This window comes from Shewanella decolorationis, from assembly GCF_004354305.1.
Taxonomy (GTDB): domain Bacteria; phylum Pseudomonadota; class Gammaproteobacteria; order Enterobacterales; family Shewanellaceae; genus Shewanella; species Shewanella decolorationis.
Genome location: NZ_CP037898.1, coordinates 1,676,777 through 1,732,842 on the forward strand (window position 1 = coordinate 1,676,777; position 56,066 = coordinate 1,732,842).

Here is a 56,066-nt window from a genome sequence, read left to right on the forward strand (position 1 = left end):
GCTGAAGGAACTAGGCAAAATGGTACCGTAACTTCGGGAGAAGGTACGCTGCTGTTGGTGATGGGACTTGCTCCCTAAGCTGACGGCAGTCGCAGATACCAGGTGGCTGCAACTGTTTATCAAAAACACAGCACTGTGCAAACTCGTAAGAGGAAGTATACGGTGTGACGCCTGCCCGGTGCCGGAAGGTTAATTGATTGGGTTATCGCAAGAGAAGCTCATGATCGAAGCCCCGGTAAACGGCGGCCGTAACTATAACGGTCCTAAGGTAGCGAAATTCCTTGTCGGGTAAGTTCCGACCTGCACGAATGGCGTAATGATGGCCACGCTGTCTCCAGCCGAGACTCAGTGAAGTTGAAATTGCGGTGAAGATGCCGTATACCCGCGGCTAGACGGAAAGACCCCGTGAACCTTTACTATAGCTTGGCACTGAACATTGACCCTACATGTGTAGGATAGGTGGGAGACTTTGAAGCGGGAACGCTAGTTCTCGTGGAGTCGTCCTTGAAATACCACCCTTGTAGTGTTGATGTTCTAACTTGGGCCCCTAATCGGGGTTAAGGACAGTGCCTGGTGGGTAGTTTGACTGGGGCGGTCTCCTCCCAAAGAGTAACGGAGGAGCACGAAGGTTGGCTAAGTACGGTCGGACATCGTACGGTTAGTGCAATGGCATAAGCCAGCTTAACTGCGAGACAGACACGTCGAGCAGGTACGAAAGTAGGTCATAGTGATCCGGTGGTTCTGAATGGAAGGGCCATCGCTCAACGGATAAAAGGTACTCCGGGGATAACAGGCTGATACCGCCCAAGAGTTCATATCGACGGCGGTGTTTGGCACCTCGATGTCGGCTCATCACATCCTGGGGCTGAAGTCGGTCCCAAGGGTATGGCTGTTCGCCATTTAAAGTGGTACGCGAGCTGGGTTCAGAACGTCGTGAGACAGTTCGGTCCCTATCTGCCGTGGGCGTTGGATGATTGAGGGGAGTTGCTCCTAGTACGAGAGGACCGGAGTGAACGAACCGCTGGTGTTCGGGTTGTCATGCCAATGGCATTGCCCGGTAGCTATGTTCGGAATCGATAACCGCTGAAAGCATCTAAGCGGGAAGCGAGCCCCAAGATGAGTCATCCCTTGGACTTTAAGTCCACTAAAGAGCCGTTCGAGACTAGGACGTTGATAGGTCAGGTGTGTAAGCGTTGTGAGGCGTTGAGCTAACTGATACTAATGACTCGAGAGGCTTAACCATACAACCCAGATGGGTTTTACTGAAAATGTTCCAGACATTTTCCAGTACTTCCTCCTTCCCTGGAGGTCGTACAGTACTTAGCTTGAATATGAACACTTAAGAAGTGCAACTCAAACCAGCTTTCCGAATTTACTGGAATAAGAATTTATCAACTACCTCCCTGTAGTTGACCCTAACGGGCCGCGCTAAAGCGCGTTAAAAATTGTTCCAGACAATTTTTTGCTTGGTGACAATAGCATTGTGGTCCCACCTGAACCCATCCCGAACTCAGAAGTGAAACGCAATCGCGCCGATGGTAGTGTGGGGTCTCCCCATGTGAGAGTAGGTCATCGCCAAGCGCCTAATTTGGTCAATGACCAGACAGAGTTGGAGCGGTAGTTCAGTTGGTTAGAATACCGGCCTGTCACGCCGGGGGTCGCGGGTTCGAGTCCCGTCCGCTCCGCCAACAAAAAGAGATAAGCCTCATCGAAAGATGAGGCTTTTTTCGTTTATGCGTTGAATAAATCTACTCTCCAGCTCAGTTTGATACCCATTAGCGCTGATGTTTTAGCGAATAGTGAAATAAATCTTTATCTCGCCTTGTTGAAATAGCCTCTTTTGCCCCAAGATAATCGGAAGTGCTGCAATCTGGTGGCGTTTATCACAGGAGTTTATGTCATGCTTTATGATTTAACGGCTGTTCAATTTAGCAAGATGCTGAAAAATTTGAGTCTTATTCTGGAGAAGGGTGAGGTTTTTGCCAACTTGAAGAAGGTGGATATGGCGGTGTTATTGAATTCCCGCTTAGCACCCGATCAATTTAATCTGATCCGTCAGATCCAGATTGCCTGTGATACCGCTAAGATTGGGGTCGCGCGTCTGACGGGTAATTTAGAAACTGTGCCTAAGCATGATGATACTGAAACGACGCTACCTGAGCTGCAAGCACGTATTGCTTCTGTTATCGAGTACTTAGCTCAATTTACTGAGGCAGATTTTGCCGATGCGGCGACTATCCATGTTTCTCAACCGCGTTGGGAAGGTAAGTATTTGACGGGGTATGAGTTTGCGATTGAGCATGCCATCCCGAACTTATATTTCCATGTGACGACGGCCTATGCGATTCTGCGCCACAACGGTGTGGATGTGGGTAAGAAAGATTATCTTGGCCCTATGCCTTACAAGTCGTAAAGCCCATCGCACAGCAGAGCATTAGCTTTGCTGTGCGCTTAATGCGGCAGAGGCAATATCACGCTCACCTTTAGCCCGCCAAGTACTGAATGCGTAAAGCTAAGTTCCCCCTGATAACTCTCGACAATATCTTTGCAAATCGACAGGCCTAAACCATGGCCTTGAATGCTCTCATCGAGCCGAATCCCTCGCTCCGTAATCACAGCTAAATCGCTATCCGATACACCTTCGCCATCGTCGCTGACATTTATTTGATACGCTTGATTGCTGGTATTCGTCTGCTTAATACAAAGCTGTATCTGTCGATGTGCATGCTTGCAGGCGTTATCGAGCAGATTGCCAAGCAGTTCCAGCAAGTCGTCCCGGTCGAAGGGCATGACCAGTGTTTTATCAAACTGACTATCAATTTGACGCTCAGGATAGATGCGTTGCATCACTTGGATAAGTGGCGGCAGATCGTCATTGAGCACGGTAAAACGCCCAGGCGTTGAAAGCCCAACGATTTTAGTGCGTTTAAGCTCTCGCTCAATGATATGGTGCAGATCCGCGAGCACCTTACTGCCTTCGCGTCTTTGATCAGGCGCTAGGCTATCGAGGTATGATTGAAGCCCTTGCAGAGGACGTTTCATTTCGTGGGCAAGATTACCCAAGGCATTGCGTGAACGTTGCACCCTCTGCCCGAGTTGATTCATTAGACGTTCGATTTCCTCAATCAAAGGGCTAATTTCTGTTGGCGTGTGCTGTGTATCGATTTCTTGCCCCTGGAGCCGCAGTTGCCTGATCGCATCTGGCATTTGCTCTAGCGGTTTAAAGCCCCGCTTGAGCAACAGATGTTGGGCAAATAACAGGATCATAATGGTCAGCAGTACCACTACCGCCGCAAAGCCTAGAAAGCGTAATTGGGTTTGCTCGAGCGAGCTTATGTCTTCCGTTACCCACAGGGTAATGGTTTGCCCATTCTTGACTATCGTTTGGCTGAACATCAGCCAGTGTTCCTGGCCCACGTATTGAGTGGCTTGTTGTTGCTCGCCAACTTTAAGATTGGGGAGTGAAACGGCATGATCGAAAAGCGAGCGCGAACGTAATAGCTGTTCACCGATGTTAATCGCAAAGTAGTGGCCCGAATTGACCCTGTGATACACATTGGGGAGCCTGTCTGTACTTAGCGCCCAAGTGCCATCGGCTTGCGGCTCGAGGGCGGAGATCAGGCTATCGGCATCGTGCTGCAGGCGAGAGGCGATAAAGTCTTGGGTTAAGATTTGAATGCCTTGAAATAGCAAATACAACAATAGCGCCATGGCGCAGGTGAGGGTGATAAGCAGATTGCGGGTGAGATAGGCTTTGAGTGAATACACGCTTAGGCATCCTTGAGTCGATAACCTTGGCCGCGTCGCGTTTCGATATAGTCTTTGCCTAGGCGTTGGCGGAGTCGGTTGACGTACACTTCAATCACATTGCTGTCTTTGATTTGTTCCTCTTCGTAAATGCGCTCACTCAACTCGGATTTGGACACAATCTTAGTCGGGTTGGCCATTAAATAATGCAGCAGGCGATACTCAATCTTAGTCAGCTCGATAACGTCTCCTTCGGCATTGGTCACCGCTTGTTTATCCACATCGAGGGAGACGCCCGCATGTTGCAGCAGGTTGTCGGCGCGGCCAAAGTGGCGGCGGATCAGCGCTTCTAATCTGGCGAGCAGCTCCTCAACATGGAAAGGTTTGCCTAGATAATCATCGGCGCCGGCCTTAAGGCCATCGACGCGTTCGTGCCAAGCATCGCGAGCCGTAAGAATTAACACAGGCATCAGAAGGCCCTTTTGGCGCCATTGGCTCAGTACGCTTAAGCCCGGCTTACCGGGCAAGCCTAAATCGAGGATCACCGCTTCGAAGGTTTCTTCCTCGCCAAGAAAAGCGCCATCGATACCGTTATTGGCATGTTCAACCGTGTAGCCCGCCTTGTTAAGGGCGGGGATGAGGCGAGCCACCAAGTCAGTATCATCTTCAATCAAGAGTAAGCGCATCAGTCGACCTTCTCCTTAAGCCATTCACCCGTTTTGGCATCGATCTTAATCTCATAGACAATGCCATCGTCGCGCAGGATTTCGAGTTCATAGATGATGCGCCCGTGTTTTTGCTCGACCTCGAGGTCGAGCAAGCGCCCCTTAAGGCGCGACTCATAGCGTTGCATTATGGTGTCGAAGGGTAATACTTTACCCTCCTTCACCCATTCGACCACTTTGTTGGAGAGGTCTTCATCATGGGCTAGACAGCTTGGGCTGTTAATCATCCCAGCGACCAAAGCCAGGAATATTAACGGTATCTTCATCGAATATGCCCTTCTCTGCGAGGTTATGGCAATTGCTGCATTGGCTGAATGAGCCGACTTTGGGGTTATCTTGCACCATGCGTCTTGGGATCTCATCGTGCTTACGGATAAAAAATGCCTGCTCGGTAATTTTTTGCGGTCCCATGCCGGCAATCAAAGGTTTGCTATTTTTCATCACCTTACCATTTTGCGCAGCATGTTGAACGAGATATTGCTCAATTCTAGCCGCTGCTTCAGGCGCTAGGCTGGCATCATCACCAAAGTGATTGCTTAGGTTGCTGGTAATTGCCTGCCATTTTTCGGCGGGCAGTAAATTTGCGGGATACGCCATATGGCAGCTACCGCATTCTGCCGAGTATTCTACGTTTTGTGGGATAGCTTGATTCAGCTCTCGACCATCGTCGGCATAACCTGTACTGGTAAAGGTCAAGCTGAGCCCTACGACGCCTATCGCAAGGGCGAGGGCGGTGAGTGTGGAACCTACAATCCAGCTTAGGGGATGGGCTTGTTTCGTCATGATATTTCCTTAGGTTTACTGATTAAAATGGATGTGAATAACGCCGTTATTGCAAACTGAGCCACAGCAGTACGTCGCCTTTCTCTTGAGGCGTGCACTCGCGTTTAAAGGTCCAGTTACAGTTGCGGGTAAACCATTTCTCAATCTTGGCCGCATCGGTTAAACGGTTACTGGTAAGTGATGGCGCCATGGCCTCGATGGGCTTTCGGGTGTTTTGATGCATACCTGAGTCTGTCACTTTGGCGGTGTGGCAGCTGGCACAGCTGCGATCCTCACTCTGCTGTAGCCACAGTGTTTGGCCTGCCGCGGCGCTAAAGGGGCCTGCGCCCTGTGCTTGATATTGTTGCAGTTGTAAGCCGATTCGCTCGGCGCTTAGTGGCAAGCTGGCGACCTTGGTATTGGCGGCACTGGCATTAACACTGCTGAGCAGTACCGCAGTGAGTGCCAGTCCAATCAGGCTTTTATTCAGGTTGTTGTTCATGTCTGACTCCTTTGAACGGTCGATTTCGACGGTTATTGATGTTCATCTTGTTGGATCAACGGGCGCTGCTTTTTACCTGTCAGCATGGCTTTGACGAGGTTTTCCCTATGCAGCAGGCTGCTGACGATCACGCCGCCGACATGGGTGGCGATAAGAAACAGGCTGAAGTTGGCGAAAAACTCATGCACTTCCTTCAGTGCGCCCTCGGGCCAAGTGGCGAAAAAGCTTGTGGCCAGTGGACCTTGGCCATCGGTGGCATAAAGCGCCATGCCAGAGAGGCCCGTGAACCCTATGCTGAGGATCAGGGCGACTATCATGAGTGCGCCTGCGGGATTGTGGCCGATGTAATCCTTAGCCTTGCCCGTGAACAGTTCTTTCAGGTAAGCCCATGCGATGCTCGGACGGGTGACAAAGTTGATAAAACGCGCATGGTGAGTGCCAATCACACCCCATAACAGGCGAAATACCAGTAGGGTTAAGATGCTGTAGCCAGCGTAACTGTGGATATTCATCCATTCGTCTTCACCTTCGGTGAGGTAGGCTAAGGTAAAAAAGCCTACCAATGACCAGTGAAAGATACGGATCAAGGGATCCCAGACTTTGATGTTTTGCGGCATATTTGAGGACATGATCTGTTGCTCCTAAGGTGGTGTGCTTGCAGGCTACTAAAGCCAAACTTAAACGGCGCTTAAATTTTGCGGAGTGAACTTGCCCGGAGTTCTGATGAGTGAACTGGGTAAATAAGTGAGAAATCCTTCGAACTTAGCTTGTTAAGCTATTGGTATTCAGCTAGATTTTGCCGCTTCATCTTCAAGAGGTAAGGGATTAACCGTTTATGCCTGTCCATCTTTTTAGCCGTCGGCCCGATCGAAAATCTTTTTTAATTTATGCGGTGTTGCTGTTTATCATCGAAGTGTTGATCGCGCGTTTTGCGCCTCCGGGGTTTATTCGCGGTTTTGTCGGTGACGTGTTAGTGGTGATCCTGTTGTTTTGCATGGCGCGCACGCTAGTGCCCGTCGTGAATGCAAAAGGGGAGTCAATCAATCGGTTTTGGCACACGCCATGGTTGGCGCTGGCTGTGCTGCTGTTTGCCTTCGCTATCGAATTTGGCCAGTATTGGGGCTTAGTGGACAAACTGGGGCTGGGCGGCAATCGCTTGGCGCGAATCGTGATTGGTAGCCATTTCGACCCACTCGACTTGCTGGCGTATTTTGTGGGATACCTGATATTGATGGGCTTGTATTGGAAGCGAAATTAGCGATTTCAAGGCACAGGGAGGATACAACATGCAGCCGATAACAGCCTTCACACTGCGAGTGTCCGATACCGAGGCGCTCACTCAGCCTTTGTATTTCAATCAACAAGCTACTGGCGCCAAGATTGCGGGAAGGCAGCTTGAGGCCCAGTACCGCTGCTCGTTACCCAATGGCGCCCAAGGCTATTTACTGCTGACCTCCTACGATTGTCCCTTTGAAGAATCGACCGAGTGCAGCTTGCTCGATGCATCCTTTAAATTAGTGGCGAGTCGCTCTCTCTCGCAGAGCTATCATTCGTTTTTACTCTATGCCCATTGGCCAGTTTCGGATAATGGCCTGCGGCTGCATTACTACGAACAGTTAGTTTGGGATTTGCATATTCTGCCAAGCCGTTTAGGTCGGTTCGGCGGTCCGCGCTTCGAATTTAACCCCGTGGTCGAGCCGGAGAGCGATCCCCGCACGGCAAGCTCGATGGCGGAACTGTCGCAGCGGTTAGCGAATATCGAGACTGGCCGTTAACGCGATACTAAAAAAGGCGTTAGCAGCTCGGTCAACCAAGCCATAAATACCTGAAGTCGTTTAGAAAGATGTCGTCTATGGGGATAGAGCAAGCTCACCGGCATTGAGGGCGCAGGGTAATCTGGCAGGATCTCAATCAGTTCGCCAGTTTGGAGATATTTAGCCACCCCAATATTCGGCGCTTGAATAATCCCTAATCCTGCGAGACAGGCCGCGCTGTAGCCATCGGCATTATTGACTGTGATTAGCTTAGGTAAGGCTAGGGCGCATAGTTCGTGATTATCTTGGCTCAGATACTCAAATCCTGAATCGCTGCCGCCTAACTGGCCAACGTAGTGGATAAGCTTATGCCCTTGGCTAAGCTCTTCTAAACTCGATGGTTTACCGTATTTTGCGATGTAGCTTGGGCTAACACAATTGAGCATCTTAAAGTGGCCAATCTTTTTAGCGATAACGCCTTCTTGCTGCACGCTGCCAACGCGGATCACGCAGTCAAAACCTTCGGCGACGATATCGACTTTACGGTCGGTGCTGCTTAGCTCCAATTCAATCTGGGGATATTGTTCAATAAAGTCAGGAAGCTGGGGAAGTACTAAGTTTCGCGCAATCCCTGTGGACATATCGACTCTTAAGCGACCGGAAACTTGCGCCGCCTGCAGTTGGAAAAGGCTTTCTAATTCTTGATAGTCGGTGAGCAAGTTTTTACAGCGTTCATAACAACTTATGCCGTCTTGAGTGAGGCGCACCGTTCGGGTGGTGCGTTGTAGTAAGCGTGCGCCTAGAGCGGTTTCAAACTGGGCTACGACATTCGACACATGGGTTTTCGATAGACCAAGGCTGATACTGGCTTGAGTAAAACTTTCTAATTCAGCCACCCTCATAAAAATTTGCATGGCTTGTAGTCTATCTTGCATTGCAATTGTTCTCTAATGGCTAACAGTCTTGCCATTTATAGTGTGTTTATCCCTCTTGGTGCAAGTAATAAGCTGTGTGCTGTGGGATCGCCATGCTGTGCGGCGGCATTAACATAGATGAATGAAGAGGATACACAATGAACACAACTCCCATCGCGCTGATCACCGGTGCAAGCCGTGGCTTAGGTAAAAATGCGGCCCTGACCTTAGCTGCACAAGGTGTTGATATTATTCTAACTTACCAAAGTAATGCCGCTGCGGCCGCCGAAGTGGTAGCGGAAATTGAATGGCATGGACGCAAGGCCATCGCTTTACCGTTAGATGTGGGTGATAGCCAGTCCTTTAGTGATTTTTCGCAGCGCGTAAAAACCGCGCTCGAACAGACTTGGCAGCGGGATAGTTTTGACTATCTAGTTAATAATGCTGGGATTGGTATCCATGTGCCTATGGCAGAAACCAGCGTGGAGCAGTTCGATACCTTGATGAATATCCATGTCAAAGGCCCCTTCTTTTTAACTCAGGCGTTGCTGCCTCTACTTGCCGATAACGGCAGTATTATCAATGTCTCTACAGGGTTAACGCGCTTTGCAATCCCGGGGTTTGGCGCCTACGCCACCATGAAAGGCGCGGTCGAGACCATGACCAAATACTGGGCGAAGGAGCTAGGTCCACGCGGCATTCGCGTTAATGTGCTGGCTCCCGGTGCAATCGAAACGGACTTTGGTGGTGGTGCCGTGCGGGATAATCCACAAATGAATGAGTTTTTAGCGCAGCAAACGGCTTTGGGGCGGGTGGGATTACCTGAGGATATTGGCGGCGCAATCAGTGTCTTGTTGTCACCCGCCGCGGCGTGGATAAACGCCCAGCGTATCGAGGCTTCTGGCGGTATGTTCTTATAGTTCAATGCGATAAAAATAGAGAAAGGGCCAATGGCCCTTTCTTGTTATCAAGGCAAGTTTCCGTTTGGTTAGAAGAACCCGAGCGGATTGATATCGTAGCTCACCAATAGGTTTTTGGTGTTTTGATAGTGATTGAGCATCATTTTGTGGGTTTCACGGCCGATGCCCGACTTTTTATAACCGCCAAAGGCCGCGTGGGCAGGATAGGCGTGGTAGCAGTTAATCCAAACGCGACCCGCTTGAATACCTCGACCTAGACGCTGGGCACGGTTCATATCCCGAGTCCATACACCCGCACCAAGGCCGTATTCGGTATCGTTGGCAATTGCCAAGGCTTCGGCTTCATCCTTGAAGGTGGTGACCGAAATAACCGGGCCGAAGATTTCCTCTTGGAAAATTCGCATCTTATTATGGCCTTTCATGATCGTTGGGCTGATGTAATAGCCTTTACTTTGTTCGCCTTCGAGTTGGCAGAGCGAGCCGCCTAAGAGCACCTGCGCGCCTTCATCTTTACCAATCGCGAGATAGCTTAAGATCTTATCGAACTGTTCTTGGGAGGCTTGTGCGCCCACTTGGGTGGTGGTATCCAGCGGGTTGCCCTGCTTGATGGTTTGCGCACGGGCGAGAACTTTTTCGATAAAGCGATCGTAAATCGACTCTTGGATTAATACCCTTGATGGGCAAGTACAGACTTCACCTTGGTTGAAGAAGGCCAGCAACATGCCTTCAACTGCCTTATCTAAATACTCGTCTTCGTGGTCCATCACATCGGCGAAATACAGGTTAGGCGACTTGCCGCCAAGTTCGACGGTTGATGGGATCAGCGATTCGGCGGCACATTTTAAGATGTGGTAACCCACTTCGGTGGAACCAGTAAAGGCCAGTTTAGCGATGCGTTTGCTGGTGGCGAGGGCTTGGCCCGCTTCGGCGCCAAAACCGTTGACGACGTTAAGGATGCCGGGCGGAAGCAGATCTTCAATCAGCTCGAGCAGCACAAGGATAGATACGGGCGTTTGCTCGGCGGGTTTGAGTACTACGCAGTTGCCCGCGGCGAGTGCAGGGGCGATTTTCCATGCCGCCATCAACAGCGGGAAGTTCCACGGAATGATTTGCCCGACGACACCTAATGGCTCGGGGAAGTGGTAGCTGACGGTGTTGCCATCGATATCGGCGGCGCTGCCTTCTTGTGCTCGAATGCAGCCGGCGAAGTAACGGAAATGGTCGACAAATAGAGGTAAGTCGGCGTTGAGGGTTTCACGCACCGCTTTACCGTTTTCCCAGGTTTCGGCAACGGCTAAGTATTCGAGATTTTGCTCAACGCGATCGGCGATACGCAGCAGTAAATTCGCACGCTCGGTGACCGAGGTTTTGCCCCAAGCATCTTTAGCAGCGTGGGCGGCATCGAGCGCCAGTTCGATATCGCGGTAGTCGGAGCGGGGAATTTTACAGAAGTTTTGACCATTGACGGGGGAGCGATTATCGAAGTATTCGCCGTTGACTGGGGCAACCCATTTGCCACCGATAAAGTTGGCGTATTTTTCTTTAAAGTTAACGATGGCACCTGCGGTTCCGGGTTGAGCATAAATCATAATGTTTTCCTTCTGTGGCTGCCGAATACGCTAAATGTGCAGCGTCTCAGCAATGGGTCTTGTTGAAATGGGTTTAAGCACTATTGTTATTTTTATCCATTGCCAATCGAGTTGACTGACAAAGCTATTGATTAAGTTAGTGTTCTCTTACGCAACACTCGAGTACTGCGTACAAACAGACATCGCAAGGACAGTGCCAAACTGGCAGGAGTTGTACACTTGTTGAGCTAACCGTATGATGAAAAGCTAATTTTGCAGGTCCCAAACAATAGGGGCACTCACGGAAGGAAAGGTGCCCTGTGGTCATTTTGTCATCCAACGACACACTATGGGTGTGCCAAAATGGAACAGCGCTCGGGGAGCTTGGCTATGACAGTAAAACCGCATTTTCCAACCACACAGGCATGGTTAACCGATTCATGGCAACGTAGCTTAGGTGCTGGCTTGTCAGAGTTTCGTGCCGGTGAGGATCTTAGGCTCACGCGTTCGGAGCTCAAACATAAACATGAACAATATCAGCAGCTCATCGAATTAGTACAATCCCACGCCTTACCGCTATTTAATCAACTGATGGCGCACTCTAATAGTCGATTATTGCTCTCCGATGCCGACGGTTATGTGCTGAAACATTGGGGGGTGAGCCGCTATTCCAGCAAGCTGGCGGATGTGGCGCTCGATATTGGGGTCAACTGGCTAGAAAAGTATAAGGGCACCAATGCAATAGGCACGGCGCTCACGGCCAAGCAGGCGGTGTCAGTGGTCGGCGAGCAGCATTTTATCCGCCAAAACCGTTTTATGAGTTGCACCGCTTGCCCGATTTTTTCGCCCCAAGGTGAGATGCTCGGAGTGCTTGATATTACCAGTGAGCAGCAACGGCATTCGCAGCAAACCTTAATGCTTGTGTCGAGTCTGGCGCAGCAGGTCGAAACGGCGCTGCTGTGTCATCTGCCCGATAGTCATTATCGAATCGATTTCGCGGCACAGCCGAGTCTATTAAATTCCGGTTGGCAAGGCATAGTTATCGCTAGCAGTGACGGGCGGATTGTGGGTTGTAATCCCATGGCTAAACAATTGCTGAGCCAAGCCAAGCTGGGTGACAGTTTAGAGCAACACCTCGGCGACAATTGGGCGCGAGCGGGTGGGTTTCACCGCGATTCGGCGCTGCATATGCAGACGCAAGCGTTAGCACTGACGCAGACGAAAAGTACCAGAACCCTTCAAGATAAACCCTTGAACCAATTGGGTGTCAGGTTTCGCGACCCGTTACTTGAGCGGGCCTGGCAGCAGGCGAATAAGGTGATCACTAAGCAGATCCCCCTACTTGTGCTTGGCGAAACGGGTGTCGGCAAAGAGCAATTTGTGAAAAAGCTCCACGCCCAGAGTGCTCGCCGCGCGCAGCCCATAGTTGCAGTAAACTGTGCAGCCCTACCCGCTGAGTTGGTTGAGTCTGAGTTATTTGGTTATCAGGCGGGGGCCTTTACTGGCGCCAATCGAACTGGTTTTATCGGAAAGATCCGCCAGGCACACGGCGGCTTTTTGTTCCTCGATGAAATTGGCGAGATGCCGCTGGCGGCGCAGAGTCGTTTACTCCGGGTATTGCAGGAGCGCGAGGTCGTTCCCGTCGGTAGTAATCAAAGCTTTAAGGTCGATATTCAGATCATCGCCGCGACCCATATGGATTTAGAATCGCTGGTGGCGCAGGGGCTGTTCCGTCAGGATTTGTTTTATCGCCTGAATGGATTGCAAGTGCGCTTGCCTGCGCTGCGTGAGCGGCAGGATATTGAGCGCATCATCCATAAGTTGCACCGCCGTCACCGCAGCAGCGCGCAAACCTTGTGTACTGAGTTGTTGGCACAACTGATGCGTTACGATTGGCCAGGCAACCTAAGGGAGCTGGATAACCTAATGCAGGTGGCTTGTTTGATGGCCGAAGGTGAGGCTGTACTCGAGATAAATCATCTCCCCGATTACCTTGCTCAAAAGTTAATGCGTCTGGCGAGTGAGCCGCACACCTTAACAGAGGTTGTCGAAGCCGAAACCACGGCACATCCGCACGAACTGGCTGAGTCGAGCTCCGCCACCATCGACTCGCTCCACGGAACCATTAATCTGAATGTGTTGCAGGCTTACCGCGCCTGCGAGGGCAATGTGAGCCAATGCGCTAAGCGTTTGGGGATTAGCCGTAATGCCTTGTATCGCAAGTTAAAACAGCTAGGGATTAAGGATTAACGGCAGTTGACTGTTGATGGTATAAGCCCCGCAAACTGAGTTAGCGGGGCTTATGTTTTTAGGTCGGTAAACTGATATTGACTTCGAGGCCGTGGGGCTGGCGATTCTCGGCTCTGATTTTACCTTTATGGGCGCTAATGGCGGCTTCGGTAATGGCGAGTCCTAGGCCCCAGCCACCGCTTTCCCGCTGCCTTGCCGAATCGGGGCGATAGAAGGGTTTGAAAATCGCCTCAAGCTCCTCAGGATCAATCCCTGGGCCATCGTCTTTAATAGTGATCTGTACTTGGCCGTTGGCTTGGCTCGCTAGCAGGTAGATATCGCTCTGGGCATAACGAATCGCATTGCGCAGCAGGTTTTCTATCGCACGGGACAGGGATTTCGGATAATGGCTGAGTTCGATGGCTTCATCGATATCGATAGTGATCTTTTTACCCTGTTGATCGGCTTCAAACTCGGCGTCATCCAACACTTGACTGAGGGACTCGGCTAATCCGAGGCGCACCTTGGTCTCATTGGTGCTGAGTTTGACCCGCGACAACTCCAAGAGCTCTGCGATCAATTTCTCTAGTTGCTCGGCCTCGTAGGCGATACGGTCGGTTTCCGTAGTCTGTTGGCCTTTCTTGCGGGCCAGTGCCAGTGACAATTGTAGGCGGGTCAGTGGAGTGCGCAGTTCGTGGGAAATATCCCCCATCAAACGTTGCTGATTCTTCACCATGGCTTCAATCGAGTCCGCCATGCTATTAAAGGCGGTGGCGAGCTGGCCGATTTCATCGTTACGTTGAGTGGTCGCCTTATCGACGCGGTTACTGAGATCACCTTCGGCGAGGGCATCGGCACTTTTCTTGAGCGAGTTTAATGGTTTACCTAAATGCCAAGCGAGAATGGCGCACAGTAATCCCGAGAGCACTATGGCTAGGCTTAGGGTGAGCAGCTTGTTTTCAATAAAGAAGAAGAACCAGGGACGAGGGTGAATATCCGGCAAGCGACCATAGAGATAGTAGGTTTCACCCTGAAGGGTAAATTGGTGTGGTCCGAAGACCAATTCATCTTTAAATTGATGACTAATTGGCTGTTTTTCTTCATCGGCCATTAGCATAAAACTACGCACACCACGGCTGACTCGATTGGTGTTAATCACTTGGCCTTGGCTGTTGGCCAGATAGAGCCTAAGGGGTTTGCCTTCCATATCCCCACGTCTTTCCCAACGGCGCAGAAAATCAGATGTGACTAGCTCGGGATTGTCTTGAATACGCTGCGCTATGCTTGCCAGCACTTTTTGCAGATGCGGCGGAATTGGGGCGCGGTCATGATTTTGCTGCAGCAATGGCAGCAGGCCGACTAAAGCGATAATCAGCGAGCTACAGATCCAAAATCCGAGTAGTAACTTGATAAATAAGCGATTAGGCACAGTTGTTTCCGCCGTTATGGTAGCCAGATATAGCCTTTGCCACGGATGGTTTTCACCCTAGGTCTGCCGTCGCTTCGCTCGGGGAGCTTTTTGCGGAGATTCGAGAGATGCATATCCAGGCTGCGGTCGAAGGGCATGAGTTTTTTGCCGAGCACTATCTCGTTAAGTTCTTCTTTATTCATCAATTCACCCGCATGCAGCGCTAGCGTGTGTAGCAGGGTAAACTCGGTTCCTGTCAGAATAATCAGTTGCTCATTGCAGTAGGCTTCTTGGCGTGAGGGATCTAAGCGTAAATCACCAAACTCCTGCGCCGGGGTGGCGTGAATTTCTTGGGCGGTTAAGTGTGAGCGACGAATGATGGCGCGAATCCGAGCGATAAGCTCCCTGTCATTGAAGGGCTTAGGTAAATAGTCATCGGCACCGATCTCAAGCCCTACCACACGGTCAATTTCATCACCTCTGGCGGTGAGCATCAGCACTGGAGTTTGCTTGTGTTGGCGCAGGGCGCGTAGCACTTCAAAACCGTTTAATTTAGGTAACATCACATCGAGTAAGATCAGATCGTAATCCCCTGCAAGGGCCAGTTCTAGGCCTTGCTTGCCATCGTAGGCCAGCGTGAGCTTAAACCCTTCGAGCTCGAGTAATTGTCCGAGGAGTTCTGATAAACCAAGGTCATCATCGATTAATAATATCCGACTCATAGTGTTCCTTAATCTGGGTGAACTGGTGTAAGAGTCGTGCACTAAACCGCAGGCTCTTTTAGTATTTTGCCTGAGTATACCTCTTTTGATGTCAATTGCTGTGTAGCAATGTAAGCCAAAGTAAAGAATAGGGAATTTGTTAGTTCTTGTCGCAACTTTACACTGATTTACTCAGGTCACGCCCTCACTTACATATGACGCTTTAGACTGTAATCGTCGAAAGTGATTCGGCTTTTAAAAGGGTCGTCACTGTATCTTGTCTTTACACTATTGAGGTTAACATGATGAAAACATTATCTCCTTTAAAAGCTGGTGTATTTGCCATCCTAGCAAGCACTGCGGTATTCGCGACCACTGTTAATGCCGAGCCTGGCCAAGGTTGTGACCATCCTCGTGGTGAGTTCCATAAACACGGTGAGCGTATGGGCCATGACGGTATGCACAGAATGTTTGAAGGCTTGGATTTAACCGATGCACAAAAGGCTGATATCAAAAAGCTGTTTGCTGAGCAACGTGCAGCTCGTAGCGACGATAAACCAACTAAGGAGGAGCGTTTAGCGCATCGTGCTGAAATGCAGGCATTGATCACCTCCGCGACCTTCGATGAGGCGCAAGCTAAGGCATTAATGAGTGCTCAACAGGAAAAACGTCAAGCCCAAGCGATTGAACGGATGAAGATGCAAAATCAAATCTACAATCTGTTGACACCCGAACAGCAAGCTAAGTTTAAAGCGCGATTTGAAGCACAAGCTGGTAAAGAACCTCGCGGTTAAGCTTGTAAGCTGATATACAATAGGGTCATAGCTTCCCGATATAGACCCCTATGACTCAGACTTCCCAATACGATTTTTGGGTCAAACTGGTGAGTCGCGCTTCCGTGGCCACCGCTTTGACCCTTATTATAATCAAACTGTTAGCTTGGTTGTATTCTGGCTCGGCCAGTATGCTGGCATCCTTAACGGACTCCTTTGCCGACGCGCTCGCCTCAATCGTCAACTTTATTGCCATTCGTTACGCCATAGTTCCCGCTGACCATGATCACAGATACGGCCACGGTAAAGCGGAGCCATTAGCTTCACTAGCGCAATCTGCTTTTATTATGGGCTCAGCCTTTTTGTTGTTGTTTTATGGTGGTGAACGTTTGTTGAATCCTTCTGCCGTAGAAAATGCCACTTTAGGGGTGGTAGTTTCTGTGGTCTCAATTGCATTGACCTTAGCCTTAGTGATGTTGCAAAAGCGGGCGCTTGCAGTAACCAATAGCACTGTGGTCGAAGCCGATTCGTTGCACTATAAGTCGGACTTATTCCTCAATGGCGCGGTATTATTAGCGCTGGTCTTTTCCCAGTATGGTTGGTGGTGGGCAGATGGGCTGTTTGCTGTGCTGATCGCTTGTTATATAGGTCAGCAGGCCTTTGATTTGGGTTATCGTTCGATTCAAGCTCTGCTCGACCGGGAGTTGGATGAAGATACACGCCAGCGAATCAAACAAATTGCCAAGGAAGATCCAAGGGTTTTAGGGATGCATGATTTACGCACGCGCCAAGCGGGTAAGACTATCTTTATTCAATTCCATTTGGAGTTGGATGGTAACCTGAGCCTGAACGAAGCCCACAGTATTGCCGATACGACGGGACTCAGGGTGAAGGCCGCCTTTGAAGATGCCGAGGTGATTATTCACCAAGATCCTGTGCAGGTGGACGGTCCAACGAGGTAATTACTGTGGTCAATTGAGTTTGCCATATAAGCCAAAGGAATGGTTATGTCATGGATGCAACAACAGGCTCACACTTTAGGTGACAATACTCGGCTGATTTGCCGTTATCATCGATTATCAACACGCTTTGAGTTGATTGCCGAACATGCCCCCGCCACGAGCGCGGGGTCAGGTTCAAAACTCCCCTATCCGTATTTAGCCAATCCTACTATGGGCGTTTGGAGCGAGCTTATCCTGCGCCAACCTTTATATTATTGGCCGAGAACGATTCCATTTAATATTGCACAGCGGGACTACCGACTGCATATTTGGCCCTTGTTGATGTGGCGCAGCCGTGTGACCTGCGAGCAGTCGGGGAAGGTGGTGATTATTGAATGTCTCGATGAGCGAAAACGTCGTTCGATAATTCGTTGGTGTTATTTCGGCATAATGAATTTATTGCGTATAATCAGTTAATACTTAGTATTTAATATTGAGTATGTTATTTAATACTTAAGTATATCAAGTTTGTTGTTTTTTAATTTAAAGCTGAATACTTCCTGTATGAAACGTATTTAGTTTTTACAAAATGTCACTCTTATTATTTGTTTGTTGTAATATCCGCCGCGTTTACTACTCAAGTTAACTCATTAGGAAAATATAATGAAAAAACTATCTTTAGTTGCGGTATCTTTATTATCTGCATTAGTGGCAAGCCAAGCTTCCGCGGCAGCCGATACTACTGGTTTTTATGTGGGTGGCGCACTAAACCGCGTAGCTGTGAATGTTGTTGATGATTCAGATACTGGCACAGGTTTCGGTGTTTACGGTGGTTACAACTTCAACGAGTGGTTTGGTTTAGAAGCCAATTTATTTGCGACGGCCGATTTGGGCGACAGAGATACGGATGTCACCGCGGGCGCATTAACTTTCGCTCCTAAGTTTACTTTGCAAATCAATGATATGTTCTCAGCTTATGCAAAAGTTGGTGTTGCATCTATGGCTATGAATTTTGACGGTTTTGGTTTCGATGAAGATTTCACCGGTTTTGGTTGGACATATGGCGTAGGTATTAATGCTGCCGTTACCGAACGTTTAAATGTGCGCTTTAGCTACGATGTCACCACAGGTGATTTAGATGCTGACCACAGCTATTTGAATATGAAAGATATCGACACCGATATGAAGCAACTGGCGATTGGTGTACATTACCAGTTCTAATGATTTAGACTGAGTCTAGATAATAAAAAAGGGATAGTGATATCCCTTTTTTGCTTTTTAATGGATGCTTAATCCATAGACAATTCTTTGAGTTTTCGCGTTAAGGTATTTCTTCCCCAACCTAAACGTTTTGCCGCTTCTTGTTTATGCCCTTGGGTATGGCGTAATGCGGTTTCGAGCAAAATACGTTCAAAGGCTGGCTGAACTTCGGTTAGTAAATCGCTATTTCCCTCAGACAGTTTTTGATCAATCCACTCGGTGAGTGCCGATTGCCAATCTTGGCTGCCTTTCGCCATAGGATTAATGCTGGCGGGTTCTTTAAGTAGCTCTGGTGGTAAATCCTGGGGCAGGATTTCTTGCCCTGAGGCCATTACCGTGAGCCAGCGACAGGTATTCTCGAGTTGTCTCACGTTCCCTGGCCATGGCAGTTGCGATAGCTTGGCGGCGGTCTCTTTGGTGAGGATTTTTGCCTCAACACCAATCTCCTTAGCGGCGGAGGCTAAAAAGTGGGTCGCCAGTTGGGGAATATCCTCACGGCGTTGTGACAATGGCGGCAAGTGAATACGAATCACATTGAGCCGATGGAATAGGTCTTCCCTAAAGCCACCTTTGAGCACAAGTTGCTCCAGATCTTGGTGAGTTGCGGCAATAATCCGCACATCGACTTGGACAGCGCTATGGCCGCCAACGCGATAAAATTGCCCATCGGCGAGCACTCGCAGTAGGCGGGTTTGCACGTCCAGCGGCATATCGCCGATTTCGTCTAAAAACAGGGTGCCGCCGTTAGCTTGCTCAAAGCGTCCTTGGCGCACGTTGGCCGCGCCGGTGAAGGCGCCTTTTTCATGGCCGAAGAGTTCAGATTCGATTAGATCTTTAGGAATTGCTGCCATATTTAAGGCGATAAAGGGTTTGTCTTTACGTGGGCTGTGTTTGTGTAATGCGCCAGCAACTAGCTCTTTACCCGTACCCGATTGGCCGTTGATCAGCACGCTGATTGAGGAGCGTGATAACCGGCCGATGGCGCGAAATACCTCCTGCATCGCGGGCGCTTCACCTATGATTTCGGGGGTTTTTACTTGAGCATCCTGTGCAGCTGGCGTGGGGCTTTGCTCGGTCGCATGTGTCAGGGCGCGCTCGACAAGGGAAATCGCCTCATCAATATCAAAGGGCTTGGGTAAATACTCAAACGCTCCCGCCTGATAGGCGCTGACAGCACTGTCTAAATCCGAATGTGCAGTCATGATGATGACTGGAATATGCGGGTAGTGGATTTGCAGCCTTTCTAACAGGGTTAAACCATCGGTGCCCGGCATACGAATATCTGAGACTATGACCCGTGGCTGGGAAATCTCTAATGCTTGCCAGAGTGATTCGGCCGCGGCAAAGCTAGCGGTGCTGAGTTTTGCGCCTTGGAGCGCCTTTTCGAGCACCCAACGTATCGAACTGTCATCGTCGAGGATCCACACTTGTTCACTCATTCGCATTTTGCTTCCTCATACGGTATGTGTTGGTTTGTCTTGATTATTTAGCGCTTAAAATCGGTAACGAAATGATAAATTCGGTATGCCCAGGGCTGGATACACAATCGATTCTGCCCGAGTGTAATCTGGCAATGTTATGGGCAATCGATAGGCCCAGTCCCGAACCTTGCTCACGACTGGTGACCATGGGATAAAACAGCGTGTCCATCAGCTCTGGTGGTATGCCTGGACCATTGTCGATAATCGACAGGGTCAGTACGAGCTTGTGGCGCTGCGAACCAATAGTGACCTGATGTTGCGTGCGGGTGCGGATCAGGATTTCGCCACCTGTATGCTCAAGGGCTTGCACCGCATTCTGCAAAATATTCAGCACGGCTTGCTGCATTTGATCTGGGTCCATCTCGATATCGGGAATCGAAGGATCGTAGTCACGCTTTAGTTGAATATTGGCGGGCAGGGCCATTTCCACCAGTTTATAAACCTTCTGCACCACCTGATGAATGTTGTGCAGGCTATGTTGGGTCGGACGCTGCGGGCCGAGCAATCTGTCCACTAGGCTGCGCAGGCGGTCGGCCTGCTCAATGATCAGATTGGTAAATTCCTTTTGTGCCGGATCGTCTAATTCCCGCGAGAGCAATTGTGCCGCGCCACGCAGGCCGCCCAAGGGATTTTTGATCTCGTGGGCTAAGTTACGAACAAGGAATTGCGCCGCCTGTTGCTGGGCATCTTGGCTGAGTTGCTGGTGGATCCGGCGTTGTTGGTCGACCTGCCTCAGTTCAAGTAGGCTCAGTTGCGCTTCATCTTCGAGCGGGATCAGCGTTAGATCGACGGTATGATGTTGGGCATCTAAGGTCACTAAGGTGGCGGTATTGACCGTAAGACCTTGGCCGGCTTTCACCGCATCACTCAGGATCTGCGCTTCAACGCCAAGTGCTTGATAATGCTCCGGCAGGGCTTGCTCGACTAACCTATGGCTGCCGACACCTAACAGTTGCTCTGCGGCGGCGTTGGCATAACAAGGCTTAAGATCCATATCGATGACAAGTACCGCGGTGACTAAATGATTAAGCAGAGTCTCTTTATCCATCTACCGTTCCTGAAAATAGGGTTGCACCATTATGTTGCACCGATTTGGTGCAGGCTGCAACTCGACTTCATCAAACGGCTAGATTGAACAAAAACGACCTAATCAATTGTTATTAAATAGTTTAATTTGATTTTGGTTGCTTCTTCGGGACTGGATTCATCGCCGCTTGATGAAGAAATATCTTTCGTGGAGAGCTAGATGCAAAGACTTTGCCGTTTTGAGTCATGGCATCGACAACAATAGTGTGTTCACCACGGTCGATGTTCTTAAGTTGGAAGATGCCGCCCATTTGAGGCTTACCTATCGTTTGTCCGTCGAGTTTTAACGCCATCAAATACTGGCTTTTGACCTCTGGGGTGACAGTAGCGATGACTTGAAAGTCTCCGTTATTGTCTCTTACGGTTTCCTCTTCTGTAGGGGAAGTGATGACGACTTGATACTGGATTTGTTGGATCACTTGCGAGTCATTCGTGTCATTTTTTACGGGGGGCAGTGCAATTTGATTGAGAGTTTTCTCTTTTAACTCAACAACCTCGGCATTGGGGTGTGGCTCATCTGAGTAATGGACTCTTCCATCCTTATCGACCCATTTGTAGACCGTTGCCTGCGCGAACAGACTGAGCAGCAATAAGCTGATGAGGGTGAATGCACGCATGCGAAAGTCCTTTTGCCTTGGAGATGAAGTTCTACAAGATTAGTCGTTTTTTCATCAAAAATCATGGTGTTTATTCAGCTCGCATAAGGTGTGGCGTAGGAATAATCGCGGGCTTGATTTTATTCCTCCAAACCTGTGGTGAGCACTGCTCTGGCGACAAATATATGGTGGATGAAAGCGAGAGCAGCTTTGCTGTTTAGGCGTGCCTCTTTTGGGGGAGCGTCAACGCACCACTATGGTGCGTTGACGGTGGCGACTGAAGTTTAGAGCGCCAAGGTTAAAATATCGCGGCTCATGGCAGGATCGATATTGCCATGTTCGCCTAGGGCAACCATGCCATGCTGCTCAAGCTGAGTGACGACGGCATCAACGGCTTCTTTCCCTAAATCGTAGGCAGATAAATGGGTTGCAATGCCCATAGTTTCGAAGAAGTTTTGGGTTTTCGCAATCGCGGCCTCAATACGTTCGTCTTCAGAGCCGGTGTTGATATGCCACACTCTGTCTGCAAACTGCAGCAGCTTTTCACGTTTCGCAGCTTTAGTGCAGCGCAATAATGCTGGTAATACAATGGCTAAGGTGCGGGCATGGTCAATATCATACAAGGCCGTGAGTTCATGGCCGATCATATGTGTTGCCCAGTCGTGGGGTACACCTGTCGCAATCGTGCCATTGAGTGCCATAGTCGCGACCCACATCAAGTTGGCGCGAATATCGTAATCTTCTGGCTGTGTGAGTGCCTGTGGCCCTAGTTCAATCAAAATTTGCAGCAAGCCTTCGGCGAATCTGTCCTGCACCGCCGCATTGACCGGATAGGTGAGGTACTGCTCCGTGATATGCACAAAAGCATCGACCACGCCGTTCGCCACTTGTCTTTCTGGTAGGGTGAAGGTCTTAGTAGGGTCGAGGATTGAGAATTGCGGATAAACCAAGTCGTTACGGAACGGCAGCTTAGCTTTCAATGATTTACGAGTCACCACGCTGGCGTTGTTCATCTCTGAACCCGTCGCAGGCAAGGTTAACACCGAGCCAAATGGCATGGCTTGAGTCACATTCGCGCCCCAGCTAGTGAGGATATCCCAAGGCTCGCCTTCAAATACCGCTGCCGCAGCAACAAACTTGGTACCATCGATCACTGAACCTCCGCCGACCGCGAGTAAAAAGTCGATATTTAATTCACGAACTTGCTCGACAGCCTGCATCAGGGTTTCGTAGGTTGGGTTAGGCTCGATTCCTTCAAACTCGACCACGAAACGATTTCCAAGCGCTTGTTTTACTTCGGCTAAGGTGCCAGTTCGTCTGGCGCTGCTGCCGCCAAATAACACCATGACTCTGGCATTGCTAGGCACTAAGGTGTCGATTTCAGCTATGGTGTTTTTACCAAAGTGGATTCGGGTTGGGTTGTAGTAGGTGAAATTGAACATACTGCTATTTGTCCTATGGTTGGAAAATGATTTTAGTAGACCAGTCGTCTAGTTTTGGGTGAAATTAGAAAGTAATCATGCCGATAGGCAATATCTTTTGTTAATCAAAGTCTTGTGTAGTAATCGAGCGCTAATGGCAGTGGTATTAACTTACTGACTTGGTCGTTAAAATAACTTTCGTCGTAGCTAGTGCACGCTCTAAGGCCGTGTGACTGTGGCCGAGCTTATTCATCAGACTCGCACCGAGCCACATGTGATACAGCAACTCTGCCGTTGCTTGAGCGTCTTGGTTGCAGATGGAGTTATCGGCAATCCCCGCTTGAATGCACTGGGTTAGGCGTTTAATGATCCCTGCTGACCCCTGTAAAAGCACAAGGCGCATGGCCTCAGAGAGATCCGCCACCTCAGCACTTAGCTTAACGACTAGGCATTTTTGATCAACACAACCGTCCTGCTGCACGTGCAACCATTTTTGCCAGTACTGCATTTGGCGCTCAAAGCCTGAGAGTTGCGAGTTGGCAAACAAGTTATCAAGCTCTGCTTGATATTGTTCAAAGTACCCTGCTAACAAGGCCTCGCCGAATTGTTCTTTGGACTTAAAATAATGATAAAACGAGCCTTTTGGTACTTGGGCTGCCTTGAGTAATTGGGCTAAGCCTAGGCACGAAAAGCCTTGTTTAACGATCAGTGAGTAACCGACGTCAAGAATATGCTGGCGTGTAGATTGGGTTTCAGTTTTCATGATGAAGGAGCATAAAGCAAATTAGACCAGTCGTCTAGTTGTCTAATTTACATCAGAATAGATACCAATTGACAGGGAAATGCCTCAGTCGAGTAAGCATTCCCTGTCTAAACGTTTTACAGGTAGCTGCAGCAATACTCGGCTATTACACTGTTACGGATTTTAAAGCTGACATTGGCTGCGAGTTCGAATTGGCTACCTTCGCTAAAGGTTTGCCAGGTTGCGCTATTTGGCAGTAATACCTCAAAACTGCCACTGGTGACTTGCATGATTTCACCCTGAGAGGTCGAAAACTCGTATTCTCCGGGGAGAACCACGCCTAAAGTCTTCTTACTGCCATCGCTAAAGAATACGCTGCGGCTGGCAACTTTACCCTCAAAGTAAATATTGGCTTTTTTAGCGACCGAGACTTGCTCAATTAACTCCATTTTACGCTCCCATAGTGTGCGACTTGAATTTGTATTCAATTCAATGTGATTTTTATGCAGTCGTCAATCTCAAGTTTTTCATCGCTATAGTAACGAAGCTGTTTTCTATCATATTTTGCCGTTTTATAGGGTACTTAAAAACATGCATAAATGTTTTTAGATCATTTTATGCCTCACTCAATTAGGGGGCGTACTGAATAAAAAAAATGTCCTCACTTTGTTGATGACTCAATCTTCACCTATAGTTTTAAGTATCATCCATTAAATAGCAGTAGCAATGGAATCTTGAGTGCGACAAGGAGTGTCTTCCATGGGTTTTACGCGTAAAATTCAACTGATTAGTCTGTTAATTGTTCTCTTACCTTTGATCCTATCGACCGCGATAGTGACCTATCTTGCCAAGAATGAATTATTTGCAGAGGCACAATCGCGTTTGCTTGCCGTTCGAGAGATTAAACAGCGACAGATCAATAGCATGTTTCAAGATTTTTCCGATAACTTGCAGTCTGTCAGTGCGGTGATTTCTAGCCAACCAAATTTAGATGCCCTGAGTGATTTAGATCCAACCCTAAAATCCCTTAATAAACTGCTTGGTTTCTATGATCTGTTTATTATTTCCGACGATGGTACGGTTTTTTATACTGTGGCAAAAGAGCCTGACTATGGAACCAATCTACGCACCGGACCCTATCGTACTTCTGGGCTAGCACAGCTTTTCGATAAGGCACTCGCCACATCAAGTACCGTTTTTTTGCAGGATTTTTCAGCCTACGCACCTTCCAATGGACAAGCTGCAGCCTTTATTGGACAGGGGATACAAGTCAATGGGCGGCATATTGTCGTAGCAGCACAAGTGTCGATAGAACGGATTAATAGGGTGATGCAGATCCGTGAGGGCATGGGACAAACGGGTGAAACTTATCTTATTGGTCCCGATAATCGTATGCGTTCGGATTCATTTTTAGATCCTATTAATCGAACCGTTGCAGCTTCTTTTGCGGGCACAATTAGTCAAAATGGCGTTGATACCATCGCGGTAAAAGCGGCGTTAGCTGGTGAGCAAGGTGTTATGCAGGTTTATGATTATAATCATAATCTAGTTCTTTCTGCCTATTCGCCCGTCGTTGAGATGGGACTCAGATGGGGATTAATGGCCGAGATTGATGTGAGTGAAATAGCCGCGCCTGCTTACCATATGATGTATATAGGTTTGATGGTTTGTGCTTTATCTGTGGTACTCGCGATAGCCGCGGCAAAACTCGTGACCAGCTTTGTACTCAAACCTTTAGGGGGCGAACCCGAAGACATGTGTCATTTAACCAGTCTTATCGCCTCTGGGGACTTAACTCATAGCTTGTCGCACGCCCATGCCGATAATCATTTGATGAGTTGGCTTGCGAGAATGCAGACCAAATTAAAGGAAATCATTAGCCAATTGGTGGGTATGGGTCATGAGTTGGAATCCGCTGCAGAACAAAACTCTGCGGCAATGTGTCAGGCTGATAGTAGTATTCAATTGCAGGCCAAAGAAACAGACATGTTGGCCACAGCCGTTGAAGAGATGAGTTATGCCGCCGCCGAAATCAGTACCAATACGATGAAATCTTCCGATGAGGTGGCCTCTTGTACTCAGTCGAGCAGTATTCTTTCACAAAACCTTGCAAGTACACGCCAAAGTTTGAAGGTGACGTTAGCAAGCTTTGCCGCCATTCATCAGCAGGTCGGTAATCTTGAGGCAGATAGTCAAAAGATAGGTAGTGTTTTGGATGTGATTAATGCGATTGCTGAGCAGACTAATCTATTAGCACTTAATGCTGCCATTGAGGCGGCTAGAGCGGGTGATCATGGCCGAGGATTTGCGGTGGTCGCTGATGAAGTTCGGCAACTCGCTGTTAAGGTACAAGAGGCAACGCAGGATATTGGTAAGGTGTTACAGGGTATTCAACAGCAATCTGGCGTGCTGGCACAGCATAGTGTGACGTGTTCATCTGAGGCCTCTAAAACTGCAGAGGATGCCGAGGGCATGCAAGCTGCGGTGGATGATATCGCCCAGCGGTTAGAAACGCTAAAAGCCTTAATGATCCAAACGGCAACGGCCGCAGAGGAACAAACCACTGTGTCGGCAACTATTGCTCAAGGCATTGCCGGTTTGAGTGCCGCTGCAGAGGAAAACAGTGCTGCAATAAGTCAAGTCGCCGCTAGCACGCGTAGCTTGCTAGGGCTAGCCAATCAACTTGGTTTAACAACGGCTCAGTTTAAGGTATAGGTAAGCAATACCAAGCAGTTGCAGTATTCTAGCCATTGGGGACTGCAATTGTTACTGAGTTGTCTGTTATACATCCGCCAGCAGGGACTCTCTGGCGGATTTTTTCTTTAGCGTTTTGATGGAGCTATCTTTTACGCCAAATGGTCATTTCTGAAATTGAATGCTGGAATTTGCGTTTGGTTTCACGGATCACGAAGGGAATTTCTTTCACTGCGACCAGCTCAAATTGGCCTATCAAGGTTTCGGTTAACCCATCCAAAGTAGTGAAATTTTCTCCTTTGACTTTAATCCCCCCAAGCCATTTATCCTTTGGCGTGTAGTCTTCAAGCCAAGTATAAGGTGAGGCGATAACCAGATATCCCCCTTGATTGATGCGTTGCCCAATATTGGTGAGGAAATGTTGTGGGTCGTTTAACCTGTCGATCAGATTTGAGGCGTAAACCAAATCGTAACCGGTGTAGATTGGTTTGAGATTGCAGGCATCCCCTTGGATAAAATTGACTTTTTTAGCTTCGCCAAGGTAACCCAATTTAGCAAGGCTGGCACTTTTGAATTCCTGTAAGTCTCCCTCGGTGCGAATGGTGTAGCGTTTTTCGCCTTGTTCGGTCAGGGCGTAAGCCTGCTGAATAAAGCGCGCCGAAAAGTCAATGCCATCCACATGGTCGAACACTTTGGCTAATTCAAAACTAGCGCGCCCGACAGAGCAACCAATGTCTAAGGCTTTCTTGGCGTGTTCTAGTTGGATCTCATTGAGCGCCTGTTGTACACCATTGACACAAAAATTAGGTACGCCAAAGTATTCTGCGCCATAGTGGAATTCTAAATATTGAGAAATCAGTTCATCGGTTTCGTACACATTAACCTCGGCCATCTGTTCTGGATTTTGCAACGATTCAACGTAACGGAATCCCGCATGTTGATAGAAGTGGCGCCTGAAAGCATAACGTGAAGCTGTAATGGCCTCATTGCCCGTTGAGATCCATGAGCCACCCTTAATTAGATTGTGCTTGCCATCGAAGGTGGGCGTTGAAAAATCATCGTAGAGCGGATGTACGGCAAAACCATTAAAACCGTCGATAGCAGTTTCAGTCCATTGCCAGACGTTGCCAACAATGTCATAAAAATCATTATGTTTAAAGCGGTTTACTGGACATGAGGAGGCGTAGTAGGCCAGCGATATATTGCCTGGGACTTCATGCCAATCGGGGGCATCGTTTGGTACATTTTCGCGCAAGATATACCACTCGGCTTCGGTGAGCAGGCGAATATTGCTCTGGTTTTGACGCGCTTTCCAATTACAAAAAGCCTTAGCTTCGAGTTGATTCACTTCGACAGGCCAATTGAGTGGCAAAGGGATTTCGCTGGTGAGGTTACGTTGCCACCATTTGTGATTGTAGCGGCGCCAAAAGCGGGGCATTTGGGCTTGAGTATAAGCCAGCCAAGCTTGACCTTCTTCATTCCAATAGTCTTGTGTTTGATAGCCGCCCGCTTCGACAAAGGCTAGGTATTCATGATTACTTACTAGATACTTTGAGGCTTTAAAATCAGCGACGTTAAAGCTTTTGTTGCCGTATTCGTTATCCCAGCCATAGGTGTTGTCTTGCTCTTTTTTACCTAAGGTGATTTTTTTACCCGCTACGGCAAGTAGTTGATTGGGCTCGGCGTTGCCAACATCCTGACATTCAGGCCAGTGAGCATTGGCGCACACATCCTCTAATGGTAGCTGGCGAATAATGACAGAAGAGGTCTCTAGGTGAATGCGCTCGTGCTCAATACCCATCAAGATGACCCAAGCCGGGCTGTCTTGGCTGATCGGCAGTGTGATTGGCATTCGTGCAATCAGTTGATTCACAACCTCCTTGACTTGATCTCTATACGTTTTTACCTCTGCGACACTGGGCCATTGATAGTGGGTCTCGTCGAGGTCATCCCAGGACATTTCGTCTACACCTATGGCAAACATCGATTCAAAGTGATCATTCACTCGTTCATCAAGATATTTACCCAGCTTGAGTTTATTGATATAGAAAGTGGCGGTATGGCCAAAGTAAAAAATCAGCGGATGGCGCAGTGGTTCGGCTTTGACATAATAAGCCTCGTCATGCTTTATCAGCTCGAATAAGGATTCGTAAAGTGCCCATGTTTGGTTGAAGTATTGCTTTATTTCTTCACGTTTTAGTGCCTCATTTCCACCCGTAAGTTTGAGTGTTTGCAAAACTGGCATATCGATTTCTCCATTGGGCAAGCTGGTGCCATAGTGCTGGCTATGGGTTGTCAGGCTCAATACGTGGTACGGATTTATTGGATCACTTTATCAACAGAATGTGGCAGTTATTGAGCTGTATTTTCAAACTAACAGAAAGTAAGACTAGCTCCAATCACTGACTGGAGTACAACATATGACCTTAAAGGGGAGATTTTTATTACAGCTAAGTGAGCTACTGCTGGAGTGTGTTTGTCAGCAAAAGGATAAAATTATTTTATCCCTGACCAGTATTTTATCTGCCAAGGTTAAGGCAGAATGTTCTCGTCCGTAAAATTATTATGCAGGATATAACGGGATGGCAATGAACGCATTATGGATACCCGCTTGGTATGAGCTTGATCCGTCGATCGTTGTGGGCGTGACTGAAGAGTTTGTATTTCATAAACCCGCTACCAATGAGGCATTGAGATTTTACAGCGGAGCAAAAGAAGCCGCGGCAGTAAAGGCAACAGGCGCTATTTCAAGCATTCATCACAAAGTCTTGGGGGATATTGAGAGTGTGGATGCGCAGGGGCTTGATTACACAATTGTTTTAAAAGATGGTCGTCGTTTGTTAGTCAATGCGGAGGAGGATCCTGGGCTTCTTTACGAATGGGTTGATGATAGTTGGCAACCATCGGAAATGGTGATCCAAGATTGGCAGCTTGAGGTGAAGTTTGCATCACTTTCGCCTTTTAAGGCGGCGGATTAACGTCAGTCCTATTTTTCGGAGCAGTTAGGCTCATCATGCTGAACCAGCTGCTCCTCAAACAACACTTGTAGTAACTGATATTCGTGTTGAATCTTTGCGACATAAGCATCATGAAATTCCAACTCGTTAAATTCCTCCAAGCATTCGCGATAGCGGCGGAGTTGTTCTTCACCATCAATGTCCCTATGTAGCCATTCCATTAGCATGCAGTTCCCTTAAGTTTTTCCGCCTTAAGCACAAAGCTTAACCTTCTTCTAATTTAAGATAAGATTCAAATCTAATGTCATTTTTATGATTTAACCTCTGAAATAAATACTTTAATAAATATTTTTATTATTTTTCATGTGGTTATTCTTGATTTGTTTGCGCTTCTTAGTGTTTTAGTGTTCCTTTACTGAATTTGATTATGGTCAAAGTCTTACGGCAAAAGCCTGTTTAAGCTGTCATGTGCTGGTACGGCGTATTGGTCGCTGAGATTGTGCCACCCTGTGTTTTGGTCTAGATTGAGGGCTCTTTTTACCGAGTGCTCGCCCCGACTTAGTGCGGTCTATTTTTTCTTTATGGAGTCTTGTCATGGCAAATATTTTGCTGGTGGCCAATCTTAACTGTGACCGAGTGTTGCTTCTTGATAAGCCGCTTAAAACGGGTGGTCGTTTTCATTATCAAGATGGCGGACAAAGGCTCGGTGGCGGTGGCGCCAATACTGGGCTTGGATTGGTGTGGGCGGGTCATAGGGTTGCCCTCGTGAGCCAAGTTGGTAGAGATGAGATGGGCGACTGGGTTATCGCAGAGGCAAGTACCCAAGGGCTCGATTGTCGCTTAGTACAACGCCGCGCAGGAAATACCTGTGAAATGTTGCTGGTAATGACACCTGATGGTGAGCGCACCATCATTCGACCTCAACGTCCGATTTTTGAGTTATCAGTACCACCTAAATGGCAGCATTGGGATGCACTGTATTTTAATACCTCGGCTGAGGGCACTGTGAGTTGGGCGAAAACCGCACTGGATCACTGCCTTGTGATCGCGCAATTGGCGAAGGATGACAGACCGCGCCCTTGCCACGTATTGCTGGCTTCAGTGAGTGATATGCAAGGCCGCTGTGATGTCGCTTCTTGGGATTATGGCGTGAGTATTGGCGGTGAATCACTGCGATATTTTGTGGTGACCGATGGTGTGCGTGGCGCAAAGGTGTATACCCGAGATGGTGTGCAGCATGTACCCGCAGTGCCTGCCGAGGTTGTTGATACCACTGGGGCTGGAGATGCCTATGCCGCTGGACTTATCCATGGGTTATGCGCAGGTAAAACCATTACCCAAGCCATGGCTGAAGGTGCGATTTGGGCGGCATTTGCTGTGGCAACCGACAGTTCTATTCCTGGGGATGCATTAAAACAGTATTTAGAGGCATAAGTCGGGAGATAAATAGCAGGGATATAAAAGGGAGTCATCTTTCTGTCATCTGGACTTGATAGATTGTACACAGTGACGAATAGCTCTTGTCCTTTAACGTTTTCTTGCGCTTTTCTCCCATTTTGTTGGTTCGCATGTTTGCCCCGTTTCCCCAACGGGGCATTTTTTTACCTTGAATAATGTTATTTCGTCGAAGAACATTCATATAGCGGAAATATTGTGCGGTCGTTGATGTATTGCGTTAACATTTAGGCAACTCATTTACTTGATACAAAATAATAAGCCTAATGCTGTTGGAGTTGGAAATGGGCAATCACGTTTGGAATGATAAAAAGAAGTTTATTTGGTTGCTGTCGATTTTGTTGTTAGTGGCATTCTTAGTGACCAGTGGAATTAGCTATAAAGTGGCCCATGACTCTCTGAGCCAACAAATTGAGAGTAATACTCTACCTTTAACCAGCGATAATATTTATTCAGAAATTCAACAGGATCTCTTACGTCCTATCTTTATTTCTTCCTTGATGGCTCAGGATACCTTTGTGCGCGATTGGACCCTAAATCACGAACAAGAGCCCGAAAAGTTAGTCCGCTATCTCAAAGAGATCCAAGATAAATACGATACGGTCACCAGCTTTTTTGTCTCTGAACAGAGTCGTAATTATTACCACTCATCAGGAGTGCTAAAGAAAATTCAGGATATCGAGCCAAATGATGCTTGGTATTTCCGCGTACGTTCTTTGCCTGAATCAGAACATTTTGAAATCAATATCGATGCAGATACTGCGGATCGCACTAAGACTACTGTGTTTGTTAACTACAAAGTTTTTGATTTTGAAGGTAAGTTTATCGGCGTTACGGGTGTTGGTCTTGCGGTCGAAAAGGTTAAGTCGCTGATTGAACTGTACCAGAAGCGTTATAACAGACGGGTTTTCTTCACCGATAGACAGGGAAATGTCACACTCCACGGGGATGAATACGATGGAGCAAACTCCTTACAAAGCAGTGTCGGCCTAGAGCAGCTTTCTACACGGATTCTGACCAGCCCAAGTGCAGCATTTAGCTATCAACGCAACGGTAAAACGGTTTATTTAAATAGCCGCTTAGTGCCTGAATTTAAATGGTATCTTATTGTTGAACAAGAAGATGCACCGCAGGAGCAAGAACTACTCAACACCTTCTGGGGTAACTTAGTCCTGAGTCTTGTTGTCACTATCGGAATTTTATTTATTTCCAACATGACCTTAGGTCGCTACCAACGTAAACTCGAGGTAATGGCCTCAACCGACAAACTGACTGGCGCAGCTAACCGACAAGTATTTGAAGAGTATTTTCATCAAACATTAGAGAAAGCCAAACTGTCGCAAACCCCCATTTCGATTCTACTTGTTGATATAGACCACTTTAAAAAAGTGAATGACAGTTATGGCCATAGTGTTGGCGATTTAGTGCTAAAAACCGTTACGAATCTACTACGTAGTCAATTAAAAGAGCAGGATATACTTTGTCGTTGGGGTGGAGAGGAGTTTCTTGTGTTACTGCCTGAAATGGATTTAAGCCATTCAGCCGAACTGGCAGAACGCTTTAGGGATTCTATTTCGCAGCGAGAATTGAAAGTAAATGGTGTCCATATTGCCATCACAGTCAGTATTGGTGTCGCCGAATATCAGAAACCTGAACCCGCAGAAGATTTGATAAAACGAGCCGATTTAGCCCTATATCAAGCGAAAGAAGCTGGCCGTAATCAAGTCGTGTTAAATCAGTGATACCCAGATTTTAGCGCACGCTCTATTTGTTTAGAGCATGTAATACTTAGCGTTTTGGCCCCGTGTGGCGACAATGATGGGAGTAACCAATGTCGACTTTATTGGTAAACAGATTATCGGGTTTGTATTTAGGGGCGAGTCTGCAAGAAATTAGCGGCGTTTCTACTGGTATTGATGGTAAAAAATCGGCGCAGCAGTTAGTGGTGAATGTTGATCATGTAGAAGGCGATGCGCAGGCTGACCCTAAGCACCATGGCGGTCTAGACCGAGTACTACATCATTTTCCCCGCGAGCATTATGGTCAGTACCGTCGTTGGGATTTAATTACCCAACTCGAAGATGCGCCGAGCATGGGTGAAAACATCAGCACGGTTGGTTTGAATGAAACCGAGGTTTATATCGGCGATATCCTGCAAATCGGTGCCGTAACAGTGCAGGTGACTCAGCCGCGCTCACCTTGCTTTAAATTGAATCTGCAATTTGGCCATAGAGACTTTGCCCTTGCCATGCAGCAGAGTCAGCTATGCGGTTGGTTTTATCGGGTGTTAACTCCCGGTATCATTCAATTAAGCGATAATATTGAATTAGTAGAGCGAAAAACCAATATCAGTGTTGCCGAGGCCATGGCGCTGTACTTTTCACCCGAATACGATGCCAAAGCCTATGATAGACTCGCCTCCTGTGAAGGATTGGCACAAAGCTGGGTGAATAGCCTGCAGCGGCGATTAACAACACAACAAGTCGAAGATTGGCAAATGCGCTTGTATGGCCCAAAAGGCAAATAAACTTTATTTTTCAAACGATAATACAGGGAAAGTGTAATGATAGAGTCAGTGACTAAGAGTGAAAGAGATTTTGGCTTACTTGTGTATGCCTCTAGTTTAATTGGTTATTTAGTGCCGTTTGGCTCGATTCTTGGACCGCTGATAATGTGGTTGATGAAGCGTGAAGAGTCGGCCTTTGTCGACCAATGCGGCCGTAGTTGCTTGAACTTTAAATTAAGCCTATTGATCTACGTGATTATCAGCGGAGTGTTAGCCTTGGTTGGCATTGGGTTTATTTTCTTGATCATCCTCGGCATTCTTGACTTAGTTTGCACCATTCTTGGGATTATTAAGGCGAGCGAAGGGCAAGTGTATCGTTATCCGCTGACGATTAAGTTTCTTTCCGATAACTAATTGCTTTTAAAGCGATTCAATAAAAAACGCCTTAGGGAGAATCCGCTAAGGCGTTTTTGTTTGTTTTCATTACACCTTAAATTTCGCTACTAAGGTATCTAAGCGGTGAGCGAGTTGATTTAGCGCTAAGCTCGCCTGTGCCGCGGCCTGTGCCGTGCTGGCGGTTCGCTGGGTGATCTCGTTAATTTCGGTCACGTTGCGGTTGATGTCTTCCACCACGGTCGATTGTTCTTCCGTTGCCGCTGCCACTTGAATGTTCATATCGCTGATCAGGCCAATACGGTCACTAATACCCATTAGAGATTGGCTGGCCTCATCGACGGCGGCCACACCTTCATGGGAGCGCGCACGGCTTTGGGCCATGGCATTCACCGCGCGGCTGGCCTCGGATTGCAACTTGTCGATCATACCTTGGACTTCGTTGGTCGATGCGGCGGTGCGCGATGCCAGATTACGGACTTCATCGGCTACCACGGCAAAGCCTCGTCCCGCTTCACCGGCACGGGCAGCTTCAATTGCGGCGTTCAGCGCTAACAGGTTGGTTTGCTCCGAAATCGCACGGATCACATCAAGAATACTGCCGATAGACTTGGTATGAGTCGCGAGGGATTCAATCACTTCACCGACTTGTTCCACATCTTGGGAGAGCTGATTGATGGTATCACGGGCTCGGGTGACTACCACTTGGCCGCTATTGGATTCGGTATCGGCATCTTTCGCCGCAACAGCAGCTTGGGCGGCGTTGCTGGCGATTTCATTCACCGTGGCGCCCATCTCATTGATGGCGGTCACTACCATCATAGTGCGATCTTTTTGCTCATGGCTGTCTTCAAGGGTTTGCTGTGCCTGATTCGACACATCCTTCGCCGAGAAGCCGAGTTGTTCGCTGGTCTGCGCCACTTCAATCACTGAATCTTGGATTTTGCTGATAAAGCTATTAAACCCTTGTGCCAGTTGGGCAATTTCATCTTCACCTTTAACGGGGAGGCGCTGACGTAAGTCGCCTTCACCTTCGCCAATATCACGGAACATGGCCGCGACTTTTGCGATAGGGCGGCTTACCGAACCGGCCACCACAATCGCCAGCATGATAAAGCCTGCGGCAATGATTAAGGTCCAAATTAAGATCTGGTAGGCGGCATCCGTCAGCAGGGCGAACACTTCGGCTTCGGGCACTTGAGCGACCAAATACCAGTCCATTGAGGGAATATAGCTGCTGGCTACGAAGGTGTTTTCACCTTGGATTTGGGTATCGATCAGGTTGAAGTCGCTACGATTGAGTAATGAGCTGATATTGGTGCCCGAGTACAAGCTCTTGAGGCTGCTCTTACCAATTTGGCTGGCGTCGGGGTGCAGTTTTACCTCACCTTTAGCATCGACTAAGTAAACAAAGCCGGTTTCTTCAATCTTAAAGGAGCCCAGTAGACGCACCATATCATCGAGGGATTTGGCGAGGCCAACGAGTCCACGACCGTTAGGTTGTTGGTAGTTGATAAAGAGTTTTACCTCGCCATTGGCTTCGGTAAACACGTTTAGCATCCGCTCTTGGCCGCTGTCACGATAACCAAAAAACCAACCATCCTGCGCAGGGGTGAGTACACGCAAAAAACCATCCTGAGTGTAATAGGCGGCGGTTTGTCTGTCGGCGTAGGAGGCTTGGGCCAAATGATATTGGCGGGTGATGTCCTTCAGTTGGGCAACGACTTGCGGCTCTTGCTCCTGTGGTCGACCATTTTCAAGCCATTGCAGTAACATGCGGCTACTGGCGAGCTGTTCAGCGGCATTCATTAAGCTCGAAATATCCAGGTCAATCTTGTTGCGGATCTGCATCATTAAGCTGGGCATTTCCGACCCGAGCATACGCTGCTGTACCACGCTTTTTGCACTACGTTGGCTGAGGACGCCCACGAGTATGGTCGACAGCAGCACAGCAAATGTCACTGTCAGCAGAATTTTCTGCTTAATAGTAAGGTTATTCAATATCATAAATATCAATATGCCTGTGTTATACGTTTAGAAATATCGGTCGACGTTTTCTAGCCAATAACAAGTATCGGACAGAAATGTTAAAAGTTAACCTTTGTTTAGGTCGAATGCCGAATAAAACAGCGTACAAGACATTTATTGGGCCTAACCTGTTGCTCTTGCGGTAGATCTTGTTATGTAGAGTATAGATGGAAATGAGTTGCTGATTTGAAGCATGTGATTTTTATGGCGCAATTGTGACCAAAGTGTGGCGTGAAGGCAAGCAAAAATAAGGCGCTCAATGAGCGCCTTATTCCGTTTAAGTTACATATTCGGGTAGTTTGGACCACCGCCGCCCTCAGGTGTCACCCAAGTAATGTTTTGGCTAGGGTCTTTAATGTCGCAGGTTTTGCAGTGGATGCAGTTTTGCGCATTGATCACAAACTTAGGCTGGCCTGCTTCTTCAACGATTTCGTACACGCCAGCAGGGCAGTAACGCTGGGCTGGCTCGTTAAATTGCGTCAGGTTTATCCCGAGCGGGATGCTGTTATCTTTTAAGCGCAGATGGCAAGGCTGGTCTTCCTCATGATAAGTGCTCGACAGGTAGACTGAAGAGAGCTTATCGAAGCTGAGTTTGCCATCGGGCTTGGGATAATCAATCTTGCTGTAGGCGCTGACTGGGGCCATTTGTGCATAGTCTGGGTGCTCATCACGCAGAGTGATGGGGAACTTACCGCCGAACCAGTTTTGATCTACGTAGTTAAATGCACCGCCGAGGAAAGTGCCAAACTTGTGCATCGCAGGGCCAAAGTTGCGCGACTTATATAGCTCTTCGTGCAGCCAGCTTTCTTCCAGATGGGTTTGGTAGCAATCGAGATCCTTACCGCCTTCAACCTCGGCCAGCATCGCTTTAGCTAAGGTTTCAGCCGCGACAATACCGCTCTTCATCGCCGTGTGGGTGCCTTTAATCTTGGCAAAGTTTAAGGTGCCTGCATCGCAACCAATCAGCAGACCACCGGGGAAACTCATCTTCGGCAGTGAGTTCAGTCCGCCCTTAGTGATTGCACGAGCACCATAGGTCAAACGCTCGCCGCCGGTTAAGTATTTGGCGATAACCGGGTGAGTCTTATAACGCTGGAACTCATCAAACGGGCTTAAGTGTGGATTCTTGTAGTTGAGGTCGATAATCAGACCCACGGCAATTTGGTTGTCTTCCATATGGTAGAGGAAGCCGCCGCCCGACGCGCCATCGGTTAGTGGCCAACCACCTGTGTGCACCACTTTCCCTTGCTCGTGTTGTTCGGCGGGGACTTTCCAGATTTCTTTAAAGCCTAGGCCGTAATGCTGGGGTGTCTTGCCATTATCTAAGTGGTATTTCGCGATCAGCTGTTTGCCTAAGTGACCACGGCAACCCTCTGAGAACACAGTATATTTAGCGTGCAGTTCCATGCCGGGCATAAAGCTGTCTTTCGGCTGGCCGTCGGCACCGACGCCCATATCGCCAATCAGGATACCCTTCACGCTATTATCTTCATTGAAGAGTAATTCGCTGGCAGCAAAACCAGGGAAGATTTCTACCCCGAGCGCTTCGGCACGGGTCGCGAGCCAACGGCAGAGGTTACCTACGCTAACAATATAGTTGCCTTCGTTGTGCATGGTTTTAGGCACAAACGCATTGGGCATCAACTTGCTGTCGGTGGCGGAGTTGAGTAGATAGATTTCATCGTGGGTCACAGCTGTGGTGACGGGAGCGCCTGAATCGCGCCAGTCGCTGAATAGCTCATCTAACACTCGTGGTTCGAATACGGCGCCAGATAGGATGTGCGCGCCCACTTCGGAGCCTTTTTCTACCACGCACACGGTAATTTCTTTACCTGAATCTTGTGATATCTGCATTAATCGACACGCAGTCGCCAAGCCCGCAGGGCCCGCGCCGACGATAACAACATCGAATTCCATTGATTCGCGTTCCATCAGTTCACCTTTTCCTTCGTATATCCCCAATTTTTATCGGGTGTTGTAGTTTGTTTGTAAACGGGCGTTTTATTACTAGTGTCCACCTTACCTCAAAATCACCCTAGGGCACAGGGGCTAAGCGGTCTGTTTAGCCTAAAGAATGACAAAACTTTGGGTGAGCACTGTCACAGATTGTTCACGCTCACTTGAAGCGGATCAAGAAATACCTTTTTAGGGGTATAGCTAGGCAATACTTTCGGCTTATAATCACGGCTGACGGTTCTCCGAGCTTGCCTACCTAAGTCGACAGATATGGAGGTGTAGCCGTGGCAATAAGGCCACTGGGGTGAGTAAAGAAATGCTCTCGCCTCCCACACTTGGAAAGGTGATCATGTCTCAATTGCAAGACAATTTTGGTCGTAAATTTCATTACTTACGGATGTCAGTCACTGACGTTTGTAACTTCAAATGCAGTTATTGCCTCCCCGATGGTTATCATCCTAATGGCAAACAACAGTTTTTATCTCTCAGTGAGATAGAAAACCTTGTGTCCGCATTTAGCCAAGTTGGCACTCAAAAAATCCGTATCACTGGCGGTGAACCCACGCTGCGTAAAGATTTTACCGATATCATTCGAGTGGTCGCCGACAATCCTCGTATTCATACCGTAGCCACTACCACTAATGGTTATAGGCTCGAGAAGCATGCCCAAGAGTGGTTCGACGCTGGGCTTCGCCGCATCAATGTGTCGGTAGACAGCTTAGATCCTAAGATGTTTTACCAGATCACCGGCGAGAATAAGTTCGACGAGGTGATGCGTGGTATCGATGCTGCCTTATCCGCGGGTTTTGAGCGCGTGAAGGTCAATGCGGTATTGCTCAAGGGTATGAACGATAAAGATTTACCGCGCTTTTTGAATTGGATTAAGCACACGCCCATCGATCTGCGGTTTATCGAGCTGATGGAAACAGGCCTTGGCCGCGAGTATTTCCAAGCTCACCATTTGGCGGGTGCCGATATTAAAGCGCAGCTGCAAGCTGAGGGCTGGCAATTAGATACGCCCCGTGCCGACGATGGCCCTGCGCAAAACTTCAGCCACAGTGACTTTAAGGGCCGTATCGGCTTGATCATGCCCTACGCCACTAACTTCTGCGCGAGCTGTAATCGCTTGCGGGTCTCGGCCAAGGGTAAGTTGCACTTATGCCTCTTTACCGAGTCTGGCATCGATTTGCGTGATCTACTGCAACACCCGAGTCAGCAAGCGGAATTAATCGAGCGGTTACACGGTCAACTGGCGCAGAAGAAGGAAACCCATTATCTGCATCAGGGTATTACTGGCGTGACGCAACATCTGGCCTCGATTGGCGGTTAATCTAACTTAGGTCTTAGTCTGCTTATCGCGTTATCTTTCATTAGGTTAGATTTCGCGATGGCACTTAACTTCCCTATGCTTGAATTTGGCATCAGTTTAAAGGATCGCTTCAATGAGCAATGTATTTACCCATATTAACGCCGACGGCAATGCCCATATGGTCGATGTGACCGAGAAAGCCGTGACCGAGCGCGAGGCCCGTGCCGAAGCCTTTATTGAGATGGCGAGCGCGACGCTCGAGATGATCATGAGCGGCAGCCACCATAAGGGCGATGTGTTTGCCACTGCGCGTATCGCGGGGATCCAAGCGGCGAAAAAGACTTCAGATTTAATTCCGTTATGCCATCCATTAATGCTTACCAAGGTCGAAGTCGAGCTCGAGGCTCAGCCTGAGCACAATCGCGTACGCATCACTAGCCTGTGTAAATTATCCGGCAAAACCGGTGTCGAAATGGAGGCGCTCACAGCGGCCTCTGTCGCAGCGTTGACGATTTACGACATGTGTAAAGCCGTGCAGAAAGACATGGTGATTTCACAGGTGCGCCTGCTCGAAAAACGCGGCGGCAAGTCGGGACACTTTAAAGCTGAATAACGTAAAGCGAGATAAGAATATGATTAACGTGTTGTTTTTTGCCCAAGTTCGTGAGCTTTTAGGAACTGCCCAACTGAGTGTTGAAGCGAGCGAGCAGACACAAACCGCAGAAGGATTACGGGCAACTTTAGCGGCTAAAGATGATAAATGGGCCAAAGTGTTAGCCTCGGATAAATTGCTGGTGGCGGTAAATCAAACCATCAGCCAGTGGGATACCCGAGTGAGCGATGGTGATGAAGTGGCCTTCTTCCCACCTGTGACCGGAGGTTGATATGCGTTTACTGCCAAATGTGCGGGTGCAAACCGTCGATTTTAATGTGGCCGATGAGTACTACCAATTAGCCCAAGACAATAGCGATGGCGCCGTTGTCACCTTTGTGGGCAAAGTGCGCGACTTTAACGATGGTTCAGTGGTGACGGATCTAACCTTAGAGCACTATCCCGGTATGACGGAGCGTGTTCTTGAGCAAATCGTTGCCGAGGCGCGTGAGCGTTGGCCGCTCAATAAAGTTACGGTTATCCACCGTGTCGGCACGATGGCGCTGGGTGAGCAAATTGTGTTTATCGGTGTCACCAGCGCTCATCGCAAAGCGGCCTTTGCGGCCTGCGAATTCTTAATCGACTTTTTGAAAACCAAAGCCCCTTTCTGGAAATTAGAAGCTGGGGACAAGGGCAAGAATTGGGTCGAAGCCAAGGACGCCGATGAGCAAGCGGCGCAATTGTGGCAACACAAAGACTAACGTAAGACTGAGTCAGTAGCAGGCGAGACTGAGAGGTGAGTTTATGCACGGTGTGACAGGGTTAGGCAAAATCTGGGGTCTAGTATTTTCTCTAGTATTTTCTCTAGTATTGTCGTTTTGTGTTGCCTTGATGCCTGCCGTTAGTCGCGCCGAGACAGTGCCTGCGATTGCGGCCGCCGCCAATATCAAGTTTGCCCTCGATGATATTGTTAAAAACTTCAGCGCTGAAACCGGACTTAAGGTGCGAGTCTCCTACGGCTCGTCGGGGAATTTTGTCGCGCAAATTCAACATGGTGCGCCATTTGAAATGTTGCTTAGTGCCGATGAGCGTTATATCCATGAGCTGCAAAAAGCGGGCTTTACCCGCGATGAAGGCGTGCAATACGCAGTGGGTCGCCTAGCCTTAGTCGCCCCAAACAAGTCCCCTTTAACCTTGGATACTGAACTTAACGGCGTAAAAGCCCTACTCGCCGCGGGTAAGTTGGAGCGCTTTGCGATTGCCAACCCTGAACATGCGCCCTATGGCGAACGCGCCCGCGAGCTCCTACAAAAATTAGGTTTGTGGGACGGTCTACAAACTAAGTTAATCTTGGGCGAAAATGCCTCCCAAGCGGCGCAATTTGCCGTGAGTGGCTCCACCCAAGGCGGTATTATTCCGTTATCCCTTGCCTTAGCGCCACAGTTTAAGGCCTTAGGTCAGGCGATTGCCTTGCCCGAAGCATTGCATGGTCCACTCAATCAACGCATGGCGTTGATGCCAAAAGCGGGCGCAACCGCAGAGCGTTTTTATCAATATCTTCAATCCGATGCCGCCAGAGCCGTATTCCTACAATACGGATTTGGCCTACCCGCTCGGTAAGGCCAGACATGGATTGGCAGGCACTCTGGTTATCGGTCAAGCTCAGCAGCATCACGGTGTTGGTATTGATCCCGCTGGCGATTCTGGCGGGGCGAGCCTTAGCCTATCGTCAGTTTGTGGGTAAGTCTTGGGTTGAGGCCTTAATCATGGTGCCCTTAGTCTTGCCGCCGACTGTGATTGGCTATTACTTGCTGGTGGGGCTTGGCAGCCAAAGCTGGTTAGGGCAATGGTTAGAGTGCCTAACCGGGCAGCAATTAGTGTTTCATTTCTCGGGGTTAGTGCTGGCGTCCGTGCTGGTGAATATTCCCTTTGCATTACAACCGATACAACGCGCCTTTGAAGCGGTTCCCCACGATGTGCGCGATGCTGCGGCCTGTTGCGGTATGAGCAAACTTAAAATTCTGCTGAAAATAGAATTGCCTATGATCTGGCCAGGGGTATTGACCGCCTTAGTGCTGTGTTTCTCCCATGTACTCGGTGAATTTGGGGTCGTATTGATGATGGGCGGGAATATTGCCGGCGAGACCAAGACTATCTCGATTTCCATCTACGACAGTGTTCAGGCCTTCGATTTTGGCGCAGCTGGCACTATGTCATTGGTGCTGTTGTTATTTGCGATTACCGCATTAGCTCTTACTACCAGTTTATCGCGGCGTTTAGGAGGTCAGGGTGGCGCAAATCATCGCTGATCTGCATTGCCAGATCCAAAACCATAAGCATATTAAACTGAGCGCCGAATTTAGCTGTAAGGCGGGTGAGGTGCTAGCCGTCGTCGGGCCTTCGGGTGGCGGTAAGACAACGTTACTGAGGATGATCGCAGGACTGAATCATCCCGATGCGGGCAGCATTGTGTTTGGTGAAACGCCATGGTTCGACCATCAAAGTCGCACCGCACTGACGCCGCAGCAGCGCCATATCGGCTATATGCCACAGCATTTTGGGCTTTTTCCTAATCTTACCGCGCTCGAGAACGTGGTCGCGGGGCTTGACCATATTCCCAAATCGGAGCGAGTTGCTAGGGCAAAAGATTGGCTAGAGCGGGTCAATCTGCATGGTTTACCCGATAGACTGCCGATGCACCTCTCTGGAGGCCAGCGGCAACGGGTTGCGCTTGCTCGCGCCCTTGCCCGCGAGCCGTCGGTGTTGTTACTCGATGAGCCGTTTTCAGCGGTGGATAGAGAAACCCGCGAGCGTTTATACCTCGAGCTTGCTCGCCTAAAAGAGCAACTGCTTTGCCCTGTGATTATGGTGACCCACGATTTAAACGAAGCGTTGCTGCTGGCCGATTCGATGATCTTGATTAGCCAGGGGCAGATGTTGCAGCAGGGCGCGCCGTTTGAGGTGCTATCGCGGCCACGTAACGAGGCCGTTGCGCGGCAGATGGGTTTAAGAAATATTTTCGATGGCGAAGTGGTGTTCCAAGACCGTACTAAGGACATCACTTGGCTCAAATTTGGTGAGCAGCTGATCGCCAGTGATTTTGGCAAAGACCGCAGCGTGGGCAGTAAAGTACGTTGGGTGATCCCGAATCAAGGCATTCGATTTAACGCTATCACCAATGGGCGTTTATGTCGCAGTTTTAATAAGTTAGATGTCACCATCGACTCCTTGCTGGTGATGGGCGAGTCGGTGCGGGTGGTCTGTTATGCCACCGGGACTGAGTTGCAACTTAATACGGAAGTGTCACTTCATCTCGCGCAGAAGCTTGGCTTAACCAAGGGGATGCAAACTACAGTCGCGCTTAAATCAGAGCAAATTCATATTTTAGAGTAGCTAAGTTTTTTCCCGCATTTGGCGAAATCTATTACCTATTAACGAATAACTCAGCTTGATTTGCGAAGCTGCGTTGCCGTTAAATCCCTAGATGATCAAAGCTTAATCTTGTTTCCATCGGTGTTTCAGTAGGTATTAGGTAAACTGAATACATTCGTCAGTGTTGGCCGAGCCTGAATCAATCGGATTGAGCAATCCACATGGGTGATGAACTAGGCGCCGTCATAGACAAACAGTGATAGAGATTATGGTAGCTTTGGTACGCCATCGACATCTAACTGTTTGTCTCATAAGATACAAACTTAGCCGATTTTTATGGAGGAACCATGAGACTATGGTTGCTAGGATTCATGTTGGTATCTGGGATTGCCACTGCAGCCCAGAGCATGTATTCGATGCTTTCGAGCGGTGAATATCTGCCGCCGTTAAGCGTGATGAAGCAAATTGAGAAGGATTTTCCTGGCGTGATTGCCGAGTTTGAAATGGAAATGCAGGAAGGGGAGTTGGTCTACCAGTTTGAGTTGATTAATCCACTGGCGAATGCGATTACCCGTTTCGAATACCGGGCGCGAGATGGTAAGTTATTGAAACAAAAAGCGGGTAAAGTCACTGCCGACGATGTTGGCGAAGTGGAAGCCGCACGCCTTATCAGCACTAAGCATCAAACCTTCTCCGGCATTATCGCGATGGCGACTAAGGACCATAAGGCCTTTTTGACCGATGCGAAGTTAGATCATGACTTAGGTATCAGCTACTTAGAGTTAAAGTTGCTGGATGATACTGGTAAGTATAAATTGGCATTCGATATTGAAAATTTACGGCAACTACCTTTACTTAAGTGGGATTAGCATACAGATATCGCCACTAAGTGAAGACAGGGGAGCGTAGTATAAAGATGAAAATACTTTTAGTTGAAGATGATGCGACAACGATCGACTACATCGTCAAAGGATTTCTTGAGCAGGGGCATAATATTGAGACCGCCAGCGATGGTCATCAAGGCCTGCTGCAAGCCACCAGTGGTCAGTACGACCTATTGATTCTCGATCGCATGTTGCCTCAACTCGATGGTTTGAAACTGCTGGCCGCCCTCAGAGCCACGGGTAACCAAACCCCAGTGCTTATCCTGTCTGCGTTGGCCCATGTGGATGAAAGGGTTAAAGGCCTGCGTGCGGGCGGCGATGATTACATGACTAAGCCCTTTGCCTTTTCGGAGCTGCTTGTGCGTGCCGAAAAACTGATGCAACGGGGTCAATCCGTACCTATTACCACAGATTTGGTGGTCGGCGGCTTAAAAATGGAGCTGCTTACCCGCAATGTGACCTTAGATGGTCACGATTTAATGCTGCAACCCAAAGAATTCCAACTGCTTAAGTATCTGATGGAACACGCCAATCAGGTGATTAGCCGCACGCTATTATTCGAAGCGGTGTGGGATTATCACTTCGATCCCCGCACCAATGTGATCGACGTGCATATCGCCAAGTTACGTCGCAAGTTTGAAGAGTTAGGCCACGGTGAATTGATTGAAACCGTAAGGGGAGCGGGTTATCGCTTACGCCAAAGGCATTAAGCCTTACCAAAGCAGCGCCTGGCGCATCACTATTATCTTCTCGACCTTAGTGACGGTGATCATAGGCGCTTTGCTGTTTGCCCTTTATCGGCAGCTCATTATCGAACAGCAGTACCAAGTGACTCAGTATCTCGAGTCGGAAACCCAACGCTATCAGCAGCTTGCGCTTACAGTTGATCGCCGCAGTTTTGCGGCGCAAATTCGTGCCGCCGATCCGCAGACGGCGCTCATCGCCTGGCGCAACAGTTATGACATGGTTGGTGCCTTAAGCTTTATGCCTGAAGGCATGCCCATGCTGCCGCAAACCCGGGATTTCCCGATTTTAACTGGCGGCCCTGATAAGCTGCATATCCTCACCGGCGGGTTAGTGATGACCCGCTATGGCCCTGTGCTCATCGCGACCCGTACCGATAACTTAGCTACCTTGATCGATAAGTTTATCAGTGCGGCGGCCACGGCTGTGATGTTGACCATAGTGTTAACCTTGGCGCTGGGCTATTTGTTTTCTAAGGCGATTTTGCGCCGCTTAGTGCAGTACAACCGCTTGAGTGAGCAAATTGAGCGGGGGCATTACGACACCCGTCTGCCGCTCAGTTGGCGTCAGGACGAGTTCGATATGTTGGCGCTGCAGTTTAATAACGTGCTGGATATTCTTGAGAATAACCTGATGGCGGTGCGCGGGGTGACCGATAATATTGCCCACGACTTGCGCACGCCTCTATCGCATATTCGCATTGGTCTTGAGGAGTTGGCGGCCAAATCCCCCGATGAAATCAGCGAAGGTTGCGCGATTTTGACCGAAGAGCTCGACCACTGTCTTGCGACCTTCGATGCTATGCTCTCGCTGACACGCATCGAGGAAGGGCAGCAAACCTTAGACTTGCAGGAGCTGAGTTTGGCGCAGCTATGTACCGATTTGTTGGACATGGCCGACGCGGTCGCCGAGTCGAATGAGCAAACCTTGAGTCTGTCGCTGTTATCGGATCATAAGATTCATGGTGACAAGTATTTGTTGTTCCAAGCCTTATATAACTTGGTCGACAATGCGATGAAGTACTCAGGCCAAGGCGCTCGCATCGATATTATTCAATCCGGCGCCCAAATTAAGATTTGCGATAACGGCCCTGGGATCCCCGATGACAGCAAAGAAAGAGTATTTGAACGTTTAGTTCGCCTCGACCCAAGCCGCCATTTGCAGGGCACGGGTTTAGGATTATCTATGGTCAAAGCGATTCTATCGCGGCACAATGCGCAAATTACTCTTTCGGATAATCATCCCGGCCTTGTAGTGACCATTCAGTTTTAGGCTAATATCCGCGTGACACTGTTGAGAACCCCATGTACCGAATCATAGCCGATGAGGCTGATTTTCTTGTTATTTCTAAATCGCCGAATGTGCATTTTCACAGCCAAGATGGCACTGCGGGTGTCGTTGCGCAGCTGGAGCAGGATTTAGGGATAAAACTCTTTGCCGTGCATCGGCTCGATACGCCAACCTCTGGGCTGTTACTGTTAGCCAAACATCCTGCGGCGGCGCGGCAGTTGACTGAGCTTTTTAGCGCCCATAAAGTGCAGAAATACTATCTTGCGCTCGCCAAAGGCAAGCCGAAAAAGAAACAAGGCTGGGTGATTGGCGATATGGCCAAATCCCGCCGCAGTATGTTTAAGTTGTTAAGAACCAAAGAAAATCCCGCGATTACCCAATTTTTCTCCACCAGTGTTGGCGATGGGCTTAGGCTTTATTTACTCAAGCCCCTCTCGGGTAAAACCCATCAGTTACGGGTTGCCCTCGCAAGCCTTGGTGTGCCGATTTTAGGTGATGCCCTCTATGGCTCAGATGTCGCCGACCGCTGTTATCTGCACGCCTATTGTCTACATTTCCGCTATCAATATGAGGATGGCAGTTGGCATGATTATGAGTATTTTGATATCCCGCAGCAGGGTGAGGTCTTTAGCATTGAGGGCGTGATAGAGGCGCTTAAGCAGTGGCAAGACCCCGAGTCATTAGACTGGCCAGAGCGTTAGGCTTGTGGTGTTAGGGCTTGGCAGATCCTGTCTCTGCCCTCTGATTTAGCGCGATACATGGCATGGTCAGCTTCTATCAAGAGTTTGTCAGGCTGGCACCCTCGGTAAATCGTTGCATAACCAACACTCGCACAGAGTTGGACTTTTTGCTCCTGCCAACTAATAGGATTTTCCCTTAATACTCTATGTAGTTTATCGGCCACAATCCTTGCGGCGGGAGCGTTTGTTGCTGGAAGTAAAACCAAAAACTCTTCTCCACCATGGCGGCATAGGACGTCATGCTGACGTAATACGGTACTAAACAATCTTGCTGCTGTGAGTAGTGCAAGGTCACCGACATCATGCCCATATTGGTCATTAATTTGCTTGAAGTGATCGAGGTCGAGCAAAATCACGCTGTAAGGCTCATTATTTTTGTGCCAACGCTGGTGAATTGTCGTAAGCCTTTTTTGCATCGCACGTCGATTCCACAAGCCCGTAAGCTGATCCTTTTCGGCTAATATCCTGATTTTGCTAACAAGACGAGTCATTGCGTTGCCAATCATCACAATATTTATGAGTAGGGCGAGGAAAACATAAAACCAAAGCACTGGCACGGCTTCTGAGGTGTACATGGCGATAAATATCTGGGCTTCATTAGGGGAAAACAGTGCAATAAAAAACCTAATAATGAAGATGGCGACCATTGCGATTAATGGCATCACCATAGCTGCTGCGACCTTGTTACCCGTGTCTTTCCTAATCGCGCTGTAGTTGTCCCTTGTTAACATGACAAAAGACAGTGCTGCGTTTGCTGAAAACAGCATGGCGAGTATAGGCTCCGAGTGATAGTTTGGCGGAACCATCAACATGAGTGCAGCAGTAATCGCAAGTATTGTGAGGTCAAACCGAGTGCTGTGCTGCAATCGAAACAAGTATTGTGTCCCCCAACGCAGCATAATAAATCCAAGTAAAATTGTGATATCTGCGCAAAACCAATAGAGATAACTATTTGATTCTGTTCGTTGAGCGTTGAGTATTATGCCAATGAGAACACAAATATTGGCGAGGGAAAACCGCATACTGGCTAATGTGGCAATCTTTAATGGTTGGGCGATTAATCCCCACGCTACCGCTGCCGTACCTGTCAGCAGACAAATGAATTTAATTAAGAGCAGTGCTTGGGGATCAAAGGCCATAGTGCGCGTTCAATTTTCCTTTAACTATAGATGGCTTTCTAAGTTTAGGTCGAAAAGTGCGTTAGTTTGCAGTAGTTAAAGATGTATAAGTGCTTTAACTCAATCAAATATTGATGAAAAAGTTGCAAACACAGGGACTAACTGCGAAGTTAGCATCGTTAACTTATTTAATCATTTGTGCATTAAAGGATGGCCAGCCATGGATACAAATAAATTACTCTTAGTTATTATTGCGATTCTCTTGCCACCCGTTGCGGTATTTCTAAAAGCGGGCGCTGGCAAAGATTTATTAATTAATATCGTACTGTGTTTATTTTTCTGGTTTCCTGGTTTGCTCCATGCCTTATGGGTAGTCACTAAGGAATAGCACTTTCAATGAGCCAATAAAAAGCGCAACCTAGATGGTTGCGCTTGTTTTACGGTAAACAATCGCGCTAATTAGAATGCCACTGTATAGCCGATAGTAGCTGTGCGGCCCATACCTTTGAAATAACGATCATTTGTACCCATGGTTTGTGAGTAGTAGTTGAAATAATCCTTATTAAACAGGTTTTGTACGCCTAAGGTTAAACTGCCAGTGTAGAGCGGCATAGAGAATGACGCATCGACAGTAGTGTAACCATCAAACTCGGCATATTTTGCACCTGTGGCATTTTCAAAATCACGGTCCATAAAGTAGTTTGCTTGAACACGTGTCGACATTTCATTATCGAAGTTATGGGTCCAGAACAGGTTAATACGATTCGGTGAAATGTTTGCACCATCGAGATCGGTATCAACTTTATTATCACCATTGACATCGTATTCACCCCGTTGAATCGCCAGATTCATGCCCAGATCGTCATTGCTTGTCAGATAAGCGGTGATATTAGCTTCGATACCGTCAATCACACTCTTCTCACGTTTTACATCGTAAAAGCCGTCGCTATTTAGGGCTAAACGGGCACCGTAATCCGTTGCCGAGCGGTAGTACGATATTTTTGCGCTCAAGAATTCACCTTGGTAATCAGCCCCTAACTCAACGTTGTCCGTTACGATTGGTGTTAACGCTAAGGAATCACTAATGCTTGGGTTGGCGCCAGGGAAACTTTTTCCGTCACGTAGAATACGGCCAATGTCTGGCATGCCAAAACCTTGGTTGTAGCTAGTGTAGATGCGAATATCCGGCGTGATTTTATAGGATACGCCAACATTGAATAAGGTTTCATCGAAGGTAGCGTCGCCCCCTGCAATTTGCTTATTGCCTGCACCATAGAGGGTTTTATAGTCATCCACACTCAGTTTGGCATGTTCATAACGAACGCCGGCGGATAAAGTTAAATCTTTAATTAAATCATAGTCTAACTGCAGGTAGGGCGCGAAGTTATCATAGGTACTTTCAGGCACCCAAGAGAAACCCGTTTTAACCAAATCTTGCTCGGTTGTATCGCGGAACAGGTCAATACCATAGGCGGCATCGATACCCATATCGGCAATGTTTTTAGCGATTAAGGAGGTTTTTAGTCCCCATTTAACCGAAGAGTTGCGCGATTGCTCGTAGTATAAGTGTTCGCCCTTGCTGTTAACCCCACATTGCACAACTTGATCACTACCTTCAAAGGAAGGATCGTAAAAACTATCGAAACACCCTCCACCGTATACGGCTTGGAAGTCCTGGTTAAACAACTGCATGCTAAGTTGTTGACCGGCAATGTTCTCGTGGGTGTAGGTGAGGCTAGTTGTGGTGACTAGGTTGTTGGCCGCTTCCCAGGGTTGCTTTTCTTCCACTCCACTTGTTGGGATACCGTTGGCTTTATCGCCAGGCACAGCCATCCAGTCGCCATTGTTATCCATGTTGTAGTGGTTAACCATCAACTCTAAGCGCGATTCGGCAAAGTTGTGTCCGAGTTTGATAAAGAAGTCTTTGCTCTGGCTGTCCATAGACTCGCCTTGAGTGGTGTCCACCCCAATCACATCGTGGTTGGCATCGTAGTACACGCCGTTATTGCGATAGCTCACCGAACCCAACATATCGATCAGTTCGGATTCGCCCGAAAACGCATAGCTGGCACCAAAACTTACACCGTTAGATTTGAGCGAATCGGGCACAGTGGCATCGAAGCTAACCACGTGCTGGTTATCACCCGTGGGTTTTTTGGTGATGTAGTTGATGATCCCGCCCTGCGCGCCTAAGCCGTGCATCGCATTGGCGCCGTGGATAATTTCGATACGCTCGATCATCGCAGGGTCGATTGTTTGCCCTGAGCGGCCACCGCTACGCAGCGGGTTGGATTGAGGCACACCATCGATCATGATTAATGGCGGACGGCCACGCAGGGTTTCGCCCGTGTTGCTCATCTTCTGGCGGCTGGGTGAAAAGCTTGGCGCTAAGTTACCGATAATGGTCGATAAATCTTTAGTGGTGCGGAACTGCTCTTCGAGTTGCACACGGTCGATAATGGTCACTGTATTGGGAATAGAGCTTGGCGATTTATCCATGCGGCTCGCAGTGACAGTGATTTTTTCGATGTCTTTATTCTTATTCGTTCCCGTATCAGGAGCTTCTTGAGCCGCTGCGGATTGGGTGAGGGCGGCAAATACGGCGAGGGCAACAAACGAGGTTTTGAACGTCATATAACTTCCTGCTAAGGGCGAGTGAGTTTGCTTCACCGTATCCTTGGCATCAGACTATTCCGTTAAACAACATTGCAAATGATAACGATTTTTATTGCTGCCGATTTTAAGGGAGTGAATTGGGCTTGTCTAGTCGAGTTGTAAATAAAATGCGTAGGAAAAGTGGCAATTTTTAGGGGTTGTGATTCGCATTACAAATAGGTGTATTTAGCTTGATGGTTTGTTTGTAGGCTGAGCCTCCGATTTGTTGCCGAGTCGAAGGAAGATTATAATGGCGGCCTTTTTCTCGCCTTGGTGCCCATATGAACCGTAAAAAGAAAATTAATCAAACGCTTAAGCAGAAGGCGAAAAAGGCCAATGCCAAGTTGCATAGCAGCAATAAGCCTAAATATGTTTCTAAAGCTGAGCGTGCGGCGCAGGCCATCGCGGCAGAAACCGAGATGACGCAGCCCATTGAACAATCCGCAGAGCTCGTCGCTAACGAGAATGCTTAACCGACCAACCCTTTACCTAGGGTCTATTACTTAGGGTCTAAATAGTCGATTGGATTTAAGTAAAACGCCTTCTTATATCCTTGGGTTGAGGTGTCTATCAGCCAAGGTCTAGGCAATAGGCTGACAATGGAATAGTGCAAATGGGGTGGTTTGCCTTGGGCGTTCCCCGTTGTGCCGACGGTACCGAGCACATCTCCGCGCCCCGCAAATAAACCTGTCGATGTATCTATGTTATCGAGGTGGGCAAAATAGTGAATTTGCCATTTAGGGCCGAGTCCCACGATAACCTTACCGCCCTTAAAAAACTCCCCCTTATACAAAAGTAACAAGGGCGTTGGTGCGATCACGGGCGTATTGGCCGCGGCAAAAATATCAATGCCTTTGTGGGTGCCTGAACTGCCCCAGGGTTCATACCAAAAGGTTTGGCTATTCCAGTCCTTATTGCTAGCGCCTTTGACTGGGATGACGGGCTGTTCTGGCACTAGGCACCCTGCAAGAATAAAAAGCAGCATGGCGAGCGTGATAAATTTGAGCTTCATTTTGACCTCGGTATAAATCTGTTAGTGAAACTCACTGAATTCGCGCCAATTAGCGGGATACTGACTGCGCTCGGCCTCACTGAGTGATAACCAGTAAGGCCGCCAAAACGTATCGCACCAAAACTCAATATTGCCCTGCAGACTGCCGAGTGAATCAGGATCGACATCGGGAAAGCTTTCCCACGGTGCAGGTGGTGCGGCTTTAAAGGTGATAAGTTGTGACAATAGCTCGGCATCGTTGCTGATCAGTAGTACACAGACTCCTGCAAAATCAGCATATTGATGTAGAAAAACATGGCTTGGCCTTTGGGCATGGTGCAAGACGCCACTATATACCGCATCGCAACTGGCTTCTGGCTCAAATCCTGTGTCGCTGAGTAAGGCATCGAGTCGTTGTTTATCTTGCTTGTTCAACAAACAATGGATTTGATAGGCGGCGAGATCGGGCTGCATCGCGGGGGTGACGATGGGATAAACTTGTTGGCAAGACAAAGACAGGCTTGGCGCTAGTGTTTCGCTAAAAATCATTTGGGGATCAGTAGCCTGTGATTGTGGCTTTGCTTTAGGACTTAACAGGTTCTTTAACCAGTCGAGAATAGCCATATTTACCTCTCTGACATTCATAGGTTAAGGGAAGCCGCTGGTTGGTTAACTTGGATTTTCGACGCCACATTCTTCTTAACACATCCTTCCATGCTTCCCTCCATAATCATGGCCGCGGGAGCTTCCCAGCGTAACCAGCCCTTGGTACGTGGCGCATTGATATACCACAGGCCGTCGCGTTGCACTAAGGGGAAAATCTCCCGTGACGGCGCAAAGGGGCCGGGGTTTTGCTGGGCAATTTCGATACTGGTTTCTGTGACCTTGGCGATAATGGCGACATGGCCATAAGGGTTAAAAATCCATGGCGCGAATACCAGTAAGTCATCGGTCATCGGCTTGCTTTGGCTGCCATTGGTATATTGCCGCAGGGCGCGTTTTTCATTCCAGCTCGCATCAGGCAACAGGTCATTGAAGAAGTCTTTAGCGTGACCGAAACTGTCGGGCATTTTATGCTGATAACGCAGGTAAAAGTAACGTTTAACGAACTCTACACACTGGTATTTGATACCTAGGTTATAGCCGTCGAGGGAGAGGTTGCGCCCCTCGTTAGTGTTGACGCCGCCGTTATAAAAAATTTCGACGCCATTGAGCGAGTCGAGCACATCACCCACTTGGTAGTCGGTATTTAAGTTATAACGAGTCAGCCCGTAGTAGCCGAGATAACCAAGGCCGCAGACTAGGCTCACTGTGAGTAGCAATAAACGAAAACCCTTCAGCATCTTTAGTTCTACATTCTCAAAAGATAAATTGATTCAGCAGGATACAAAGTCGGATTGTATGCTGTTGTCGCTAAAAACGTCTAGGCGAACTGGCGGTTTGCTGGGAGCTTAATACTTTCGTTGGGCTATTGGTGGGGAGATCCTTAGCGGCGCAATAGTTAAGCACCGCTTAAGGAGGCATCGGCTATGACTATTTGTTGGAGGCGAGTTTGACTGGAACCACTTCAAACTCGGGCCTGTCTTTGGGCAAGTATGACTTCCACCACCCTTGATTGAGCGCAGGGCTGTGGGCTAACTCATTGAGGTTAATCCCTTGGCCAAACTCAGGGGTCAGCAGGGGTACGGCATAGGCCTTCGCTGCAGCGGCAATCCGCTCTAAGGGTTCATACCAACTGTGCAGCGCTAGGTCGAAACTGCTGTTGTGGATTGGGATAAGGTATTGACCTTGAAGATCTAAATGCGCTCGTAGCGATTGCTCAGGTTGCATATGGATATCGGCCCACATCTCATCGTAGGCGCCAGTTTCGACTAAGGTGAGGTCGAAGGGGCCAAGTTTATCGCCAATTTTTTTAAAGCCATTAAAATACCCTGAGTCGCCACTGAAAAAGATATTTAGTTCAGGGGAATGAATCGCCCAAGAAGCCCACAGGGTTTGATTCTTATCCCTAAGTCCACGGCCCGAAAAATGTTGCGCAGGGGTGGCGGTAAAGCGCACACCTTGGTGTTCGGTTGCTTGCCACCAGTTGAGGGCGACAATTTTTTCCTTAGGAATGCCCCAACCAATAAGATGCTTATCGACGCCCAGTGGCACAATAAACTTCTGAGTGCGCGCGGCGAGAGCTAACACGCTCTGCTTGTCTAAGTGGTCATAATGATCGTGGGACAAGATAATCCCAGCGAGCGCCGGAATGTTTTCGAGCTCAATCGGCAGAGTATGGAAACGTTTTGGACCAAACCATTGGCTGGGTGAGGCTCGCTTTGAAAACACAGGATCGGTCAACCAATACTGACCATTGAGCTGTAACAGCACGGTCGAGTGGCTGATTTTATACAGCATAGGAGTGTCATCAGCCGTTGCTGCCAGCTGCATTGGCTGAATCGGTAGCGGCTGGTTTGGGCTCTTATCGGGAATGCGTTCAGTGACATAACGCCATAAAATGGCTGGTAAATTACCGTCACCACTTTGAGTGTTTGGTGCTTCATTACGAAAGCGCTGACCCTCTGACGGGCTAATTTCAATGATATTGGGATCTAAGGTCATAATAACGCTCCCGAGTAGCAGTAGGGCCAAGGTGATTTTAAGTCGCATTGTAAGTTTGATAAAAGTAAACTACACAGTGTAGTTTACTCGCGGTTGTGCAAAAGTAAACTCAATAGTGTAAAATATCGGCAAATATTTTGATGGTGTACCGCAATGGTAGAAAAAGCAGTAAAACTGACACATTCCCAACAGAAGCGTTTGGCGATCCTCGACGCGTCACAGGAAGAATTTATGGTCAATGGTTTTGCCGGCGCCAGCATGGATAGAATTGCCCAGCGTGCCAATGTCTCCAAGCGTACCGTTTACAATCATTTCCCCAGCAAAGAAGTGTTATTCGAGGCGACAACAAGTGACCTGTGGGCGCGCACCAAGGAAGCGGCCACCTTGGCATTCAATCCCGAGCAGAGCCTTGAGTCTCAATTGCAACAGATTGCGCGCCGCTGCTGGGAGTTGTATCAGCAACCGGATTTCCTGCGCGTGGCAAGGGTAGTGATGGCCGAGTTTATTCGCTCACCGGTTCAAGCGACTGAAGCCATGGAACGATTAGCTAAGCAAGAAGGTGGATTAGAGGCGTGGCTTGCCGGAGCCGTGGCCCATAAGGCATTAAAAATCGATAATATCCCACTGGCAGCTACTCAATTTTGGGGCATGTTTAAGGCATTCGCCTTTTGGCCTAAGTTGTTCCATATGAAAAGCCATGAGGAGTACCAACAAGATATTATCGATGCCAATATTCGTATGTTTCTCGCCATGTACCGTGCGTAGATTTCGCTTGCTTCAATAAACAATACTTAAGTAAAAAGATCGGACAGGCATATCTTTTCTTCCTTAAAAACTCGGGTAATAACACTAGCGTCAAAGGAATACGCCATCTCCTCGGAGAGCGGCAGGGCATTGGTGTTTGTTGCGTAATCTAGGTATGGTTGTTCTCGTGCTGCTGATCCCTAGCGAAATAGAAAATGTCAGTATGATGTATGGAACATCATTGGCCATGCACTTCACGCCCTGGTCGATTAGCCTAAACTTGCCCTGATATTTGCAATAGTTATAAAGAGTTTGTTTTCAGCATCTTGAAACGCTTGAAATCCATAGCGTTCATAGAAGTGTTTGGCACCGTCTTTGGCATCAACGATAACAAAGGGGAACGCTACGCTGTCACTGGCAGCTAATAGTTTTCGGAGTGCATCAATAAGCAGCCACTCGCCAAAACCTTTTCCTTTATATCTGTCATCAACAGCTAAACGAGCAATAAGACCACCAGAGGTTGAAGATTGGTGTTTCTTCTGTAACTTCTCAGGCAATGCCTTCAAATCAATCGGGGTCATCGTTAGGGTGTAAAAGCCAATGATATGGGCGTTGTTATTATCATCTTCCAAAACGAAGGTTCTGGTGTTGTCTTTCTTGGCTTGCTGACTCGCCATGACTTTAAAGTAATTATTGAGGGCGTCGGTGCCACAATTGAAACGGTTCCTATCGTGCTTGTCTTTGTCGAGAAGTACCGTGTTCATTATTGGGTTTTACGCTCATAACGCTCTGATGCCAATTTGAGTTTGGTATTGACTACCGCTGGCTTATCGAGCGCTTCCATCAGCAATACCGCATCAGCTTGGTTTAGCTTTAGAGTTTGTTCACGCTCAATCACTTGTTTTGCTTTTTCGATTGCTGCATTCAAAACAAATGAGTTAATACTGGACATACCAGCGATAGCAGCAGCCTTTGTGAGTAAATCTTGAGTATCGACATCAACTCTTGCGGTGATGCGAGGCAAAGTCGTTGCCATATTTTTATCTCCTGTTGTGTCAAACCGTCACATGGGTATTATGGTGGCAAAGTGTTCAATGCGCAATCCTTGTGTCACTTTGGCACACTAACTAACCCAACCACTTAAAAGCTTTGTTTGACTAAGAAGCGCCATTCCCAGCTGTTGACTGAATCCCCTCCTGTGTAAGGTACTGAAAAATCGATATGGGCGACGTTGCCGTAACTGGAGCGGGAGGAATAAATTCGTGCGCCTATACCAATACTGGCAAGCGGGCCGCTGGCCTCGTTATTAGCCGCTAACGGGCCGCCTGAGGCTTGGCCTACATCTGCAAAAACCGCCCAGCCGAGTTCGGCTAATTGGTATAGGTTGATATTGGGATAATTACGGATTTCGGCGGTGAGTAACCATTGGTTATCGCCCTGTTGATATTCGTTGGGATAACCGCGTACCCCGGTTTCATCGCCCAGCCCTTTAGTGAGGTCGAGG

General features: G+C 48.4%; 58 protein-coding genes, 1 tRNA gene, 1 rRNA gene, 1 riboswitch and 2 other annotated features (1 of these 63 cut by a window edge). Of the genes, 31 read left to right on the plus strand and 29 right to left on the minus strand.

The features are described 5' to 3' along the window. Positions 1–339 (plus strand) — a sequence feature (23S ribosomal RNA rRNA prediction is too short). A gap of 18 nt (positions 340–357) precedes the next feature. Next, positions 358–1,230 (plus strand) — a sequence feature (23S ribosomal RNA rRNA prediction is too short). Positions 1,231–1,465: 235 nt separating this feature from the next. The 3 genes from rrf to EYR25_RS07725 all read left to right on the plus strand — a co-directional run bounded on the left by rrf (position 1,466) and on the right by EYR25_RS07725 (position 2,413). Next, positions 1,466–1,581, plus strand: a 5S ribosomal RNA gene (rrf, locus tag EYR25_RS07715). Positions 1,582–1,611: 30 nt separating this feature from the next. After that, positions 1,612–1,688: transfer RNA gene (locus EYR25_RS07720), tRNA-Asp, on the plus strand. A 212-nt stretch (positions 1,689–1,900) separates the two neighbouring features. Then, entirely contained in the window at positions 1,901–2,413 is a 513-nt protein-coding gene (locus EYR25_RS07725; RefSeq protein ID WP_039977473.1) for a DUF1993 domain-containing protein, read from the plus strand. A gap of 38 nt (positions 2,414–2,451) precedes the next feature. On the opposite strand, the gene EYR25_RS07730 is transcribed toward EYR25_RS07725, so the two are convergent. Genes EYR25_RS07730 through EYR25_RS07755 form a run of 6 tightly spaced genes read right to left on the minus strand, consistent with a single transcriptional unit; the run spans position 2,452 to position 6,365 of the window. Then, the gene (locus EYR25_RS07730) at positions 2,452–3,768 is read right to left on the minus strand and encodes a sensor histidine kinase (RefSeq protein WP_133179117.1); all 1,317 of its coding nucleotides are present in this window, start codon (positions 3,766–3,768) and stop codon (positions 2,452–2,454) included. 2 nt (positions 3,769–3,770) lie between these two features. Further along, entirely contained in the window at positions 3,771–4,433 is a 663-nt protein-coding gene (locus EYR25_RS07735; protein ID WP_133179120.1) for a winged helix-turn-helix domain-containing protein, read from the minus strand. Continuing rightward, entirely contained in the window at positions 4,433–4,699 is a 267-nt protein-coding gene (locus tag EYR25_RS07740) for a PepSY domain-containing protein (protein ID WP_011715482.1), read from the minus strand. The genes EYR25_RS07735 and EYR25_RS07740 overlap by 1 nt, the downstream gene beginning before the upstream one ends. Continuing rightward, entirely contained in the window at positions 4,692–5,255 is a 564-nt protein-coding gene (locus EYR25_RS07745) for a diheme cytochrome c (RefSeq protein ID WP_133179122.1), read from the minus strand. Before EYR25_RS07745 ends, EYR25_RS07740 begins: the two co-directional genes overlap by 8 nt. Before the next feature lie 46 nt (positions 5,256–5,301). Then, a complete protein-coding gene (locus EYR25_RS07750) occupies positions 5,302–5,736 on the minus strand; it encodes a DUF1924 domain-containing protein (RefSeq protein WP_133179124.1) in 435 nt (144 codons plus the stop codon). Between the two features lie 32 nt (positions 5,737–5,768). Next, complete coding sequence (locus tag EYR25_RS07755) at positions 5,769–6,365, minus strand: cytochrome b/b6 domain-containing protein (RefSeq protein ID WP_133179126.1); 597 nt, start codon at positions 6,363–6,365, stop codon at positions 5,769–5,771. Between the two features lie 206 nt (positions 6,366–6,571). Between EYR25_RS07755 and EYR25_RS07760 the strand changes: the two genes are divergently transcribed. After that, positions 6,572–6,994: a ribosomal maturation YjgA family protein gene (locus tag EYR25_RS07760; protein WP_023265945.1), complete on the plus strand. Its 423-nt coding sequence runs from the start codon at positions 6,572–6,574 to the stop codon at positions 6,992–6,994. Between the two features lie 28 nt (positions 6,995–7,022). After that, positions 7,023–7,511: a hypothetical protein gene (locus EYR25_RS07765; RefSeq protein ID WP_133179129.1), complete on the plus strand. Its 489-nt coding sequence runs from the start codon at positions 7,023–7,025 to the stop codon at positions 7,509–7,511. Here the strand turns inward: EYR25_RS07765 and EYR25_RS07770 are convergent. Then, positions 7,508–8,425, minus strand: coding sequence for a LysR family transcriptional regulator (locus EYR25_RS07770; protein ID WP_133179131.1), 918 nt, complete (start codon positions 8,423–8,425; stop codon positions 7,508–7,510). The genes EYR25_RS07765 and EYR25_RS07770 overlap by 4 nt on opposite strands. Before the next feature lie 137 nt (positions 8,426–8,562). On the opposite strand from EYR25_RS07770, the gene EYR25_RS07775 reads away from it, so the two are divergent. Further along, positions 8,563–9,324, plus strand: coding sequence for an SDR family NAD(P)-dependent oxidoreductase (locus tag EYR25_RS07775; protein ID WP_133179133.1), 762 nt, complete (start codon positions 8,563–8,565; stop codon positions 9,322–9,324). 68 nt (positions 9,325–9,392) lie between these two features. On the opposite strand, the gene exaC is transcribed toward EYR25_RS07775, so the two are convergent. Then, positions 9,393–10,913 (minus strand): acetaldehyde dehydrogenase ExaC, encoded by a 1,521-nt coding sequence (gene exaC, locus EYR25_RS07780; RefSeq protein ID WP_023265949.1) that lies wholly within the window; start codon positions 10,911–10,913, stop codon positions 9,393–9,395. 369 nt (positions 10,914–11,282) lie between these two features. On the opposite strand from exaC, the gene EYR25_RS07785 reads away from it, so the two are divergent. Next, a complete protein-coding gene (locus EYR25_RS07785; RefSeq protein WP_133179135.1) occupies positions 11,283–13,142 on the plus strand; it encodes a sigma-54-dependent Fis family transcriptional regulator in 1,860 nt (619 codons plus the stop codon). Between the two features lie 58 nt (positions 13,143–13,200). Here EYR25_RS07785 and EYR25_RS07790 read toward each other — a convergent pair whose 3' ends face one another. Together EYR25_RS07790 and EYR25_RS07795 are read right to left on the minus strand one after the other, a co-directional pair. Beyond that, positions 13,201–14,550 (minus strand): ATP-binding protein, encoded by a 1,350-nt coding sequence (locus EYR25_RS07790; protein WP_133179137.1) that lies wholly within the window; start codon positions 14,548–14,550, stop codon positions 13,201–13,203. A gap of 14 nt (positions 14,551–14,564) precedes the next feature. After that, entirely contained in the window at positions 14,565–15,251 is a 687-nt protein-coding gene (locus EYR25_RS07795; protein WP_011621060.1) for a response regulator, read from the minus strand. Between the two features lie 284 nt (positions 15,252–15,535). Here EYR25_RS07795 and EYR25_RS07800 point away from each other — a divergent pair, with 284 nt between their 5' ends. The 4 genes from EYR25_RS07800 (at position 15,536) to EYR25_RS07815 (ending at position 18,165) form a co-directional block, all read left to right on the plus strand. Beyond that, complete coding sequence (locus tag EYR25_RS07800) at positions 15,536–16,024, plus strand: Spy/CpxP family protein refolding chaperone (protein ID WP_052030959.1); 489 nt, start codon at positions 15,536–15,538, stop codon at positions 16,022–16,024. 50 nt (positions 16,025–16,074) lie between these two features. Next, entirely contained in the window at positions 16,075–16,965 is an 891-nt protein-coding gene (gene fieF, locus EYR25_RS07805; RefSeq protein WP_023265953.1) for a cation efflux pump FieF, read from the plus strand. A 45-nt stretch (positions 16,966–17,010) separates the two neighbouring features. Then, positions 17,011–17,421 carry a hypothetical protein gene (locus tag EYR25_RS07810; protein ID WP_133179139.1) on the plus strand — a complete coding sequence of 137 codons (411 nt, stop codon included), beginning with the start codon at positions 17,011–17,013 and terminating at the stop codon, positions 17,419–17,421. A 186-nt stretch (positions 17,422–17,607) separates the two neighbouring features. Continuing rightward, positions 17,608–18,165, plus strand: a complete 558-nt coding sequence (locus EYR25_RS07815) for a porin family protein (protein WP_133179142.1) — start codon at positions 17,608–17,610, stop codon at positions 18,163–18,165. Between the two features lie 68 nt (positions 18,166–18,233). Here EYR25_RS07815 and glnG read toward each other — a convergent pair whose 3' ends face one another. The 6 genes from glnG to ppnP form a co-directional block, all read right to left on the minus strand. After that, positions 18,234–19,649, minus strand: a complete 1,416-nt coding sequence (gene glnG / locus EYR25_RS07820; RefSeq protein ID WP_039977478.1) for a nitrogen regulation protein NR(I) — start codon at positions 19,647–19,649, stop codon at positions 18,234–18,236. 37 nt (positions 19,650–19,686) lie between these two features. Then, positions 19,687–20,733, minus strand: a complete 1,047-nt coding sequence (glnL, locus tag EYR25_RS07825) for a nitrogen regulation protein NR(II) (RefSeq protein WP_133179144.1) — start codon at positions 20,731–20,733, stop codon at positions 19,687–19,689. A gap of 121 nt (positions 20,734–20,854) precedes the next feature. Beyond that, positions 20,855–21,388, minus strand: coding sequence for a DUF4124 domain-containing protein (locus EYR25_RS07830; RefSeq protein ID WP_133179146.1), 534 nt, complete (start codon positions 21,386–21,388; stop codon positions 20,855–20,857). Positions 21,389–21,651: 263 nt separating this feature from the next. After that, the gene (locus EYR25_RS07835; RefSeq protein WP_133179148.1) at positions 21,652–22,809 is read right to left on the minus strand and encodes an iron-containing alcohol dehydrogenase; all 1,158 of its coding nucleotides are present in this window, start codon (positions 22,807–22,809) and stop codon (positions 21,652–21,654) included. A 145-nt stretch (positions 22,810–22,954) separates the two neighbouring features. Continuing rightward, the gene (locus EYR25_RS07840) at positions 22,955–23,551 is read right to left on the minus strand and encodes a TetR/AcrR family transcriptional regulator (RefSeq protein ID WP_133179150.1); all 597 of its coding nucleotides are present in this window, start codon (positions 23,549–23,551) and stop codon (positions 22,955–22,957) included. A 116-nt stretch (positions 23,552–23,667) separates the two neighbouring features. Next, a complete protein-coding gene (ppnP, locus tag EYR25_RS07845; protein WP_133179153.1) occupies positions 23,668–23,979 on the minus strand; it encodes a pyrimidine/purine nucleoside phosphorylase in 312 nt (103 codons plus the stop codon). Between the two features lie 310 nt (positions 23,980–24,289). Here ppnP and EYR25_RS07850 point away from each other — a divergent pair, with 310 nt between their 5' ends. Further along, the gene (locus EYR25_RS07850; RefSeq protein WP_133179155.1) at positions 24,290–26,245 is read left to right on the plus strand and encodes a methyl-accepting chemotaxis protein; all 1,956 of its coding nucleotides are present in this window, start codon (positions 24,290–24,292) and stop codon (positions 26,243–26,245) included. A gap of 124 nt (positions 26,246–26,369) precedes the next feature. Here EYR25_RS07850 and ovoA read toward each other — a convergent pair whose 3' ends face one another. Continuing rightward, a complete protein-coding gene (ovoA, locus tag EYR25_RS07855; RefSeq protein WP_133179157.1) occupies positions 26,370–28,469 on the minus strand; it encodes a 5-histidylcysteine sulfoxide synthase in 2,100 nt (699 codons plus the stop codon). Between the two features lie 337 nt (positions 28,470–28,806). Between ovoA and EYR25_RS07860 the strand changes: the two genes are divergently transcribed. Further along, on the plus strand, positions 28,807–29,202 hold the full coding sequence (locus EYR25_RS07860; protein ID WP_133179159.1) for a hypothetical protein: 396 nt from the start codon (positions 28,807–28,809) through the stop codon (positions 29,200–29,202). An 8-nt stretch (positions 29,203–29,210) separates the two neighbouring features. Here the strand turns inward: EYR25_RS07860 and EYR25_RS07865 are convergent, their stop codons facing one another. After that, entirely contained in the window at positions 29,211–29,402 is a 192-nt protein-coding gene (locus tag EYR25_RS07865; protein WP_243729944.1) for a hypothetical protein, read from the minus strand. A 373-nt stretch (positions 29,403–29,775) separates the two neighbouring features. Here EYR25_RS07865 and EYR25_RS07870 point away from each other — a divergent pair, with 373 nt between their 5' ends. The 4 genes from EYR25_RS07870 (at position 29,776) to EYR25_RS07885 (ending at position 33,556) form a co-directional block, all read left to right on the plus strand. Beyond that, positions 29,776–30,615, plus strand: a complete 840-nt coding sequence (locus EYR25_RS07870; protein ID WP_023265966.1) for a PfkB family carbohydrate kinase — start codon at positions 29,776–29,778, stop codon at positions 30,613–30,615. Positions 30,616–30,920: 305 nt separating this feature from the next. Further along, positions 30,921–32,378: a sensor domain-containing diguanylate cyclase gene (locus EYR25_RS07875; protein WP_039977487.1), complete on the plus strand. Its 1,458-nt coding sequence runs from the start codon at positions 30,921–30,923 to the stop codon at positions 32,376–32,378. 89 nt (positions 32,379–32,467) lie between these two features. Continuing rightward, the gene (locus EYR25_RS07880; RefSeq protein WP_133179163.1) at positions 32,468–33,163 is read left to right on the plus strand and encodes an MOSC domain-containing protein; all 696 of its coding nucleotides are present in this window, start codon (positions 32,468–32,470) and stop codon (positions 33,161–33,163) included. 36 nt (positions 33,164–33,199) lie between these two features. Then, complete coding sequence (locus tag EYR25_RS07885; protein WP_023265969.1) at positions 33,200–33,556, plus strand: DUF4870 domain-containing protein; 357 nt, start codon at positions 33,200–33,202, stop codon at positions 33,554–33,556. Positions 33,557–33,625: 69 nt separating this feature from the next. Here the strand turns inward: EYR25_RS07885 and EYR25_RS07890 are convergent, their stop codons facing one another. Next, a complete protein-coding gene (locus EYR25_RS07890; protein WP_133179165.1) occupies positions 33,626–35,542 on the minus strand; it encodes a methyl-accepting chemotaxis protein in 1,917 nt (638 codons plus the stop codon). Between the two features lie 303 nt (positions 35,543–35,845). Next, positions 35,846–37,495: an electron transfer flavoprotein-ubiquinone oxidoreductase gene (locus EYR25_RS07895; RefSeq protein ID WP_023265971.1), complete on the minus strand. Its 1,650-nt coding sequence runs from the start codon at positions 37,493–37,495 to the stop codon at positions 35,846–35,848. 252 nt (positions 37,496–37,747) lie between these two features. After that, positions 37,748–37,881: riboswitch (molybdenum cofactor riboswitch) on the plus strand. Between EYR25_RS07895 and moaA the strand changes: the two genes are divergently transcribed. From moaA to EYR25_RS07950, 11 genes are all read left to right on the plus strand, one after another. Continuing rightward, positions 37,869–38,849, plus strand: a complete 981-nt coding sequence (gene moaA, locus EYR25_RS07900) for a GTP 3',8-cyclase MoaA (protein ID WP_041412503.1) — start codon at positions 37,869–37,871, stop codon at positions 38,847–38,849. It overlaps the preceding riboswitch by 13 nt. A gap of 112 nt (positions 38,850–38,961) precedes the next feature. Beyond that, positions 38,962–39,441: a cyclic pyranopterin monophosphate synthase MoaC gene (moaC, locus tag EYR25_RS07905; RefSeq protein ID WP_037423140.1), complete on the plus strand. Its 480-nt coding sequence runs from the start codon at positions 38,962–38,964 to the stop codon at positions 39,439–39,441. Positions 39,442–39,460: 19 nt separating this feature from the next. Then, entirely contained in the window at positions 39,461–39,712 is a 252-nt protein-coding gene (moaD, locus tag EYR25_RS07910) for a molybdopterin synthase sulfur carrier subunit (RefSeq protein WP_047538593.1), read from the plus strand. Position 39,713: 1 nt separating this feature from the next. Next, positions 39,714–40,181, plus strand: a complete 468-nt coding sequence (gene moaE / locus EYR25_RS07915) for a molybdopterin synthase catalytic subunit MoaE (RefSeq protein WP_133179167.1) — start codon at positions 39,714–39,716, stop codon at positions 40,179–40,181. 43 nt (positions 40,182–40,224) lie between these two features. Beyond that, positions 40,225–41,040 (plus strand): molybdate ABC transporter substrate-binding protein, encoded by an 816-nt coding sequence (modA, locus tag EYR25_RS07920; protein ID WP_133179169.1) that lies wholly within the window; start codon positions 40,225–40,227, stop codon positions 41,038–41,040. An 8-nt stretch (positions 41,041–41,048) separates the two neighbouring features. Then, the gene (gene modB / locus EYR25_RS07925; protein ID WP_133179171.1) at positions 41,049–41,729 is read left to right on the plus strand and encodes a molybdate ABC transporter permease subunit; all 681 of its coding nucleotides are present in this window, start codon (positions 41,049–41,051) and stop codon (positions 41,727–41,729) included. Then, positions 41,710–42,813: an ABC transporter ATP-binding protein gene (locus EYR25_RS07930; RefSeq protein ID WP_133179173.1), complete on the plus strand. Its 1,104-nt coding sequence runs from the start codon at positions 41,710–41,712 to the stop codon at positions 42,811–42,813. The genes modB and EYR25_RS07930 overlap by 20 nt, the downstream gene beginning before the upstream one ends. Before the next feature lie 326 nt (positions 42,814–43,139). After that, the gene (locus tag EYR25_RS07935) at positions 43,140–43,661 is read left to right on the plus strand and encodes a hypothetical protein (protein WP_133179175.1); all 522 of its coding nucleotides are present in this window, start codon (positions 43,140–43,142) and stop codon (positions 43,659–43,661) included. Positions 43,662–43,708: 47 nt separating this feature from the next. After that, entirely contained in the window at positions 43,709–44,386 is a 678-nt protein-coding gene (locus EYR25_RS07940) for a response regulator transcription factor (RefSeq protein ID WP_011621087.1), read from the plus strand. A gap of 49 nt (positions 44,387–44,435) precedes the next feature. Next, entirely contained in the window at positions 44,436–45,692 is a 1,257-nt protein-coding gene (locus EYR25_RS07945) for a sensor histidine kinase (protein WP_023265978.1), read from the plus strand. 32 nt (positions 45,693–45,724) lie between these two features. After that, positions 45,725–46,411, plus strand: coding sequence for a TIGR01621 family pseudouridine synthase (locus EYR25_RS07950; RefSeq protein WP_023265979.1), 687 nt, complete (start codon positions 45,725–45,727; stop codon positions 46,409–46,411). Here EYR25_RS07950 and EYR25_RS07955 read toward each other — a convergent pair. Then, entirely contained in the window at positions 46,408–47,589 is a 1,182-nt protein-coding gene (locus EYR25_RS07955; RefSeq protein WP_133179177.1) for a GGDEF domain-containing protein, read from the minus strand. The two genes, EYR25_RS07950 and EYR25_RS07955, sit on opposite strands and share 4 nt — an antisense overlap. A 199-nt stretch (positions 47,590–47,788) precedes the next feature. Here EYR25_RS07955 and EYR25_RS07960 point away from each other — a divergent pair, with 199 nt between their 5' ends. After that, positions 47,789–47,956, plus strand: coding sequence for a YqaE/Pmp3 family membrane protein (locus EYR25_RS07960; RefSeq protein WP_133179179.1), 168 nt, complete (start codon positions 47,789–47,791; stop codon positions 47,954–47,956). A 71-nt stretch (positions 47,957–48,027) separates the two neighbouring features. On the opposite strand, the gene EYR25_RS07965 is transcribed toward EYR25_RS07960, so the two are convergent. Beyond that, positions 48,028–50,202 carry a TonB-dependent receptor gene (locus EYR25_RS07965; RefSeq protein WP_133179181.1) on the minus strand — a complete coding sequence of 725 codons (2,175 nt, stop codon included), beginning with the start codon at positions 50,200–50,202 and terminating at the stop codon, positions 48,028–48,030. Between the two features lie 302 nt (positions 50,203–50,504). Here EYR25_RS07965 and EYR25_RS07970 point away from each other — a divergent pair, with 302 nt between their 5' ends. Continuing rightward, complete coding sequence (locus EYR25_RS07970) at positions 50,505–50,696, plus strand: DUF2986 domain-containing protein (RefSeq protein WP_023265982.1); 192 nt, start codon at positions 50,505–50,507, stop codon at positions 50,694–50,696. Between the two features lie 26 nt (positions 50,697–50,722). On the opposite strand, the gene EYR25_RS07975 is transcribed toward EYR25_RS07970, so the two are convergent. From EYR25_RS07975 to EYR25_RS07990, 4 genes are all read right to left on the minus strand, one after another. Beyond that, positions 50,723–51,235, minus strand: coding sequence for a M23 family metallopeptidase (locus tag EYR25_RS07975; protein ID WP_133179184.1), 513 nt, complete (start codon positions 51,233–51,235; stop codon positions 50,723–50,725). Positions 51,236–51,256: 21 nt separating this feature from the next. Beyond that, on the minus strand, positions 51,257–51,838 hold the full coding sequence (locus EYR25_RS07980; RefSeq protein ID WP_133179186.1) for a hypothetical protein: 582 nt from the start codon (positions 51,836–51,838) through the stop codon (positions 51,257–51,259). Between the two features lie 17 nt (positions 51,839–51,855). Next, positions 51,856–52,557, minus strand: a complete 702-nt coding sequence (locus tag EYR25_RS07985; protein WP_133179188.1) for a CHAP domain-containing protein — start codon at positions 52,555–52,557, stop codon at positions 51,856–51,858. 190 nt (positions 52,558–52,747) lie between these two features. Further along, the gene (locus tag EYR25_RS07990; RefSeq protein ID WP_133179190.1) at positions 52,748–53,818 is read right to left on the minus strand and encodes an MBL fold metallo-hydrolase; all 1,071 of its coding nucleotides are present in this window, start codon (positions 53,816–53,818) and stop codon (positions 52,748–52,750) included. 153 nt (positions 53,819–53,971) lie between these two features. On the opposite strand from EYR25_RS07990, the gene EYR25_RS07995 reads away from it, so the two are divergent. Continuing rightward, complete coding sequence (locus EYR25_RS07995; RefSeq protein ID WP_023265987.1) at positions 53,972–54,583, plus strand: TetR/AcrR family transcriptional regulator; 612 nt, start codon at positions 53,972–53,974, stop codon at positions 54,581–54,583. A 248-nt stretch (positions 54,584–54,831) separates the two neighbouring features. On the opposite strand, the gene EYR25_RS08000 is transcribed toward EYR25_RS07995, so the two are convergent. The 3 genes from EYR25_RS08000 to EYR25_RS08010 form a co-directional block, all read right to left on the minus strand. Further along, positions 54,832–55,329, minus strand: a complete 498-nt coding sequence (locus tag EYR25_RS08000; protein ID WP_133179192.1) for a GNAT family N-acetyltransferase — start codon at positions 55,327–55,329, stop codon at positions 54,832–54,834. Continuing rightward, a complete protein-coding gene (locus EYR25_RS08005; RefSeq protein WP_133179194.1) occupies positions 55,326–55,598 on the minus strand; it encodes a type II toxin-antitoxin system TacA family antitoxin in 273 nt (90 codons plus the stop codon). Before EYR25_RS08005 ends, EYR25_RS08000 begins: the two co-directional genes overlap by 4 nt. A gap of 104 nt (positions 55,599–55,702) precedes the next feature. Next, positions 55,703–56,066, minus strand: partial view of a BamA/TamA family outer membrane protein gene (locus EYR25_RS08010; RefSeq protein ID WP_133179196.1) — the 3' end only. The gene runs 1,277 nt beyond the window's last position; only the last 364 of its 1,641 coding nucleotides appear in the window; its start codon lies off the right edge, out of view; its stop codon occupies positions 55,703–55,705.

Excerpts from the sequence above, each read along its gene's own strand:
- EYR25_RS07725 (WP_039977473.1), top strand. The coding sequence starts at position 1,901 with ATGCTTTATGATTTAACGGCTGTTCAATTTAGCAAGATGCTGAAAAAT.
- EYR25_RS07735 (WP_133179120.1), bottom strand. The coding sequence starts at position 4,433 with ATGCGCTTACTCTTGATTGAAGATGATACTGACTTGGTGGCTCGCCTC.
- EYR25_RS07740 (WP_011715482.1), bottom strand. The coding sequence starts at position 4,699 with ATGATTAACAGCCCAAGCTGTCTAGCCCATGATGAAGACCTCTCCAAC.
- EYR25_RS07745 (WP_133179122.1), bottom strand. The coding sequence starts at position 5,255 with ATGACGAAACAAGCCCATCCCCTAAGCTGGATTGTAGGTTCCACACTC.
- EYR25_RS07750 (WP_133179124.1), bottom strand. The coding sequence starts at position 5,736 with ATGAACAACAACCTGAATAAAAGCCTGATTGGACTGGCACTCACTGCG.
- EYR25_RS07755 (WP_133179126.1), bottom strand. The coding sequence starts at position 6,365 with ATGTCCTCAAATATGCCGCAAAACATCAAAGTCTGGGATCCCTTGATC.
- EYR25_RS07760 (WP_023265945.1), top strand. The coding sequence starts at position 6,572 with ATGCCTGTCCATCTTTTTAGCCGTCGGCCCGATCGAAAATCTTTTTTA.
- EYR25_RS07765 (WP_133179129.1), top strand. The coding sequence starts at position 7,023 with ATGCAGCCGATAACAGCCTTCACACTGCGAGTGTCCGATACCGAGGCG.
- EYR25_RS07770 (WP_133179131.1), bottom strand. The coding sequence starts at position 8,425 with ATGCAAGATAGACTACAAGCCATGCAAATTTTTATGAGGGTGGCTGAA.
- EYR25_RS07775 (WP_133179133.1), top strand. The coding sequence starts at position 8,563 with ATGAACACAACTCCCATCGCGCTGATCACCGGTGCAAGCCGTGGCTTA.
- exaC (WP_023265949.1), bottom strand. The coding sequence starts at position 10,913 with ATGATTTATGCTCAACCCGGAACCGCAGGTGCCATCGTTAACTTTAAA.
- EYR25_RS07785 (WP_133179135.1), top strand. The coding sequence starts at position 11,283 with ATGACAGTAAAACCGCATTTTCCAACCACACAGGCATGGTTAACCGAT.
- EYR25_RS07795 (WP_011621060.1), bottom strand. The coding sequence starts at position 15,251 with ATGAGTCGGATATTATTAATCGATGATGACCTTGGTTTATCAGAACTC.
- EYR25_RS07800 (WP_052030959.1), top strand. The coding sequence starts at position 15,536 with ATGAAAACATTATCTCCTTTAAAAGCTGGTGTATTTGCCATCCTAGCA.
- fieF (WP_023265953.1), top strand. The coding sequence starts at position 16,075 with ATGACTCAGACTTCCCAATACGATTTTTGGGTCAAACTGGTGAGTCGC.
- EYR25_RS07810 (WP_133179139.1), top strand. The coding sequence starts at position 17,011 with ATGTCATGGATGCAACAACAGGCTCACACTTTAGGTGACAATACTCGG.
- EYR25_RS07815 (WP_133179142.1), top strand. The coding sequence starts at position 17,608 with ATGAAAAAACTATCTTTAGTTGCGGTATCTTTATTATCTGCATTAGTG.
- glnG (WP_039977478.1), bottom strand. The coding sequence starts at position 19,649 with ATGCGAATGAGTGAACAAGTGTGGATCCTCGACGATGACAGTTCGATA.
- glnL (WP_133179144.1), bottom strand. The coding sequence starts at position 20,733 with ATGGATAAAGAGACTCTGCTTAATCATTTAGTCACCGCGGTACTTGTC.
- EYR25_RS07830 (WP_133179146.1), bottom strand. The coding sequence starts at position 21,388 with ATGCGTGCATTCACCCTCATCAGCTTATTGCTGCTCAGTCTGTTCGCG.
- EYR25_RS07835 (WP_133179148.1), bottom strand. The coding sequence starts at position 22,809 with ATGTTCAATTTCACCTACTACAACCCAACCCGAATCCACTTTGGTAAA.
- EYR25_RS07840 (WP_133179150.1), bottom strand. The coding sequence starts at position 23,551 with ATGAAAACTGAAACCCAATCTACACGCCAGCATATTCTTGACGTCGGT.
- ppnP (WP_133179153.1), bottom strand. The coding sequence starts at position 23,979 with ATGGAGTTAATTGAGCAAGTCTCGGTCGCTAAAAAAGCCAATATTTAC.
- EYR25_RS07850 (WP_133179155.1), top strand. The coding sequence starts at position 24,290 with ATGGGTTTTACGCGTAAAATTCAACTGATTAGTCTGTTAATTGTTCTC.
- ovoA (WP_133179157.1), bottom strand. The coding sequence starts at position 28,469 with ATGCCAGTTTTGCAAACACTCAAACTTACGGGTGGAAATGAGGCACTA.
- EYR25_RS07860 (WP_133179159.1), top strand. The coding sequence starts at position 28,807 with ATGGCAATGAACGCATTATGGATACCCGCTTGGTATGAGCTTGATCCG.
- EYR25_RS07865 (WP_243729944.1), bottom strand. The coding sequence starts at position 29,402 with ATGGAATGGCTACATAGGGACATTGATGGTGAAGAACAACTCCGCCGC.
- EYR25_RS07870 (WP_023265966.1), top strand. The coding sequence starts at position 29,776 with ATGGCAAATATTTTGCTGGTGGCCAATCTTAACTGTGACCGAGTGTTG.
- EYR25_RS07875 (WP_039977487.1), top strand. The coding sequence starts at position 30,921 with ATGGGCAATCACGTTTGGAATGATAAAAAGAAGTTTATTTGGTTGCTG.
- EYR25_RS07880 (WP_133179163.1), top strand. The coding sequence starts at position 32,468 with ATGTCGACTTTATTGGTAAACAGATTATCGGGTTTGTATTTAGGGGCG.
- EYR25_RS07885 (WP_023265969.1), top strand. The coding sequence starts at position 33,200 with ATGATAGAGTCAGTGACTAAGAGTGAAAGAGATTTTGGCTTACTTGTG.
- EYR25_RS07890 (WP_133179165.1), bottom strand. The coding sequence starts at position 35,542 with ATGATATTGAATAACCTTACTATTAAGCAGAAAATTCTGCTGACAGTG.
- EYR25_RS07895 (WP_023265971.1), bottom strand. The coding sequence starts at position 37,495 with ATGGAACGCGAATCAATGGAATTCGATGTTGTTATCGTCGGCGCGGGC.
- moaA (WP_041412503.1), top strand. The coding sequence starts at position 37,869 with ATGTCTCAATTGCAAGACAATTTTGGTCGTAAATTTCATTACTTACGG.
- moaC (WP_037423140.1), top strand. The coding sequence starts at position 38,962 with ATGAGCAATGTATTTACCCATATTAACGCCGACGGCAATGCCCATATG.
- moaD (WP_047538593.1), top strand. The coding sequence starts at position 39,461 with ATGATTAACGTGTTGTTTTTTGCCCAAGTTCGTGAGCTTTTAGGAACT.
- moaE (WP_133179167.1), top strand. The coding sequence starts at position 39,714 with ATGCGTTTACTGCCAAATGTGCGGGTGCAAACCGTCGATTTTAATGTG.
- modA (WP_133179169.1), top strand. The coding sequence starts at position 40,225 with ATGCACGGTGTGACAGGGTTAGGCAAAATCTGGGGTCTAGTATTTTCT.
- modB (WP_133179171.1), top strand. The coding sequence starts at position 41,049 with ATGGATTGGCAGGCACTCTGGTTATCGGTCAAGCTCAGCAGCATCACG.
- EYR25_RS07935 (WP_133179175.1), top strand. The coding sequence starts at position 43,140 with ATGAGACTATGGTTGCTAGGATTCATGTTGGTATCTGGGATTGCCACT.
- EYR25_RS07940 (WP_011621087.1), top strand. The coding sequence starts at position 43,709 with ATGAAAATACTTTTAGTTGAAGATGATGCGACAACGATCGACTACATC.
- EYR25_RS07950 (WP_023265979.1), top strand. The coding sequence starts at position 45,725 with ATGTACCGAATCATAGCCGATGAGGCTGATTTTCTTGTTATTTCTAAA.
- EYR25_RS07955 (WP_133179177.1), bottom strand. The coding sequence starts at position 47,589 with ATGGCCTTTGATCCCCAAGCACTGCTCTTAATTAAATTCATTTGTCTG.
- EYR25_RS07960 (WP_133179179.1), top strand. The coding sequence starts at position 47,789 with ATGGATACAAATAAATTACTCTTAGTTATTATTGCGATTCTCTTGCCA.
- EYR25_RS07965 (WP_133179181.1), bottom strand. The coding sequence starts at position 50,202 with ATGACGTTCAAAACCTCGTTTGTTGCCCTCGCCGTATTTGCCGCCCTC.
- EYR25_RS07970 (WP_023265982.1), top strand. The coding sequence starts at position 50,505 with ATGAACCGTAAAAAGAAAATTAATCAAACGCTTAAGCAGAAGGCGAAA.
- EYR25_RS07975 (WP_133179184.1), bottom strand. The coding sequence starts at position 51,235 with ATGAAGCTCAAATTTATCACGCTCGCCATGCTGCTTTTTATTCTTGCA.
- EYR25_RS07980 (WP_133179186.1), bottom strand. The coding sequence starts at position 51,838 with ATGGCTATTCTCGACTGGTTAAAGAACCTGTTAAGTCCTAAAGCAAAG.
- EYR25_RS07985 (WP_133179188.1), bottom strand. The coding sequence starts at position 52,557 with ATGCTGAAGGGTTTTCGTTTATTGCTACTCACAGTGAGCCTAGTCTGC.
- EYR25_RS07990 (WP_133179190.1), bottom strand. The coding sequence starts at position 53,818 with ATGACCTTAGATCCCAATATCATTGAAATTAGCCCGTCAGAGGGTCAG.
- EYR25_RS07995 (WP_023265987.1), top strand. The coding sequence starts at position 53,972 with ATGGTAGAAAAAGCAGTAAAACTGACACATTCCCAACAGAAGCGTTTG.
- EYR25_RS08005 (WP_133179194.1), bottom strand. The coding sequence starts at position 55,598 with ATGGCAACGACTTTGCCTCGCATCACCGCAAGAGTTGATGTCGATACT.